At 45.1% G+C, this 57,671-nt stretch carries 44 protein-coding genes and 3 pseudogenes (1 of these 47 running past the window's edge); 12 read left to right on the forward strand and 35 right to left on the reverse strand.

Going from position 1 to position 57,671, the window contains the following annotated elements; genetic code table 11:
• A pseudogene (locus QTN94_RS01640) lies at positions 1 to 134 on the forward strand (IS630 family transposase); the annotation flags it as partial.
• Between the two features lie 2 nt (positions 135 to 136).
• On the opposite strand, the gene QTN94_RS01645 reads toward QTN94_RS01640, so the two are convergent.
• From QTN94_RS01645 to guaB, 6 genes and pseudogenes are all read right to left on the reverse strand, one after another.
• On the reverse strand, positions 137 to 2,635 hold the full coding sequence (locus QTN94_RS01645) for a DEAD/DEAH box helicase (protein ID WP_331426643.1): 2,499 nt from the start codon (positions 2,633 to 2,635) through the stop codon (positions 137 to 139).
• On the reverse strand, positions 2,632 to 3,528 hold the full coding sequence (locus QTN94_RS01650) for a HamA C-terminal domain-containing protein (protein ID WP_331426644.1): 897 nt from the start codon (positions 3,526 to 3,528) through the stop codon (positions 2,632 to 2,634). Before QTN94_RS01650 ends, QTN94_RS01645 begins: the two co-directional genes overlap by 4 nt.
• A gap of 195 nt (positions 3,529 to 3,723) precedes the next feature.
• The gene (locus tag QTN94_RS01655; RefSeq protein WP_331426646.1) at positions 3,724 to 4,113 is read right to left on the reverse strand and encodes a transposase; all 390 of its coding nucleotides are present in this window, start codon (positions 4,111 to 4,113) and stop codon (positions 3,724 to 3,726) included.
• A gap of 23 nt (positions 4,114 to 4,136) precedes the next feature.
• A pseudogene (locus tag QTN94_RS01660) lies at positions 4,137 to 4,780 on the reverse strand (tyrosine-type recombinase/integrase); the annotation flags it as partial.
• Positions 4,781 to 4,949: 169 nt separating this feature from the next.
• On the reverse strand, positions 4,950 to 6,503 hold the full coding sequence (guaA, locus tag QTN94_RS01665) for a glutamine-hydrolyzing GMP synthase (protein ID WP_269377606.1): 1,554 nt from the start codon (positions 6,501 to 6,503) through the stop codon (positions 4,950 to 4,952).
• 166 nt (positions 6,504 to 6,669) lie between these two features.
• Complete coding sequence (gene guaB, locus QTN94_RS01670; RefSeq protein WP_269377607.1) at positions 6,670 to 8,133, reverse strand: IMP dehydrogenase; 1,464 nt, start codon at positions 8,131 to 8,133, stop codon at positions 6,670 to 6,672.
• A gap of 231 nt (positions 8,134 to 8,364) precedes the next feature.
• Here guaB and xseA point away from each other — a divergent pair, with 231 nt between their 5' ends.
• A complete protein-coding gene (gene xseA / locus QTN94_RS01675) occupies positions 8,365 to 9,696 on the forward strand; it encodes an exodeoxyribonuclease VII large subunit (RefSeq protein WP_331426647.1) in 1,332 nt (443 codons plus the stop codon).
• Here xseA and QTN94_RS01680 read toward each other — a convergent pair.
• The 14 genes from QTN94_RS01680 to QTN94_RS01745 form a co-directional block, all read right to left on the reverse strand.
• Positions 9,689 to 9,910 carry a zinc ribbon domain-containing protein gene (locus QTN94_RS01680; RefSeq protein WP_331426648.1) on the reverse strand — a complete coding sequence of 74 codons (222 nt, stop codon included), beginning with the start codon at positions 9,908 to 9,910 and terminating at the stop codon, positions 9,689 to 9,691. The two genes, xseA and QTN94_RS01680, sit on opposite strands and share 8 nt — an antisense overlap.
• Positions 9,911 to 9,983: 73 nt before the next feature.
• Positions 9,984 to 10,988, reverse strand: coding sequence for a sensor domain-containing diguanylate cyclase (locus QTN94_RS01685; protein WP_331426649.1), 1,005 nt, complete (start codon positions 10,986 to 10,988; stop codon positions 9,984 to 9,986).
• A gap of 273 nt (positions 10,989 to 11,261) precedes the next feature.
• Positions 11,262 to 12,128, reverse strand: coding sequence for an alanyl-tRNA editing protein (locus tag QTN94_RS01690; RefSeq protein WP_331426650.1), 867 nt, complete (start codon positions 12,126 to 12,128; stop codon positions 11,262 to 11,264).
• 80 nt (positions 12,129 to 12,208) lie between these two features.
• Positions 12,209 to 13,693, reverse strand: coding sequence for a ribosome biogenesis GTPase Der (der, locus tag QTN94_RS01695; protein ID WP_331426651.1), 1,485 nt, complete (start codon positions 13,691 to 13,693; stop codon positions 12,209 to 12,211).
• A gap of 168 nt (positions 13,694 to 13,861) precedes the next feature.
• The gene (gene bamB, locus QTN94_RS01700) at positions 13,862 to 15,022 is read right to left on the reverse strand and encodes an outer membrane protein assembly factor BamB (RefSeq protein ID WP_331426652.1); all 1,161 of its coding nucleotides are present in this window, start codon (positions 15,020 to 15,022) and stop codon (positions 13,862 to 13,864) included.
• A 9-nt stretch (positions 15,023 to 15,031) separates the two neighbouring features.
• A complete protein-coding gene (locus tag QTN94_RS01705) occupies positions 15,032 to 15,646 on the reverse strand; it encodes a YfgM family protein (RefSeq protein ID WP_331426653.1) in 615 nt (204 codons plus the stop codon).
• 67 nt (positions 15,647 to 15,713) lie between these two features.
• Positions 15,714 to 16,982, reverse strand: coding sequence for a histidine--tRNA ligase (gene hisS / locus QTN94_RS01710; protein WP_269377615.1), 1,269 nt, complete (start codon positions 16,980 to 16,982; stop codon positions 15,714 to 15,716).
• Between the two features lie 45 nt (positions 16,983 to 17,027).
• Positions 17,028 to 18,146 (reverse strand): flavodoxin-dependent (E)-4-hydroxy-3-methylbut-2-enyl-diphosphate synthase, encoded by a 1,119-nt coding sequence (ispG, locus tag QTN94_RS01715; RefSeq protein ID WP_138970494.1) that lies wholly within the window; start codon positions 18,144 to 18,146, stop codon positions 17,028 to 17,030.
• Positions 18,147 to 18,154: 8 nt separating this feature from the next.
• Complete coding sequence (gene rodZ / locus QTN94_RS01720) at positions 18,155 to 19,129, reverse strand: cytoskeleton protein RodZ (RefSeq protein ID WP_331416536.1); 975 nt, start codon at positions 19,127 to 19,129, stop codon at positions 18,155 to 18,157.
• 326 nt (positions 19,130 to 19,455) lie between these two features.
• Positions 19,456 to 20,583: a bifunctional tRNA (adenosine(37)-C2)-methyltransferase TrmG/ribosomal RNA large subunit methyltransferase RlmN gene (locus QTN94_RS01725; RefSeq protein ID WP_331416535.1), complete on the reverse strand. Its 1,128-nt coding sequence runs from the start codon at positions 20,581 to 20,583 to the stop codon at positions 19,456 to 19,458.
• A 170-nt stretch (positions 20,584 to 20,753) separates the two neighbouring features.
• Entirely contained in the window at positions 20,754 to 21,182 is a 429-nt protein-coding gene (gene csdE, locus QTN94_RS01730; RefSeq protein WP_331416534.1) for a cysteine desulfurase sulfur acceptor subunit CsdE, read from the reverse strand.
• Positions 21,183 to 21,197: 15 nt separating this feature from the next.
• A complete protein-coding gene (tcdA, locus tag QTN94_RS01735) occupies positions 21,198 to 22,007 on the reverse strand; it encodes a tRNA cyclic N6-threonylcarbamoyladenosine(37) synthase TcdA (protein WP_331426654.1) in 810 nt (269 codons plus the stop codon).
• A gap of 92 nt (positions 22,008 to 22,099) precedes the next feature.
• The gene (mltA, locus tag QTN94_RS01740; protein WP_331426655.1) at positions 22,100 to 23,203 is read right to left on the reverse strand and encodes a murein transglycosylase A; all 1,104 of its coding nucleotides are present in this window, start codon (positions 23,201 to 23,203) and stop codon (positions 22,100 to 22,102) included.
• An 85-nt stretch (positions 23,204 to 23,288) separates the two neighbouring features.
• Positions 23,289 to 23,678: a DUF2850 domain-containing protein gene (locus QTN94_RS01745; RefSeq protein ID WP_331426657.1), complete on the reverse strand. Its 390-nt coding sequence runs from the start codon at positions 23,676 to 23,678 to the stop codon at positions 23,289 to 23,291.
• Positions 23,679 to 23,918: 240 nt separating this feature from the next.
• Between QTN94_RS01745 and argA the strand changes: the two genes are divergently transcribed.
• Together argA and QTN94_RS01755 are read left to right on the forward strand one after the other, a co-directional pair.
• The gene (argA, locus tag QTN94_RS01750) at positions 23,919 to 25,256 is read left to right on the forward strand and encodes an amino-acid N-acetyltransferase (RefSeq protein ID WP_331426659.1); all 1,338 of its coding nucleotides are present in this window, start codon (positions 23,919 to 23,921) and stop codon (positions 25,254 to 25,256) included.
• A 203-nt stretch (positions 25,257 to 25,459) separates the two neighbouring features.
• Entirely contained in the window at positions 25,460 to 25,654 is a 195-nt protein-coding gene (locus QTN94_RS01755; RefSeq protein ID WP_331426715.1) for a hypothetical protein, read from the forward strand.
• Between the two features lie 10 nt (positions 25,655 to 25,664).
• Here QTN94_RS01755 and recD read toward each other — a convergent pair whose 3' ends face one another.
• The 9 genes from recD to QTN94_RS01800 form a co-directional block, all read right to left on the reverse strand.
• Positions 25,665 to 27,776 (reverse strand): exodeoxyribonuclease V subunit alpha, encoded by a 2,112-nt coding sequence (gene recD / locus QTN94_RS01760; protein ID WP_331426660.1) that lies wholly within the window; start codon positions 27,774 to 27,776, stop codon positions 25,665 to 25,667.
• Positions 27,777 to 27,778: 2 nt separating this feature from the next.
• Positions 27,779 to 31,396, reverse strand: coding sequence for an exodeoxyribonuclease V subunit beta (recB, locus tag QTN94_RS01765; protein ID WP_331426661.1), 3,618 nt, complete (start codon positions 31,394 to 31,396; stop codon positions 27,779 to 27,781).
• Between the two features lie 296 nt (positions 31,397 to 31,692).
• Positions 31,693 to 35,151: an exodeoxyribonuclease V subunit gamma gene (gene recC, locus QTN94_RS01770; protein ID WP_331426662.1), complete on the reverse strand. Its 3,459-nt coding sequence runs from the start codon at positions 35,149 to 35,151 to the stop codon at positions 31,693 to 31,695.
• 170 nt (positions 35,152 to 35,321) lie between these two features.
• Entirely contained in the window at positions 35,322 to 37,040 is a 1,719-nt protein-coding gene (locus tag QTN94_RS01775; protein ID WP_138970483.1) for an ABC transporter substrate-binding protein, read from the reverse strand.
• Between the two features lie 115 nt (positions 37,041 to 37,155).
• Complete coding sequence (locus tag QTN94_RS01780) at positions 37,156 to 37,428, reverse strand: DUF2160 domain-containing protein (protein WP_138970482.1); 273 nt, start codon at positions 37,426 to 37,428, stop codon at positions 37,156 to 37,158.
• A gap of 11 nt (positions 37,429 to 37,439) precedes the next feature.
• Positions 37,440 to 38,258 (reverse strand): carbohydrate ABC transporter permease, encoded by an 819-nt coding sequence (locus QTN94_RS01785; RefSeq protein ID WP_138970507.1) that lies wholly within the window; start codon positions 38,256 to 38,258, stop codon positions 37,440 to 37,442.
• Positions 38,259 to 38,274: 16 nt separating this feature from the next.
• The gene (locus QTN94_RS01790; RefSeq protein ID WP_269377628.1) at positions 38,275 to 39,138 is read right to left on the reverse strand and encodes a carbohydrate ABC transporter permease; all 864 of its coding nucleotides are present in this window, start codon (positions 39,136 to 39,138) and stop codon (positions 38,275 to 38,277) included.
• Positions 39,138 to 40,238: an ABC transporter ATP-binding protein gene (locus QTN94_RS01795; protein WP_138970480.1), complete on the reverse strand. Its 1,101-nt coding sequence runs from the start codon at positions 40,236 to 40,238 to the stop codon at positions 39,138 to 39,140. The genes QTN94_RS01790 and QTN94_RS01795 overlap by 1 nt, the downstream gene beginning before the upstream one ends.
• 5 nt (positions 40,239 to 40,243) lie before the next feature.
• A complete protein-coding gene (locus tag QTN94_RS01800; protein WP_331426663.1) occupies positions 40,244 to 41,332 on the reverse strand; it encodes an ABC transporter ATP-binding protein in 1,089 nt (362 codons plus the stop codon).
• 344 nt (positions 41,333 to 41,676) lie between these two features.
• Here QTN94_RS01800 and QTN94_RS01805 point away from each other — a divergent pair, with 344 nt between their 5' ends.
• Positions 41,677 to 43,545, forward strand: a complete 1,869-nt coding sequence (locus tag QTN94_RS01805) for a sigma-54-dependent Fis family transcriptional regulator (protein ID WP_331426664.1) — start codon at positions 41,677 to 41,679, stop codon at positions 43,543 to 43,545.
• Here QTN94_RS01805 and QTN94_RS01810 read toward each other — a convergent pair whose 3' ends face one another.
• Entirely contained in the window at positions 43,546 to 44,520 is a 975-nt protein-coding gene (locus tag QTN94_RS01810; RefSeq protein WP_331426666.1) for a TDT family transporter, read from the reverse strand. It abuts the gene before it with no gap.
• A gap of 105 nt (positions 44,521 to 44,625) precedes the next feature.
• Here QTN94_RS01810 and QTN94_RS01815 point away from each other — a divergent pair, with 105 nt between their 5' ends.
• The 5 genes and pseudogenes from QTN94_RS01815 to QTN94_RS01835 all read left to right on the forward strand — a co-directional run.
• Entirely contained in the window at positions 44,626 to 45,519 is an 894-nt protein-coding gene (locus QTN94_RS01815; protein ID WP_331426667.1) for a LysR family transcriptional regulator, read from the forward strand.
• Positions 45,520 to 45,621: 102 nt separating this feature from the next.
• Positions 45,622 to 45,924: a YebG family protein gene (locus QTN94_RS01820; protein ID WP_331426669.1), complete on the forward strand. Its 303-nt coding sequence runs from the start codon at positions 45,622 to 45,624 to the stop codon at positions 45,922 to 45,924.
• 138 nt (positions 45,925 to 46,062) lie between these two features.
• Positions 46,063 to 46,809, forward strand: a complete 747-nt coding sequence (locus QTN94_RS01825) for a copper homeostasis protein CutC (RefSeq protein WP_331416520.1) — start codon at positions 46,063 to 46,065, stop codon at positions 46,807 to 46,809.
• Between the two features lie 48 nt (positions 46,810 to 46,857).
• Positions 46,858 to 47,616: a polyphosphate kinase 2 gene (gene ppk2 / locus QTN94_RS01830; RefSeq protein ID WP_331426671.1), complete on the forward strand. Its 759-nt coding sequence runs from the start codon at positions 46,858 to 46,860 to the stop codon at positions 47,614 to 47,616.
• Positions 47,617 to 47,648: 32 nt separating this feature from the next.
• Positions 47,649 to 47,789 (forward strand): annotated as a pseudogene (locus QTN94_RS01835) (LysR family transcriptional regulator); the annotation flags it as partial.
• A 140-nt stretch (positions 47,790 to 47,929) separates the two neighbouring features.
• Here the strand turns inward: QTN94_RS01835 and phoU are convergent.
• From phoU to QTN94_RS01855, 4 genes are read right to left on the reverse strand one after another with little or no spacing between them, the layout of a single operon-like run.
• Positions 47,930 to 48,628 carry a phosphate signaling complex protein PhoU gene (gene phoU, locus QTN94_RS01840; RefSeq protein ID WP_138970472.1) on the reverse strand — a complete coding sequence of 233 codons (699 nt, stop codon included), beginning with the start codon at positions 48,626 to 48,628 and terminating at the stop codon, positions 47,930 to 47,932.
• A 20-nt stretch (positions 48,629 to 48,648) separates the two neighbouring features.
• Positions 48,649 to 49,467: a phosphate ABC transporter ATP-binding protein PstB gene (pstB, locus tag QTN94_RS01845; RefSeq protein WP_138970471.1), complete on the reverse strand. Its 819-nt coding sequence runs from the start codon at positions 49,465 to 49,467 to the stop codon at positions 48,649 to 48,651.
• A 2-nt stretch (positions 49,468 to 49,469) separates the two neighbouring features.
• Positions 49,470 to 51,116, reverse strand: coding sequence for a phosphate ABC transporter permease PstA (pstA, locus tag QTN94_RS01850; RefSeq protein ID WP_331426672.1), 1,647 nt, complete (start codon positions 51,114 to 51,116; stop codon positions 49,470 to 49,472).
• A 26-nt stretch (positions 51,117 to 51,142) separates the two neighbouring features.
• Complete coding sequence (locus QTN94_RS01855) at positions 51,143 to 53,326, reverse strand: ABC transporter permease subunit (protein ID WP_331426674.1); 2,184 nt, start codon at positions 53,324 to 53,326, stop codon at positions 51,143 to 51,145.
• Between the two features lie 186 nt (positions 53,327 to 53,512).
• Here QTN94_RS01855 and ppk1 point away from each other — a divergent pair, with 186 nt between their 5' ends.
• A complete protein-coding gene (gene ppk1, locus QTN94_RS01860) occupies positions 53,513 to 55,618 on the forward strand; it encodes a polyphosphate kinase 1 (RefSeq protein ID WP_331416516.1) in 2,106 nt (701 codons plus the stop codon).
• A 94-nt stretch (positions 55,619 to 55,712) separates the two neighbouring features.
• On the forward strand, positions 55,713 to 57,212 hold the full coding sequence (ppx, locus tag QTN94_RS01865) for an exopolyphosphatase (RefSeq protein ID WP_331416515.1): 1,500 nt from the start codon (positions 55,713 to 55,715) through the stop codon (positions 57,210 to 57,212).
• On the opposite strand, the gene QTN94_RS01870 is transcribed toward ppx, so the two are convergent.
• Positions 57,201 to 57,671, reverse strand: the end of a protein-coding gene (locus QTN94_RS01870; protein WP_331416514.1) for a PstS family phosphate ABC transporter substrate-binding protein. Its footprint extends 489 nt past the window's final position; the window shows 471 of its 960 coding nt (coding positions 490–960); the start codon falls outside the window, past its right edge; its stop codon occupies positions 57,201 to 57,203. The two genes, ppx and QTN94_RS01870, sit on opposite strands and share 12 nt — an antisense overlap.

Here is a 57,671-nt window from a genome sequence, read left to right on the forward strand (position 1 = left end):
TACATGAAACAGTAACTCGGAATCATCAATGCAAAGCAATGTGGCAACTATTAAAACGGGTTCGAAACTTTATGGATAACATTTCATCGTTTCCCAGCGGTGGTCATGGAGTACAAAAAGTGAAGCATAATTAGGATCAGCTATTTAGCATTCTTATCTCTCTCTTAGTTACTGGATGGAGGCTATTAAGAGGTTTAGAATCGAGCATCTCTAATAACTGGTATATTGTTTCTATCCTTGAGGTGTTTCCTAACAACTCTTCTATCTCGTTTGCCGCTTCTCTTGAGAGCCCCATATTGATAAGGTTAACCATATTCTCATCACAAGCACCGATCTCCAGATAGGTATGTAATTTTACACTTGTCTTGTCAATACCTTTCTGATTCATTTTATTAGTGAGTAGCAAATGATAGCAGCTTAAAGCATTTCTAAGCCTAAACCTTATATCATTATTTATAACCTTAATAACGTTCCTTACAGACTTGTTAACATTGCTAGAATCGGTATTATCTTTATCCCATGCAATCTGTTCTGTTATAATTTCTTTAAGGCTTTTTCCTGAAACCCATTTAGATGAAATGACACAAATATAATTGATTGTATATTCATCACTATTAATATACACACCAAGTTCATTTAGTTTAAAAGCTACTCTAAGTAGTACTTCATATAAATCAGGAGACTTGGGATGTGGTAGTATCCAATCATTGAAGTCTTCAATACTATCTAAGAAGCTAAACAATTTATTTTGTTGGATATAACCGACAGTTGGATTAGCTTCTAATGTAAACGGTGCTACTCTTAGCGACCTGTAAGCTTTATTTACTGATTTCAATAGCAACTCAACATCATCATCTTGTAAAGATAATTCTTTCGAGCCTAAGGTGCTTTCTAGTCCATCATTAGAGAACTCTCTAATGAGCTTGTTTGCAATGGTATAAAACCTATATTGATCAGACTCATCGTGGGGATATGTACCAGACAGAGCATGTAATACTCCAGTGAGCTCTGTGTTAAGGGTTTTATAGTATGTAGGTAGTTTGTTTTCTTCGTCTTCATCGTCTTCAAAGTAATCTTTGAATGTCCAGCTTTCAGGATCAATGAGAAAGATATTTCCTGAGAAGTGTTCCAGCATTCGACCTGCACGGCCTGTGATGTTGTTGAGCTTTACATCTTCTAAGCGTTCAGATGGTTTTCCAACAACGGTCTGTATTGGGTTTTGTAAGAATAAGTTTTTAGCTGGTAGGTTTACACCCTCGGCTAACGTACTAGTACATGCAATAAAGTTAACTTCTCCATCTTTCGCTAGATTCTCTATCATTACTCTAACAGAGCTTGGTAGAGGGCCGTAATGGAAAGCTACTCCCTTTCTTAGGTTATTTGCCAGACTAAATTCTTCATGGATGAACTTTTCAATGTAATCGGCCGCTTCTTCGAGGTTATCTGTAACATTAAATTCATCGATGCGCTCAGCTATGTCCCTTGCAGTATCTTCACAGTAATTAGTTTTATTTCTGTAGATTATGTTACTTTGTCCTTTACCAAGCCTTAAGACTATGTCGGCTAGCTTAACCCCTGTAAAAGCCTTTGGTATAGTTACAGTATGGTTTAGGTTTTTACTCGATATCTCTATGTTTCTACCAACCAATTTTACTGACATTATTATCTTTGCGACAGGCGAGTGCCTTGTTATCTCCTTGTGGAACTCAATATCGCTAAACACTGAACTAAAGGCGTTCTTGTAGCTTTCCGAAGGCATACTAATAATGATTTGAGGAAAACTGTCTTCAAGCAGTTTCTCTAAGGTCAAGTGGAGAAGTACACCTCGGCTTTTATCTGAAATGTTATGAGCTTCATCTATGAATAAATAGTTAAAGCTTAGGTCTCCTCGCTGGATTAGCTCGTAGAGTCGTTCTTGTGTCATAACAAAGACCGTTTTATCGCTAAATTCTTTGTCATCTCGTGGAACTGTGCAAATTTCGATATTTTCGTGTTGTCCAAAGCCTTTAGCTATTTCGTAAACTTTTCCAGACACTTCAGAAATGAGTGCCCTAGTTGGGACTACAATTGCAGCGAAAGAACCGTTGGAGCTTTCAGATACCTCTCTAACTAAGTATGTCAATATTATATGAGTCTTACCGGCTGAAGTAGGAGCGATAGTGAGGACATCCTCGTCAGACTCTAGATTCTCCCACAACATTCTTTGAAAATCGGTCAATGGGAAGTCAAGTTCTTTAACCGAGTTGAGATTTTTCTTAAACTCAAACCTAGCGTTGTTATAAAACCCTAAATCCATCTTTACATCTGGATAACGGTGCTCTAGAAGAGAAATATTCGGAAAATCCCCTGAATCAATAAACATGCTTTTAGCAATGGGTACTAACTCAGGGTACAGCTCTCCCGATACATCAAGTAGCATAGCCAGAAAAATAGCGGCCTCTCTCCTTGTGTCTTGTTCGGTAGACTTCCCAAAGTATTGAATCACAGAAACTATTCTTTTTACGAAGTTCCTATCAAGCTCTATTTCGTTTCCTAAAAGATAACCCACGTAAACATTGAATAAGGTTTCTTTATCCTTACTAAACTCAGGGTGTGAAGAAATCTTTATGTTTACCTTATCTGCTAACGTATTCATTTATATATTCCTGTGTAAGCAATAAATTCTTCGACCAGCTTGCTTACACAAGTAAATGGCAACATTAATAGTGTAACTTCATTAACATCAAGGCCCTTATTCTGTACTTTTCCAAAAAAGTCGTTGATGTACTCATTAGCTACTTTCTCATATGAACCAATGTAGTCGGAATCGTTTTGAAAAATAATGTCTGGCTGAGTAAAGCCGATGAAGCAAGGAGAGTGAATATGCTGAATACTATCGGATGATGTATAAGGGTTAAGAGCATCTAGTATTCTTTCCTCAAGTTCATCGTCTAAATTAGGGAAGTCCATATGGCTTTCAATGAGATCAAACTCATCCCCAAACTTTTCTTTTGCACTTTCGATTGAGGAGGCTGCACTTGCTGCCGCAGCCTTGAACTTTTGGTAAAGTTTCGATTCACCTAAGTAAACTCTAAAGCTCCCATCAACCATTTGAGCGTGAACGGCGTCTGCCCCAAATACAGGCATAGTTGCTCTATCTTTCATCGATACCTTACTGAGTATCTTTGGAGCTGATAAGTAAACGTCAAGTAATGTGAACAAAATTAGCTCACCAAGCTCTCCTTGGGCTGTATGTTTACTTATTTTTCTTAAAGCTTTGTTAAAGAGTTCGTCCATCGCAGTATCACTGCTTTTACCAAGCTTTCTTTCAATTTCCGTACATGTAAAAACATAGTTTTGTAGGATGCCATTTTTGATACATTCAAAAAACTCAGACAAGCTAGCTTTTCCATCTTCGTGACAAGGAAGGTAAACAAGTAACGTGTTCACCTGACGGCCATCTTCTAGACAAAAAGTTGTTGGTAACTCTTTTAGAATACTCTTTATTTCATCTGCATTGGATAGTTGAGGTTTTAATACGGGCTCCATGGGCTATTAAGATGCTCCAGATAGTATTATGAAATAATCATCATAATACACCCGTATTTATTGTAGGTATTAATTGTTTTTAGCTAACTAATTGTATTTGTGACGTTGATAACTTTTGAATTAGAAATACGCATAGTTCCAACTCTAGTTAGCGTTTGTAGATACCATCTCTCAACTTAATCAGCAAGCATAGTTCTAGCTCGTTTGGGGCTGATATTCAGTCTGCGTTTTGAGTATCCCAAAGCAAATCTGAATAAGTTTTCTCATTGCCGCTCCAAGCGCTTGCATTTTGGTTTTACCTGCTGCCAGCAACCTTCGTTTCTGCTCTTTAATATCAGGGTTGTGGGTGCTAGCACTTACCGCCGCCAAGAACAATTTAGCACGAACTCTTGATGGGCCAACCTTACTCAAGGTAGTCCTACCTTTGAGGTTTCCCGATTCATTTAGTCTAGGGATGAGCCCAACAAAAGCTGCGGCCTGCTTTGCACTAGAAAACTGTTTAGCACTGAATAAGTAAACAAGTTCGCGAGACATGACCTTACCAACACCAACGATGCTTTGTAATAGTTGATGATTTTTATTCATGGTAGGGTCTGATCTAATAGCTAGATCAATCTCTTCCTCAATCGTTTCATTCTCTCCTTGGGGATTGTCCACAACGCTTCGCTAAAGTTAATTTCACTCCAAGTTGCATTGGTTAACTCGCTTTTGCGCACCATAGTCAACAACAGCAACTTTACCGAAGCACGAATCGTAGGCGTGGTTCCTACCTTTTCCAGGGCGCTCCACGCTCTACTATTGCGTCAGTCAATGCTCACAGATCTTCATGAGTGATTTCTGTCAGCTTCTGATTGCCAAATTTATCTTTAAGTTCTCGGGTATAGACTGAGCGACGCATATCCCGGGTAGAATCGGCCATCTGATAGCCACGCAGCCATTTCTGAGCCCAGGTACCAAAGGTTTCAGCATCTTTCGTTCTCGCCTTCGCACGTGCTTTCTCTTTAGCCGGTGACTTTCCATCAGTAACCATTCGCTTCGCTTCATTGAGACGCTCACGCGCTTCAGCTAACGTGATGCCTCCTACTCCGTAACGACCAAAGGTAATAGTTTCTTGTCTGCCATTGATCGAGTAGTTGTAGCGAAAAGAGATAGAGCCTGCGGTAGTGACAGCAACATAGAGGCCATCACGGTCATTGACTTTGTATAGTTTATCTTTGGGTTTGAAATTGCGTAGCTTGGTATCGGGCGTAATCCATGGCATTACCGATGAATCATACCCATCAAAATACCACGATCAAACCGTGCTTGGCGTTGCCAGACATTGCCAAAAATGACTAAGCCAAAAACAAAAAAAGTCCGCTATTACGCGGACTTAGGTATGATTTAGTGCCAGTTAGTGCCAGACCCTTCTTAAAGGAGCATTATTCCCACTCGATTGTCGCTGGTGGCTTACCTGAAATATCGTAAACAACACGTGAAATACCATCAACTTCGTTGATAATGCGGTTAGAAACCTTACCTAAGAAGTCGTATGGTAGATGCGCCCAGTGAGCAGTCATAAAGTCGATTGTCTCTACAGCACGTAGTGATACAACCCAATCGTACTTACGACCGTCGCCCATTACACCAACAGAGCGTACTGGAAGGAATACCGTGAACGCCTGAGAAACTTTGTTGTAAAGATCAGCAGCGTGCAGTTCTTCAATGAAGATAGCGTCCGCACGACGTAGTAAGTCACAGTACTCTTTCTTAATTTCACCAAGAACACGAACACCTAAACCCGGCCCTGGGAATGGGTGACGGTAAAGCATATTGTATGGCAGACCAAGTTCTAAACCAATCTTACGTACTTCGTCTTTAAACAGCTCACGTAGTGGTTCAACAAGACCCATTTCCATATCTTCTGGCAGGCCGCCAACGTTATGGTGAGATTTGATTACATGTGCTTTACCAGTCTTAGATGCCGCTGACTCGATAACGTCTGGGTAGATCGTACCCTGAGCAAGCCATTTAGCATTCTTCAGCTTCTTCGATTCTTCATCGAATACGTCAACAAATACATGACCGATAGTCTTACGCTTATCTTCCGGATCAGATTTGCCTTCTAACGCTTTTAGGAAGCGATCTTCAGCATCTACTTTAATGATGTTTAGGCCAAATTTATCGCCAAACATGTCCATTACTTGCTGACCTTCGTTAAGACGAAGTAGACCGTTATCAACAAATACACATGTTAGTTTGTCACCAATAGCACGGTGAACCAGCATAGCAACAACAGAAGAGTCCACACCACCAGATAGGCCAAGAATCACTTCGTCATCACCAACTTGTTCTTTGATACGAGCAACTGCGTCTTCAATGATAGATTCTGAAGTCCATAGACGCTCACAACCACATACGCCAAGAACAAAGTTCTCTAGCATCTGTAAGCCACCTTTCGTGTGAGTGACTTCTGGGTGGAACTGAACACCGTAGTATTTCTTCTCTTCGTTTGCCATTGCAGCGTAAGGACAAGTATCCGTTTCGCCAACTTTCACGAAGTCTGCTGGAATTTCTACAACTTTGTCGCCGTGGCTCATCCAAACATCTTGAGTCGCTTCAAGATCTTTGAAGATAGCTGAGTCACCAGATACTTTTACTTGCGCGTAACCGAACTCACGTTCAGTTGAGCCAGCTACTTTACCACCTAGCTGCTCAGCCATAGTTTGCATGCCGTAACATACACCTAAAACTGGAACACCTGAGTCAAATACGTACTGTGGCGCGCGTGGTGAGTTTGCTTCTGTTACGCTTTCTGGGCCACCAGATAGAATGATACCGTCTGGATTGAATTCACGAATATCCGCTTCTTCAACATCCCAGCTCCAAAGTTCACAGTAAACGCCGATTTCACGTACGCGGCGAGCTACTAGTTGAGTGTACTGAGAACCGAAGTCCAAGATCAGAATACGTTGGTCATGAATATTTTTAGTCATTTTGAGCAGTCTTATAAGCTAAGTGATTAAAATGCAGGCGAGTGTACTCGCCTCTTCTTAATGCTTCAAGGAAAAGCAACCGTTTTCGTTAGGCTATATTTCAGCTGGTTATCTCACTGATAAGGGCTGTTGAGTGCCATTAAGTTAGTGAAATAACCAGTGAGGATTAACCTAGACGGTAGTTTGGTGCTTCCTTAGTAATTTGAACGTCGTGTACATGAGACTCTTTCATGCCAGCGCCAGAAATACGAACGAATTCAGCTTTCGTACGTAAGTCTTCGATAGTCGCGCTACCTGTTAGACCCATGCTTGAACGTAGACCACCCATTTGCTGGTGTACGATCTCTTTTAGGCGACCTTTGTAAGCAATACGGCCTTCGATACCTTCAGGTACAAGCTTGTCTGCTGCATTGTCAGACTGGAAGTAACGATCTGATGAGCCTTGCGACATGGCACCAAGAGAACCCATGCCACGGTAAGCTTTGTATGAACGGCCATTGTATAGAATGACTTCACCTGGTGCTTCTTCTGTACCCGCGAACATCGAACCAACCATAACGCAAGATGCACCCGCAACGATTGCTTTACAGATATCACCAGAGAAACGGATACCACCATCAGCGATAACTGGAATACCGTACTGGTTCGCAACTTCTGCAGCATCTGCAATTGCTGTTACTTGAGGAACACCAACACCCGTTACGATACGAGTCGTACAGATTGAACCTGGGCCGATACCAACTTTAACTGCACTTACACCCGCGTCGATCAGTGCTTTAGCACCAGCACCAGTTGCAACGTTACCACCAATGATGTCTAGGTCAGGGTATGCTGCGCGAGTTTCGCGGATACGGTTAAGAACACCTTCAGAGTGACCGTGAGAAGAGTCGATTAATAGAACGTCAACGCCAGCTTCAACAAGTGCTGCAACACGCTCTTCGTTACCAGCGCCTGCACCAACGGCTGCACCAACACGGAGACGACCTTGTGCATCTTTACATGCATTTGGCTTACGTTCTGCTTTATGGAAGTCTTTTGCTGTGATCATACCTTTTAGTTGGAACTCATCGTTCACAACCAGTACTTTCTCTACACGTGCTTTGTGCATTTTCTCTTGAACTTCTTCACGAGTTGCACCTTCTTTAACGGCTGCCAAACGCTCTTTAGGCGTCATGACAACATCTACTTTCTTAGAAAGGTCTGTTACAAAGCGAACGTCACGACCAGTGATAATACCAACGAGTTCGTTGTTATCGGTTACCACTGGGAAACCTGCAAAACCATGCTTTTCTGTCAGAGCCACAACATCTGCAATCGTCGCATCAGGACTTACGGTGACTGGATGAGAAACCACACCCGCTTCGTAAATCTTAACCTGATGAACCATCTCAGCTTGTTTCTCGATAGACATGTTCTTGTGGATAAAGCCAATGCCACCTTCCTGCGCAAGAGCGATAGCGAGACGAGCTTCCGTCACGGTATCCATAGACGCAGAAATCATCGGAATATTTAGAGTGATATTTTTCGTCAACTGAGTGCGAAGATCAGCTGTGTTTGGGAGAACGGTGGAGTGTGCTGGCACAAGTAGTACGTCATCGAATGTCAGCGCTTCTTTGGCAATTCTTAGCATTTGCAATATCTCACAATTAGAGGAGTAAAAAAACAATCCGGTCTCATCGTTTCGCATAATGAGGGCAGCAAGCTTGGGAAACTCCACTGCATTTGGATTAGATATTGCGGACGGATTATACGGCTTAGGAAATCGCTTGGCTACACATTTTTCTATTTTTTATTTGCATTTACCCCCTTGATATGTATTATATTGCCGCTAATTTCCATACTCACGTCTACGAGATTAGCTGTGTCTTCTCTGACCAATCAAAACATCTTTACCGTCTCTCGCCTCAATGCTGAAGTGCGACTTTTGCTTGAAAATGAGATGGGTATTGTTTGGTTAGTTGGTGAGATTTCTAACTTCTCTGCTCCCGTTTCAGGTCACTGGTACCTGACCCTTAAAGACTCTCGCGCTCAAGTCAAATGTGCCATGTTTCGTGGTAACAATCGCCACGTCACCTTTAAACCACAAAATGGCAACCAAGTACTGGTCAAAGCTCGTCTATCTCTCTATGAACCTCGCGGCGACTACCAGTTAATTATCGAGAGTATGCAGCCAGAAGGCGATGGTCGACTCCAACAACAATTCGAAGAGTTGAAACTTAAACTCGCAAGTGAAGGTTTGTTTGCTCAGAGCAACAAACGCCCTTTACCCGAACATCCTAAACGCGTGGGTGTCATCACTTCTAAAACTGGCGCAGCCCTGTTTGATATTCTTGACGTACTCAAACGCCGTGATCCTTCATTACCCGTGGTCATCTACCCTACTATGGTTCAGGGAGAAGAAGCCGCTATCCAAATCGCTCAAGCGATTGGTTGTGCGAATAGCCGCAATGAGTGTGATGTTCTGATCGTCGGTCGTGGAGGCGGTTCATTAGAGGATCTATGGTGCTTTAACAACGAGATTCTCGCCCGCACGATCGCGGCCAGTCAGATCCCAATTATCAGTGCGGTTGGTCATGAAATCGATGTGACGATCGCCGATTTCGTCGCGGATATGCGTGCACCGACACCGTCTGCTGCCGCTGAGCTAGTCAGTCGTGATAATAGCCATAAAGATCAAGCTCTCATTGGCCGTCAACACAAGCTTGTTGCTGCGATGCGCCACTACATCAATGAACAAAAACGGTGCACCATCTCACTTGTACACCGTTTGGAAAGACAGCATCCAAGCTATCAGTTGCAGCGCCAAAGCCAGCAACTTGATGAGCTAGAAGTGAAACTGCACCGCGCGATGCAGCACTATATTTCAGTTCGCCAGCAAAAAGTCGAGCGTCTGCAACACAGAGTTGCTCTCAACTCCCCTTTCAAGCGTCTATCTGAACAGAAAGGGACATTGCAAAGACTCGAACAGAAACTGTTGGATGCGATGGATAGAAAGTTGCTTAACACACGTCATCAACTGGCACTGGCGGCTGAAAAACTTGACACCGTTAGCCCTCTAGCAACGTTAAAGCGCGGTTATTCCATTACCCAAACAGAACAGGGCAATGTGGTAGTTCGAGCCACAGACGTAAAGACAGGTGACATCTTGGTCACCCGCTTATCTGATGGCGAAGTTTGTTCAACAGTCAATTAGCAACAAACTCAAATGTTACTTTCGATTTAGACTTTAACTCATTACAGCTGTTACAAAAATAGTTGGCTGCTCCACACGCCTGAAGCTTCTCAAGTTCCGCGTCACAATCTGGGCAGTAGCCTATTTTCTTGTAGCTGACTTGGCAGCTCTGGCACTCATATTGTCCATCCCACTGCAGTTCAGCATTACAGCTAGGGCATTGATTTTCAGTCATAGCACTCTCTTTGATCTAACAATATCTTTCCATCAGTATCATTCGCTTCATCATCTACCAGCAATGATCTTAATCAGTATAGACTGCGCTTTGCGTGCTTAACCTGATACATTGACTGGTCCGCACGTCGAATTATCCCTTCAATCGAATCACTATTTGGCGTATGACTGTAGCTATAGCCGACACTGACTTTGACCTGATAGCCATCAATGAGTCGCATACCATTAAAGGCACGTTCTAAACAGCCAGAGAAGTCTTCCAAATCGGACAAGCTTTCGAAGCAACAGAAGCCAACAAATTCGTCTCCTCCATAGCGCCCTAGCACCGAACGAAGCTGAAACTGTTGCTTGAGTACTTCGGCAACTTCGATCAACACACTATCCCCAACATCATGACCAAAGCGATCATTGATATATTTGAAGCTATCAATATCGATAAAAAAGCAGGCAAACAGCAAGTTGCGATTTTCATCATTCAACAATGTATTTTGCACTTCTAATTGCAACATTCTACGGTTGAAACAGCGTGTTAGAGGGTCACGGCTTGCGTGAAAGTGCAGTTGCTCTTCCAACTGATACTTTTCCAGTGCAACCGCATATAACGAAGCGACCATCTCAAGTATTTCGAGTTCTTCTGTGGTTGGGGAGGACGGTTTTTCGCTGTAAATGGCAAATGTACCAAGCACGCTACTATCAGATGCAATGATCGGTACAGACCAACAGGCATGCAGATTCGCTTGCTGAGTTAAAGCCGTATAGGGCCGCCAGTTTTCATGCTGATTTATATCCGAGACGACAACCGGTTTTCCCGTTGCCGCGGCTGCACCACAAGAGCCGACTTGAGGTCCGATGGCAACCCCTTCAATCGCTTGATTATAAAACTCAGGCAAATGTGGGGCGTATTCTAAATACAAGTGTCCGTCAATATGTCGCAAAATAGACGCGAGCCTTCGACCAAATAATTGTTCCGACAATGCGATAACGGCTTCATTTAGTCGAGACTTGTCCATTCCTAAAGCTAACTGCTGCAACAAACGATTCACTGCCCGGTGAGCATCGAGCAGGCTGTACGTGTTCATTTCGCGTGCCTTATTCTTTTTTAATATAGTTATATGAGGAGAATATCATATACACATATGAAATTATCTGAACTGGAACACGCTTAGATGATCTTGTACAGATCATCGGCAAAATCCATTTTGATCAGCGATCTACCCTAAAAAGAATATTTATATAACCACATACCGAAAGCATAAGTTACATATGCTGCATTTCAATTTTAAACAGGATTTAAATCCAAGTATGAATCAAAATCCAAACCAAACAGGATTTAATAAAAAGATCATTTACTACTATGATGGCTTTACACTGGTGTGCATTTCAATGTTTTGCTCATCTATCTGAGTTAAGCGCACTTCAATAGCAGCGTATTCAGTCAATGAGTTTACATGGCTGCCACCGCAAGGGATTACCGCTATTTCCCCCTGATGGAGATCGCACTGCCAGTAACGCGAATCGGTCAATGCTTCACCATGACACTCTACTTTGACCTCTGAACCAAGTTCGATCCACTGCAACAAAATGTGATTCACCTGTTGTTGAATTTGCTCAAGATTACTCAGCATATCTGCGCTGTTCAGGCCACGTTTACGTAACGTTTTACCTAGTCGATAGGTATCTAAGCATTGATCAGGAGTAACAAAGCTGGTGACCTGAGCATAGCTGTTAAAATCGTAATGGCCATGAGGGTCTTTGCGGTCAGCGTCTTTTCTCCAATAACCTTGCTCCGTTAACACTTTGTTCAACGCTAAGTAAGATAAATGACCCGCGCTATGTCCACGACTTAGCGAACCTTGGTAAGCCTTGTCTACAGCAAGAGTTACTCGCTCTCCTAGCTGCAATGCAGAACAATCTGCTGCTAAACAGTGTACGACGACAAAACACCAACCGGATTCGTCACGCTTGACTGGAATCTCATGCCCAACATATAACTCACCCGTTGCCAGTTCTACCGCACCAACTTGGCAATCAAGAACGGGGAGCTGGTTCAGTGTCCCTTTATCTGCCGGATGATCCGGCCAAATGTGGCTAACAGGGTGAAAGGGCGTTTTATCCGTTACAACGTAAAGATATTCACTACCACGCTGTAGCAGTTGAATGTCTGCGTCTAACTGCCAGATTCCGTGGCAGAATTGGGTAATCGTGGGGGTAACTTGCATCGTTTATTCCTATAAAAAAAGCGCCGGAACGAATGCGGCGCTTTTCATTTAACTCGACAATCTGATCTTTCTCATCAAGATCAGTTTTTACGATTTTTCATCATGCTCATCAAGCGCTTACGTTTACGCTCTTGAGACAGTGTCATCTTGTTCGATTTGCCTTCGAACGGGTTATCACTGTTCTGGAACTGAATACGAATTGGTGTACCCATAACTTCCAGTGACTTACGGTAATAGTTCATCAAGTAACGCTTGTACGAATCTGGTAACTCATTAACCTGGTTACCATGGATAACCACGATTGGAGGGTTGTAACCACCTGCGTGAGCGTATTTCAGCTTCACACGACGACCACGAACCATTGGTGGCTGGTGATCATCCGTTGCCATCTTCATGATACGAGTCAGAACAGAGGTACCGACACGAGTCGTAGCCGATTTGTACGCTTCTTGCACGGATTCAAATAGGTGGCCAACACCTGTGCCGTGAAGCGCTGAAATAAAGTGAATACGGGCAAAATCAACAAAGCCAAGACGACGATCGAGCTCTTTCTTGACCTGCTCTTTGACGTCCATATCTAGGCCGTCCCACTTGTTGACAGCGATAACGATAGAACGACCAGCATTCAGCGCAAAGCCAAGTAAGCTAAGGTCTTGATCTGAGATGTTCTCACGCGCATCGATAACCAGCATAACAACGTTCGCGTCTTCTACTGCTTTGAGTGTTTTTACTACCGAGAACTTTTCGACCGTTTCGTTAATACGAGTACGACGACGAACACCCGCGGTATCAATCAATACGTATTCGCGACCATCACGTTCCATCGGAATGTAGATAGAGTCACGAGTCGTTCCTGGCATATCGTAAACAACAACGCGTTCTTCACCCAAAATTCGGTTTGTCAGTGTCGATTTACCTACGTTTGGACGACCGATAATGGCCAGTTTGATTGGCTGATCTTGAAGACGCTTGAACTCTTCTTCCGCCTCTTCTTCGCTGTAGTCGAGCTTCTCGTCTTCATCGACAAACTCGGTCAGATCTTCAATCTCACCTTTTGCTTCTTCAAGAAGTTGCTCTGCGAATGGGTTAAGAGCTAGATCGATAAGTGCCGTTACGCCTCGGCCGTGTGCCGCAGCGATTTGATACATGTTTTCTACGCCAAGCTGCCAAAATTCTGCACTTGCCGCATCAGCGTCGATACCATCAACCTTGTTTACAACCAGCATTGATGGCTTTTCAATTTTACGTAGGTGTGAAGCAATAGCTTGGTCAGCAGCAGTCAAACCAGCACGACCATCGACCATAAACAGTACAACGTCTGCCTCATCGATTGCCGCCAGTGACTGTTGAGCCATTTTGGTTTCAACACCTTCTTCTGTGCCATCAATACCACCGGTATCAATAACGATAAATTCGTGTTCACCAAGCTTAGCTTGGCCATATTTACGGTCACGAGTTAAGCCAGGGAAATCCGCAACCAATGCGTCGCGTGTACGAGTCAATCGGTTAAACAACGTTGATTTGCCAACGTTTGGACGCCCTACCAGAGCAACAACAGGTACCATAACAACCTCTACAATATTCTTTACTTTATGTAGTTATAGGTAACGACTCAGCAGAAATCACGTCGTGAGACCTTTACCTATAACCACATCAAACTATGGGTATCTAAAACAAACAAACGGCTCCCAACTGTTACCAGCTAGGAGCCGAATGTGAATTATATCACACGATTACTCGTTGATCGTCAGTTTCTTTACATCGCCATTGCGAGTCACAGCTACGTAACCACCGGGAACCGCAATTGGAGCAACGGCAAAGCCACTACTGTTGACTTGCTGCATCGAGACAAACTCGCCGCTACTGCGATCAATCCAATATAAGTAACCTTCGCTGTCACCAACAACAACGTACTGATTAATCATGACTGGTGCTGTTACCAAACGATGCTCTAATTGCTCGTTTGACCACAACTCCGTGCCACTACGAGCATCAACCGCCACAATGTGGTCTTGGTCGGTCACAACAAACAAACGGCTACCGTCACTCACTAAGTCAGTTGAGGATGAGTAGTTGCGCTTCCACGCCGCTTTACCCGATCGTAGATCGATGGCCGTCAACTGACCGTTATAGCCAACAATGTACAGTGTACTGCCTAAAATTAATGGAGATGCATCAACGTCGACTAGACGATCGATTTCTGTCGCACCTTGTGGCATACCAATTGGCTGCTGCCAAATGAGTTGTCCACGTTCGACAATAGCGGCGGCCAATCGACCATTAGCCGTACCCCAGAACACACCACCAGAGGCAGTCACAGGTGCACTGTTACCACGTAAAGTCAGACTTGGAACCTCTGTACTGATGGTCCATTTTACTTCACCGGTCACTTGATCCAGTGCCTGCAAGATGCCCTTGTTGGTATGGACAATAACAAGGTTGCTATCCGTTGCTGGTGCAGCGAGCACTTCACCATCAACGTCAGCTTGCCAATTTAACTCACCCGTTTCTTCGTTGAAGGCGAATAGACGCCCATTTTCGCTACCGACGAAAATTTGACTGTACGCTGCCGTAATACCACCAGACAATCGAGCCGACACATCAGCTTCAACATTGGCTTCCCAAAGTGTTTTACCACTTTCAGGATCAAGTGCTTTAACCACGCCATCACGACCCGCGACAAACACTTTGTCGTAAGCATATTCAGGAGTCAGCTTTGAGTAGTATTGCCCTACACCACCACTGACTGAATTACTCCACTCAGATTTAGGTGTGAACTCGCTGTCCACTTGAGGAACTGGCGCCATGATAATGGTGTCTTCTTCACTAGCACAGCCCGCCAGTACGCCAACAAACATTGCCGTTGCAAGCGCCTTTTTAAGCATATTCTTCATGCTACGCCCTTACTTGGCTAGGTCATCCAGTTTCATTTGTAGAGCCTGGCTAGCGTCACCAGATTGCTGCGCTTCTGTGTATGCAGAATACGCTGCTTGTGTATCGCCTTTACGCAACAAGATGTCGCCTTTCAACTCAGCAACACGACCTGCCCAACTTTGGTCAGTGATGTTGGCGAGTTCTGCGATAGCGGAATCAAACTCACCTTGCTCCGCTTTAACACGCGCAAGACGGTAGTTAAGTACCGCAGATACTGCTGCATCTTTGGTTGCAGACTTCGCCCACTCTAGTTGAGCCAACGCTTCATCCAGATTACCCGCTTCAACTTGAACTTTAGCCAGTTGTAACGCAGCAAGCACTGAGTATTCAGTCTCTTTGTTGGCATCAATGAAAGCTTGAATATCGCCTTCTGCTGATGCGCCTTTTTCTGCTAATGATTGTACCGCTTTGGTGTAGCTTTCAGACGCGGCTTCTTGAGCGGCTGTTACAGAGTCTTGATAGTAACGCCAACCAAACAGACCGCCCAGACCAACAACCGCACCCAAAATGACTGCTTTGCCGTTCTCTTTCCACCAATCTTTGATCGCTTCTACTTGTTGTTCTTCAGTATCGTAGAGTTCCACTTCCTGTCCTCTTACATCTTAAAAAAGTGGCGATACTCATCACCACTTTTGAGAATAGATAAATTGTTTAAACTAGCTCAGATAGTTTTGCGATAACGTCTGCTTGGCTGTATGTATCTTGTGTACCACCAATCAGATCTTTCAGTACAACTGTGTTATCCGCAACTTCGTTTTCACCAAGAACCAATGCGACCGCTGCGCCGACTTTATCCGCACGCTTGAACTGCTTCTTGAAGTTACCACCACCAAAGTGGTTCATAACACGTAGACCTGGTACCTGCTCACGCAATGTTTCCGCTAGCTTCATACCCGCCATCATAGTGCCTTCACCCGCTGTGACCATGTAAACGTCAACGCTACGACGAACTTCAGTTAATTCCAAAGTTTCAAGCATCAATACTAGACGCTCTAGACCCATAGCGAAGCCAACAGCAGGTGTTGCTTTACCGCCTAACTGTTCAACCAGACCATCATAACGACCACCACCACAAACGGTGCCTTGTGCACCTAGGCTCTCAGTGATCCATTCAAATACAGTGCGGTTGTAGTAATCCAAACCACGAACTAAGCGTTCGTTAACTGTGTATTCGATACCAGCAGCGTCAAGAAGTTCACAAAGTCCTGCAAAATGTTCTTTAGACTCTTCACCTAGATAATCAGAAAGGCGAGGTGCATCGCCAAGAATCGCCTGTACATCTGGATTCTTTGTATCCAAAACACGTAGTGGATTGGTATGCATACGACGCTTACAATCATCATCAAGAACATCAAGATGCTGCTCTAAGAAAGCAATCAGTGCGGTACGGTAGTTCGCACGATCATCCAGCGAGCCAATAGAGTTAAGCTCAAGACGTACATGCTTATCGATACCCAGCTCACGCCATAAGCGCGCTGTCATCATAATAAGTTCAGCATCAACATCAGGGCCATCTAGACCAAATACCTCAACACCACACTGGTGGAACTGACGGTAGCGACCTTTCTGTGGGCGCTCATGACGGAACATCGGTCCCATGTACCACAAACGCTGCTCTGAGCGATCAATCAGGCTGTTTTCAATGCAAGAACGTACACAACCCGCAGTGCCTTCTGGACGTAGAGTCAGGCTATCGCCATTGCGGTCTTCAAAAGTGTACATCTCTTTTTCAACCACATCGGTTACTTCACCGATTGCACGGCTAAATAGATGGGTCATCTCAACGATTGGCATGCGCACTTCATTGTAACCGTATGCGCTGATTACGTTTTTCACTGTGTTTTCAAGTTTTTGCCACAGTGGTGATTGAGTTGGAAGGCAATCGTTCATGCCTCGAATTGCTTGGATTTTCTTTGCCACAATATCTACCGTTAGGTTAATTACTTAGCGTAATCTAGGTTGAGATTAATCTTGTACTTTAATGTCGATACGTTGTTTCTCGTCAAGAATCGCAGCCTTGGCACGAATCTTCGCTTCAAGTTGCGCAACGAGATCATTGTTATCAAAACGCTCTTTTTGACGTTTGCCGTCTTCGTAGAAAGCACTCTTCTTGTTGCTTCCTGCTAATCCTAGATGCGACACTTCAGCTTCACCCGGACCGTTAACGACACAACCGATAATCGAAACATCCATCGGTGTAATAATATCTTCTAAGCGTTCTTCGAGTGCGTTGACCGTACCAATGACATCAAATTCTTGACGAGAGCAGCTCGGACACGCAATAAAGTTGATACCGCGTGAACGAATACGCAGTGATTTCAGAATATCGAAACCAACCTTGATCTCTTCAACTGGGTTAGCCGCTAAAGAGATGCGCAGCGTATCGCCAATCCCTTCCGCTAATAACATACCAAGACCAACAGAAGATTTAACCGCGCCAGCACGAGCACCACCCGCTTCGGTAATACCTAAGTGCAGCGGCTGATCAATTTTCTTCGCCAGTAGTCGGTACGAATCGACAGCTAAGAAGACATCCGACGCTTTTACACTGACTTTAAATTGGTCAAAGTTGAGACGGTCTAGAATATCGACATGACGCATTGCTGATTCAACTAGGGCTTCTGGCGTTGGTTCGCCATATTTCATCTGGATATCTTTTTCCAGAGAGCCACCATTAACACCAATACGAATAGGAATATTTTTGTCGCGAGCACAATCGACAACTGAACGAATGCGTTCTTCGTTGCCTATGTTGCCTGGGTTAATGCGTAAACAGTCAACACCGTACTCAGCAACTTTAAGTGCGATTCGGTAATCAAAGTGAATATCCGCGACAAGTGGGACATTGACCTGTTGTTTGATCAGTTTAAATGCTTCGGCTGCATCCATAGTTGGTACAGAAACTCGCACTATGTCTGCACCGACATTTTCCAAAGCACGGATTTGAGCAACAGTCGCTTCAACGTCTGTTGTTCGGGTGTTGGTCATTGACTGTACTGCGATTGGTGCACCGTCACCAATAGGTACATCGCCCACGTAGATACGAGTCGATGGACGACGTTTGATCGGAGATTCGTATTGCATAGTAATTTCTAAGGTAAGTTGAATCTTGCTACTTTGCCTGAAGTATACCCAGAAAGGTCGACAGGTTCACTCGCTAATGTCATTGAAACGTTTTCAGGGGCACCTAAAATGACGCTATATGGCAAATTGCCACTTAATTCGAGCGTCTGCCCTGCTTTTTTCACACCAGTCGATAATGTTTTACCTGAAGAGTCCTTAACCTGGATCCAGCAATCATCTGAGAAAGTGAGTTTGAGCAGATTAACAACCGTGTCGGATTGCGTCGATTGAACTGACTCAGACACAGGCTCTGCTTCCGTAGTATTAACGTTTTGCTCTAGCTGTTTTTCAGGCTGAGCTTGTTTTGCAACTTCTGGGACAATTTCTGTCTCTAGAGGCGCTTGAGAATCTGGTTGTTCTAACACGGGTTCCACTTCTGGCACGTCATCGGCATTAGCATCGAGCGCAACCTCTGGTTGCGGCTGCGCACTTTCTAAAGTGGTAAAGTCGAGCTCTTGGTTAGCAGTCTGCTGTTCAAGCTCAATTTCCTGCTCTGTTTGGCTGGTTAAGTCGAGCATGGTCGTTTCTTGGTTTTGCCACCACCAAACGGAAGAGATACCAATAATGACCGCAAAGATCCCCCAAGTAAGGGTCATAATACGGCTGTCATGGGCTTCACGTTTGGTTTTTCGTGAAAAGCTCTTCATCTCCTGAGGTTCTGGCTTAGTTTCTTCACACCCGTCCAATGCGCAAAGGACGACGGATTCTTCAATTCCTACCGCTTTAGCGTAAGAACGTAGATAACCGCGAGTAAAGGTCGCAACCTGATCAGAAGCAAAGTTGTTGTTTTCAATATTCTCAATGACTGAAAGACGGAGACGGAGACGGTCGGCAATTTGCTTTTGCGATAAACCAAGTTGCTCACGTTTGTTCTTTAATAGCGTACCCGCTTGTACTTTTTCTACTTGCTCTTCGCTAGCTGGAGTTTGTTGTTCAGCAGTCATGATGGTAATAATTCTCTTCTCGTTAGTGCCTTGCTAATTCGCATCTTAATTATTTATTTTTCGTTGAATGCGAGATAACCAAGCCCTGAAATAATTCGAGGTCAAAGCCTCATTTAATAAAAAGTTACGCTCCACTCAATAAACAGGGGAATACCCCGAAAGCGTTAACCTTTAATTCTAATAGATATCATAGATGAAACAACACAGAGAAAGTGCATATTTTACAAGCAGCTCAAGGTTTTTCGTTATTTTGACATAAATATCGCTACACGATGTAACAAAAAAGCCAGAGCGAGGCTCTGGCTTTAGTAAATTCTTACACGTGATTATGAAACCGCTTTAATTTCGATGGTCTCACCTTTTGCAGCTTTGTTGATCGCAGTACGTTTAGTACGGTCAATGACATCACCCACCAACTGACCACATGCTGCATCAATATCGTCGCCACGTGTTTTACGTACCGTGACTGTGTGTTCGTACTGCATCAACGTTTTCTGGAAGCGGTCGATACGAGAGTTGCTTGGCTTCTTGTATGGTGAACCTGGATACGGGTTAAACGGAATCAGGTTGATTTTACAAGGCGTGTCTTTGAGTAGCTCTGCCAACTCACGTGCGTGGTCCATGTCATCATTAACATGGTCAAGTAACACATACTCAACGGTTACCTTGCCGCGGTTAGCGTTTGAAGACGCAATGTAGCGACGTACAGATGCCAAAAAGTCCTGAATGTCCCAACGGTCATTGATCGGCATGATTTCACTGCGAAGCTTATCATTTGGTGCATGCAGCGAGATCGCTAAAGCAACGTCAATTTTACCCGTCATCTGATCAAGACCAGAAACCACACCTGAAGTGGACACAGTAACGCGACGCTTTGAAAGACCGAAACCTAGATCATCTAGCATGATCTCAAGTGCTGGGATCAGGTTTTTCATGTTCAGTAGCGGTTCACCCATCCCCATCATAACGACGTTAGTAATTGGGCGACGACCAGTCTCTTTCTGTAGACCGATTTCACGTGCAGCACGCCAAACCTGACCAATAATCTCAGACACTTTTAGGTTACGGTTAAAGCCTTGTTGCGCCGTTGAACAGAACTTACACTCTAACGCACAGCCTACCTGAGATGAAACACAAAGCGTTGCACGGTCATCTTCTGGGATGTATACCGTTTCAACGTCTTGATCACCCACCTTCATAGCCCACTTAATCGTGCCATCAGAAGAGTGTTGTGCTTCCGCCACGGTTGGAGCTTTAATCTCACAACGAAGCTCAAGTTTCTCACGTAACTTCTTGTTAATGTTGGTCATGTCTTCGAAGTTATCAACACCGAAATGGTAGATCCACTTCATTACTTGATCTGCACGGAATGCTTTTTCACCGAGCTGGTCAGCAAAAAACTTACGCATACCTTGACGATCAAAGTCGAGTAGATTGATTTTTTCAGTGGTCATGTGGCCTCTCAAGCGACGGAACATTAAATAAGGGCGCGAATTGTACAGCCTTTACGCAGCGACAACAAGCATTGTAAAGCCACGTATTTATTAAGGCGTTAATATCGCAATGATTAAATTTTAAACAGCAATAATCAGTCCGCCTTTTTGACAGGCTGAATAGGAGAAAATTATTGGGCGACTTGCTTTATCTTCTCAACAATCGCTTTAAGACCATTACCTCTGGAAGGGCTCAGGTGTGCAATCAGACCTAGCTGTTCGAAATAGCCATCAGTATCAAAGCTCGCGATCTCCTGAGTGGTTTTGCCATCGAATGCAGCCAGCACCAGTGCAATCAGACCTCGAACAATGCGTGCATCAGAGTCAGCACAGAAATACCACTTGTCTTCTAGCTGTTCGTGAACCAACCAAACCTGACTCTCACAACCTGCCACCGTCACATGTTGCGATTTTAGCTCTTCAGGCATCTGAGGTAGTTTTTTACCCCACTGGATAACCTGGCGATAACGGTCTTCCCAGCCTTTGAAACCTTGCATAGTCGCAATGATATCTTCAACGCTAATATCGTGGCCAAACGGAGATTGAGGAAACGACGACATAGAAAAATCCACCTGTTACTTACTGTGTTTTTGGATTAGCTTTTCAACAATGCGAGATACGGCAACAAAGCCAAAGGTCGCCGTCACTACCGTTGCAGCACCAAAGCCACTCGCACAATCCATACGTTTTGGGCCTTCCGCTGTCGACTTAACGCCACAAACCGTGCCGTCTGCTTGAGGGTATTTCAACTGCTCAGTTGAAAATACACAATCAATGCCAAACTTACGTGCTGGATTGGTTGGAAAATTATGATGGCGACGTAGCGTATCTTTGATTTTTTTCGCTAGTGGGTCCTGAATCGTCTTAGTCAAATCAGCGACCTTTATCTGGGTTGGATCAACCTGACCACCAGCACCACCAGTGGTAATGACTTTGATTTTGTTACTACGACAGTAGGCAAGTAAGGACGCTTTTGCTTTTACGCTGTCAATCGCATCGAGTACATAGTCATACTCTTTACTCAAGTATTCGTGCTGATTGTCAGGAGTGATAAAGTCATCGATCAGATTAACTTTACATTCTGGGTTAATCAGCTTCACTCTCTCTGCCATCACTTCGATTTTACTTTGACCAACAGTACCAGACATAGCGTGGATCTGACGGTTAATATTGGTTACACACACATCGTCCATATCGATAAGTGTCAGTTGACCAATTCCGGTACGAGCTAAGGCTTCTACCGCCCATGAACCCACGCCACCAATACCGATGACACAAACGTGCGCAGCACGCAAAATCTCGACTTCACTGTTACCGTAAAGACGGCGAGTGCCACCAAAACGTTGGTTGTAATTATCAGAAGCTGGAGTATCGAGTTCGCGCATATTGGTTTTCCGCTTGGTACAAAAACAAAGAGTGCGATTTATACGCACTCTTCAATAAAAAGTCTAGATGAAGGAGACGGGTCCTTGTTCAACTATTGTCGCTTTTCCGGTGGCAATGCCCAAGGCGCTTGAGTCGTTGAGTTTTCAAGACCCAGCTTCCATACACGACCAAAATGTTTGTAGTGCCCAGCTTCGATCCCCGCTCTCGGCCCCATGCCGTGATATAAATCAAGATGGTTCTGCTTTACAGCCCCACCGGTATCTAACACGATCAAAAGACGGAGCTGATGTGCGCCACTCCATGAACCATCTGAGTTCAGTAGAGGTACTTCAGCCAATATAGGCGTCCCCATAGGAAAGATACTGCGGTCGCCAGCAACCGACGCCATAGGCAATAATGGAATTCCGGCAGAACCTGTTACTGGCGCATCCGCGCGCGGTTCAAAGAAAACAAATGACGGATTTTGCTCTAGAAGTTCACGAACAGTCTCTTCATCGTTTGCCAGAACCCATTCCTTGATCGCTTTCATTGACATTTTCTCGCGTGAAACGAGCTCTCGCTCAATCAACACGCGTCCAATACTCACGTACGCTTTGTTATTTTTGCCGCCGTAAGCGAAGTATTCCAAAGTATCGTCATCTTCAAAATGAACAAAACCACTGCCCTGAACCTCCATTAAAAATGGATCTATCATATTGGCAGCATAGCCGAGCTCTAATCCTTGTCCGCTAAGCGCACCATCATAAATTTGTGCACGAGTAGGACAATCACTTTCACAAGCGGGTTTACCATAAACCGGATATTTGAAGACCTCGTTCGGTTGATGACGAAGCTCCATGACTGGAGAAAAATATCCCGTAAATAGGACATTGCCTTTTTTATCTCCACCACCTAGCTGTGCAGCCTGAATGCCGAAGTTAGCAAACTCTGTCGGCTCACCACTTTGAAGAATCCACTCATTGAGTTTTTCATACAAAGGTTGGTATGTGGCCGCCAATGAAGGCGAGTTATCGACGACCAATTCAGTCTGACGATGGAACTCAGTAAAGTCACGAGGTTTGTCAGACTCAACAAGTGAGGATTTATTCAAAATCGAATTGAATTCATCATCGATATATTGCTGAGCACGATCGGTGGGTTGCGCACAGCCAAACAAAACGCTGACTGCGGCGATAGGAAGATATTTTTTGAACACTAATTTTATTCCTTTCAAGCGATGCTAAGAGCATGACAAACTTGACTGAAATACGCAATTAGCCAGCCGTTAGTGAATGTTAATTTTAATCGTTTTCTGACAATCGATACACCGGCTGGTAGTGAGGCTCGGAGATAAGTTGTAACTCAGTCAACTCTTCATTGAGCACTTTAAAGCGACGAGTCTTATCTCCAACTTGATACTCAAGATATGTCCCGTTCCAGGAGTAGTGTGTGTCTACAACCCCACCATCAATCGCGACTCCCGCAGGTGTCACGACAAACGCTTCTGCAGAATAAGACGCGACGTTCTGTTCAGTCCAAGTCCCATAAAGATTCGACTTAGGGTATTTTTTCTCTAGATATAAGTCATAAAGAACATTGGCCAACATAACGGCACCAACAGCGGCGACGATCGCTAACAGCAAAATGGCTCGCTCTATGAGCTTCTTTTTACCCTTACTTACACTACTCACTTTCTTTACTACCTACCCATCACTAGTATGGAATTCACTCTCTAAGTGTCGTTCAAAATATAGACAATTTCGAATCAAATCTCCTAGCGCCGCTCAGAGTGACGCATTATTCACAAGTTCAGCTAGAAGAAACACTTATACCCAAGCCTAAAAACAATAGATTTAGACGCTAAAAAACGCTTGCCGAAAAAAGAATAAAATTGCAATATATCTGTATATAAATTCATTACGGAAGATATTGTGAAGATTCGAAGTACAGCTCTGGTTAAGGGGTTCAGACAATCCGCTCCCTATGTCAATGCTCACCGAGACAAGACCATGGTTATCATGATCGGCGGTGAAGCTGTAGCAGATGGAAATTTTGCCAATATTATCAGCGATCTCGCACTGTTGCATAGCTTGGGCGTGAAAATTGTATTGGTCCATGGAGCGCGTCCACAAATTAACAATCTTCTTGAACAAAATAATCATCACACGCCTTACCACAAAGGTATCAGGATCACCGATGAGACATCTCTCAACTACGTTATGCAAGCCGCAGGGCAACTACAGTTGAGCATTACCGCACAGCTATCGATGAGCCTCAGTAATACGCCGATGGCCGGTACTCAACTCAACGTTGTCAGCGGTAACTTTGTCATCGCTCAACCGCTCGGTGTCGACGATGGCATAGACTATTGTCACAGTGGACGCATAAGACGTATCGATGCACAAGGCATCAACCGTATGCTTGATCAAGGTTCGATCGTTTTACTTGGCCCTATCGCCAGTTCAGTGACCGGAGAATCTTTCAACTTACTCTCTGAAGAAGTGGCGACCCAAGTCGCAATAAAATTAAATGCCGATAAGTTGATTGGCTTCTGTTCTGAACAAGGCATCATTGATGAAAATGGCAACGCGGTCGCCGAGCTGTTTCCCAAAGACGCAGAACGGATTTTGTCTCGTCTGGAAAACGAACACGGCAGAGACAATGACTCTTCTTCGGGGACTTTACGTTTCCTTAGAGCAGCAACAGCAGCATGTCGAGCGGGTGTTCCACGTAGCCACTTGGTCAGCTACAAGGTTGATGGCGCACTGATTCAAGAGCTTTTCTCTCTCGATGGTATCGGTACTCAGGTCGTTGAGGCGAGTGCAGAGCAAGTCAGACTTGCCGATATTGACGATATTGGCGGCATTCTTGATTTGATTCGCCCATTAGAAGAGCAAGGCATTCTTGTTAGACGTTCACGTGAGCAACTCGAGCAAGAGATTCATCAATTCACCATTATTGATAAAGATGGGCTAATCATTGGTTGCGCTGCTCTTTATCCTTATCCTGATGAGAAAATGGCAGAAATGGCGTGTGTGGCCATTCATCCAGAATACCGCGATGGAAATCGAGGACTGTTGCTGCTTAACCATATGAGATTGCAATCAAAAGCTCAGGGTATCGAACAAATTTTCGTCCTGACGACTCATAGTCTCCACTGGTTTAGAGAGCAGGGTTTCCATGAAATGGGTGTCGACTCTTTGCCATCACACAAGCAAAACTTATACAACTATCAACGTAAATCGAAAATACTCTCTTTACAGCTGTAAGACGTTGATATTCTCATAGTTGCGCTTGAAGCGGTGAATTTTCCTACATTATTCACTTTATTTCATTCGTCAGATTGTTTAAAATTCGAGCTCCCAAATTAATGGGAGCTAAATAGGATTCGCTTATCCGCTTAACTTATTCGCAAGTTAAGTCGCAAGGATTGCTTGAGGTAACTCACTACGTCACTTAGAGCAAACTGTCGATGAAAAAAATTATCTGTAACTCAGTCCAGAGTTTTTGGGATATGGCAGACAATGAACTGCTAGAAAATCTAGACGTTCACTGCGTATTTCCCGTTACAGAAGGCTTAAAAGCATTCATTTTGAACTATCAAAAAAAAAATACCTCATTCGCAGTATTTCTTTCACTAAAGCACTTTAACTTTTGCATTCGATAACCACGGAAGGTTATCCATTCGCTTGCAACCGCTCTATCAATCCACTTGCTCGCTCAGTCCGAACCTTAATGCCTCTTTTCATCACTCTATCATCGACATACAAGCTCAAACGCTTCTTGGCTCGCGTGATCCCTGTATAGATCAACTCACGTGTTAAAATAGGGGTAAACTCAGGTGGAAGAATCATTAGAGTATGCTCAAACTCACTGCCCTGTGACTTGTGAATCGTCATTGCGTAGGCGGTTTCATGCTCTGGAACTCGACTTGGCAGCACCGATTTCACGCTACCATCCGGAAGTTCAAAAAAGACTTTCAACCTTGGCTGACTGTCTGACTGATCAAGCATACAGATACCAATGTCACCATTGTAAAGCCCTAGCGAATGGTCATTGCGTGTCACCATTACTGGTCGACCGTGATACCAAATTTCATCCTGAACCTGAATAAGTTTACGTGCAGCCAAGGCGCGTTCAATACGCAGATTTAGCCCTTTAACCCCAAAGTCTCCCTCCCGAATAGCACACAACAAACGACAGCGTGAAAACAGTTCCAATACGGCTTTCGCTTTATGAGCCGCGGTTTCAAGTTCACCGGTACTAGCATCGTGTTGCGAAATATTCATACGTTTGAGGTAGTCGCTGTACTCGTTGACTAGGGATTGAATTAATTGACTGTAGTGCTGACTATCGATAGGAAATCTCGCGATATCAGCAAACTCTTTTTGCCACACCCAATCGACTTTCTGCGCCGAGCCTGCGTTGACCGCCTGAGAAAGTTGACCGATACCTGAGCGTGCATCAAAACGGTAGCTCTTTTTGAGCATACACAAGCTATCGGCTATCGAAGGTTGAACATTATTTGTCTGAGCCAGTGTTGTATAGCCCGTTAAACGCGCCACTTGCGTCGCTTGTAACTGACTGAAGCCAAAATGACTAAACGAACAAATATCCCCAAGCACCGCTCCCGCCTCTACCGAAGCAAGCTGGTCTTTATCGCCAAGTAAGATCAAACGCGCATGCTTAGGTAACGCATCAATCAATTTGTACATCATCGGCAGATCAACCATAGAGGCTTCATCGACGACAAGAATATCTAAGTGAAGTGGATTATCTTGGTTATGTCGGAACTCTGCGCTGTTTGGTATCGCGCCCAATAGACGATGAAGGGTACTTGCATCTGTAGGAATCGCTTGCTTGAGCGCTAACGATACTGGCAAACCAGCGACCGCTTTACCTATCGATTCCGTCAAACGGGCTGCTGCTTTCCCCGTCGGCGCCACTAGTTTAATGGTTGGGTATTCATTATTGCTTTGTGCTTGCTCGATAAGCGCGGCAAGTAATTTGGTTACCGTTGTTGTTTTACCGGTTCCCGGTCCACCTGAAATCACCGCAAAACGTCGGCTCAGCGCAACCGCTGCCGCAACCTTCTGCCAATTAACACAAGCAGCCATAGGGACCAACTCATCTAACACCAACAAATCAGAGACACTTTTCGCCGCAACAAGCTTTTGGTCTATGGTAGGCCAATCCAAGATTTCCTCGCACACGACGTCTAGGTGATCGCAAACCATACGCTGACGAAGCACCGAATTTAGCTCTCCAGATTCAAAGCTTTTCTTAATATCTTCAAATAAATAGCGATAGTTTCTGGCAAAAAGATGATCGAGCAGGTCTGCGAGCTTTTGTACTTCAGCAGGCTTTTGGATCATAGGTGACCCAAAGCTATTTAAGCGTTCGGCTAGCGCGACTTCGTAGTGCCAATAGCGATGAAGGTAGAGCCGTTTACCATCAAATATTAGTGGCAGCGATTCTCCCATTGTTCCGACTAATGGCGCCGAACTAAGGCACTGATGCCAATCCACTCCGACCAAGATTTGATTAAGTTGATGGGCAGCCTCACCAAAAAGACCAAGCTTTGCACTGAGATCAACCACCTGTCCCTGAGCATCGTTCAATGGAAGACAAATATGACCTTTTCCTAACTCACTACTCACCACTCCGGCAATGAACCCCAGATATGGGTCATGAGATTGAGACTCGATGAATCGAGCAAATTGATAATCAAGTTGTCGGATACCGCCTTTCAGCGCTAACTGCTTGAGGGTTTGAACTAGATTCATCATGATCAAAGTAACTCCATCTGGCCTGCGCTATTTTGCTTCACATCAATCGCTTCACCATCGATCAGTTTGTCCATATCGGTCAAAAACTCTAAGCTCGGTTTGGCACTAAATACACCATGGTCACTCGCGCCATCCATACCTCTCAAAAACAGGTAATAAACTCCACCAAAATGCTGCTCATAATCATAGTTGACGATGCGGCTGCGCAAAAAACGGTGTAGTGCTAAAGCATAAATCTGATATTGAAGATCGTAGCGATGATCGGCCATTGCCGTCCTTAATGCATCGCCGTGATAGAAACTCACCTCATCGCCAAGGTGATTAGATTTCCAGTCAAGAACGTAATACTTACCTTGGTGTTCAAATACCAAGTCAATAAAACCCTTCAACATACCTTGAACGGTGTGAAAACCGAGGTCACCCGCTTTGGCTGACAGCGGATCATGGCGCTGAATCGTTCGGTTAAGTGCTGGAGCCGAAAGCACTTCAATCGGTAATAAGAATTCCATCTCAACCAGTCGTTGATTAGGGCCTTTTTGTTTGAGTAACAAAGATTTACCATCTAAAGGTGTCGCTAACACAGTATCGATAAGTTGCTGAAGGACAGGCAGCCAATTGATGTCTAACTGCTCACTTTCTAATAGCTGGAGAATAATTTCACTGTTTTCAACGCTGGTCGCAGGCAGAGTGAACTCAACCTCTTCAAATAAGGTATGTAAGAAGGTGCCAGGTCTTGCTCCTCGCGGAAAAGTAAAAATCGACATTTCTGGGTCGGCAATTTCGTCTTGATCCTGTTCATCGGAAGAATCAATATCGAGGTGCATCAGATCCGTGAAGGCTTCATCGCTATGATGAGAGCCCTGCTTTACCAATCCTGAATAGCTGGTAATCCGCCAGTTACGATCAATCTCATGACTCAGTTCACTGGCTGTCAGTGAATGTTGAGACTCATTTAGTAAGCTAAACGGTTGTAAATGCTGTTGGGGCAACGCTGAAAGCACAACGCAATTCAATCCATCCACTTGCTTTTGAATAGCTATGGTTAAATCTTGTATACCGCCCTGTAGACCATCCTGAAGCAAATGCCCCATCGCACTATTGTGAACCCCCGTAGGCTCTTTGGTTGAACGCCCATTTCTCAACGGAGACGTGCCAATAAAACAACCATAAACCGCACGAGTTAAGGCGACGTATATCAAACGCAGATCTTCTGCCAAACGCTCTTTGTCGGCCTGAGCAAGCGACGAATCCTGCTTAGCGATATCTAAAATGGTTCGATCTTGCTTAGCATCGTAATACTTGGCTTCACTTGCTTCTCGATGACTCATAGCAAAAGGCAAGAAAACAAGATCATATTCAAGACCTTTTGACTTGTGAATCGTCACGATTTGCACCAAGTTGCGTTCTGACTCCAAACGCTGAATTTGCTCCTCACTGCCTCCCAAACCATTTTGCGCATCACTGATTGCCTGAGCGAGCCAACGCAGCAAACCGTGGTCACTTTCCAGCTCTTGGCTCGCCTGTTGTAAGAGCTCGCCAATATGCATTAAGTCAGTAAGATTGCGCTCACCCGCCTCTTCTTCGAGCATACGTTCGGCAATATGACGCTTACTCATCACACTGCGCAGCATGGGTAGCACACCACGCTGACTCCATAGCTTGCGATACTCTTTGAATTCATTGATCGCACTTTCCCACTCATTCTCATCATTATTGAGCTTGTCGAGTGTTCCGGCATCAAGAGCAAAAATTTCTGAAGCGAGACTGGCACGCAAGGCACGGTCATTTTCAGGTGTAAGTACAGCTTGCAGCAAACGCTGAATATCTTGTGCGATCAAAGAAGTAAAAACGCTGTCACGGTTCGAAAGGTACACGCTCGCTATGCCCTGCTTGGCTAGCGCTTCTTTAACCATGCGACCTTCGCTACCTGTACGAACTAGAACCGCTATATCCCCAGCCTGTATCAGATGCTGCTTATCACCATCAACGAAGTAAGCCCTCTGCTCTTGCGCCGCCGTTAGTACTGCCTGTATCTGGTCAGCCGTGGCTTTGGCCATAGCTTGCAAATACTCACCTTTCGGTAGCGGTTTATCGTCAGCGTCTTGCAGCCAATAGGTCAGCGCAGGTTGCTTTTGGTCACCGATGAGCCAAGTGCGATTTTGAGCTTTAGGACTATGATTAACCGCAAGGAACGGAATGTCCTCATCATAAATAAATGGACTGGTCGGTAGTTCAAAAATCTGGTTTACAGCCGCCACCATATCTGCGCTTGAACGCCAGTTGGTTCCGAGGGTGAAGTGAGACGAAACCTGCTTACGAGCCTTGATGTATGTAAAAATATCAGCGCCACGGAAACCATAAATGGCCTGCTTAGGATCGCCGATCATGAACAACCCACATTGTGGATGGTTCAAATAAATACGGCTAAAAATACTGTATTGCAGAGGATCGGTATCCTGAAACTCATCAATCATCGCAACCGGATATAGCGTCCGAATACGCTCCGCAAGCAATTCTGATTCATCGCTATCAATGGCAGCAGAGAGATTAGTTAACAGGTCATCAAACGATAACCACTGTTTTTGCTGCTTCGCTTTTGCCAGCATAGAGCGGCAATGCTCTATTGCATGAGCAAGAATCGGCGCTTTAAGAGTGATCGGATTGGCAACAAATTCTTCGATCGCCGAAAATACAAGATGCTCTGGCGCACGCCCTTTTGGCGTTTTATCAAACAGTACCTGCTGAGAAAAACGCTCCAGCTTGTCTGGAGAGTCGTAGCCCGTGGTATCGGACGCAGCCCAATGGTTGACCTCTTCCAGCCACGCTGGCAGGGATTTTTTGGTGTAGCTGCGTTTATTCACATCAGAATCATTGATGATGGCAAAAAGGTCATCCTGATGGCTTCGCCACAACTGTTTCAACTCATCAATACGTTCAAGATTTTGCTTATGCAGATCCGCCAGCGTGCCACTCATCGCTTTAACCGAAAGGCTTAACGGTGCTCCCGTTAAATAATTACTGATATCGCGCAGCAGATCAGAAGGAGCGTTCCATAGTCGACGAACTTCACCCGCCAAGTTCAGTGGCAATGGATAAAAATTTCGCCGCCAATAGTCAGCAACCACTTGTGCTTTAAGGTGGCTTTCATCCGTGACAAATTCATTATTAAATCGACTGCCTGACTCAAACGCATTTTGGGTCAGCATACGCTGACAGAAACCGTGAATGGTATAGACCGCGGCTTCATCCATTTGCCTCTCGGCTTGAAGCAAGATATCAGCAGCCTGCTTATGATCATGAACCTCTTCAAGCAGAGGTTGGATCACAGGGTCATGACTTGTCCCTCGAGCAAACGCCAATCGTGCATCATGAATCCTCGCTCGGATACGATCGCGCAATTCTGCCGTAGCCGCTTCCGTAAAAGTGACCACTAAAATCTGATCAACAGTTAAAGGGACTTGGTGCTTGGTTTCTGGATCACCATGACCCAAAAGCAATCTGAAGTATAAGCCAGCGATGGTAAATGTCTTACCCGTACCCGCCGATGCCTCGATAAGCCGGGCACCGTGCAAAGGAAAAGTCATGGCATTTAGCGGGGTCACCATCGACGTTGCTGTCATAAAAATTCTACCTTTCTAATCAAAACCCAAGATCCAAGTGTGATCTAGACTTAAAAATGATTGTAATTACGTTAAACGCCTAAATAGTTAGGACTTTATGGGATCTTTCTCACGGCAGAAGATTGTTCTAACCGCTAGTATCCGCGACATGTGTTGAACAAGTGACGTTAACTTTGGATTTAACCGCACTTGTGAACAACCAACCGAATCATGGTCCCTCTGACCTGTGGCCGTACAGCGAACGCCCTACACAATAATGATTTACTGGCGGCCACCTACTTTCCTCATACTATCAATCACTCAACATCTTCACGATTTTTTGCGGTTAAGCGCGGAGCCTGAAGCACCAATGCACTCATCATTCGTACTTGTGCTGCCAGCTCGTCACTCCAGTTCGGCCAAACTCGCGCGATATAAGGATTATTACCTTCACCAGCAGCCATAAAGCTGTCATTAAATGTTTCCGCCATTTTTTTCAGCGACTTCTCTTCATCGTCTACCCAATTACCACGGCTAAAACCCGCTTCAACACACGCTAAGGCGGTTTTAGGGAAATAGCACAACGGCTGCGTCATACCCTGATAGAACAGACGGATCAATTCAGCTAACAGTGAATTAGCATATGTCGAATCATTGACGGCTGGGTAAACCAGATGAACCACGCCCTCTTTACGATCGTAGCCAATCATGTGAGTGGGCTTATTAATACCCATCGCTGACATTGAGAGGTGATCAATCCACGCGGCGAGGTAGTCTTGAGCACGAATGCTTCCGCTACGGTAGCGGATCAATCCAGATTGATAGTGTTGGGTCAGCCAGCCAGTAAGGTTGACGAGTTTATCCTCTCCCAGCACATCGAAGCTGAGTTTAATTTCCAAATCCTCATGTTCAGCACCACATAAGAAAGTTAATTTCTCGACCAATTCTTCAGCCTGAACGCGATTGGTTTCAAATTCAATATCACCGAACGCACCTACTGGCAGCTTGCCTTGAGCACGTTGTTGTTCAACAAAGCGTTTTATAACGGTTTGTGAATCTTGTTCACCTGCCAGTCGGTGCTTCAGCAAACTATCGAGCAGACCATCACGCATCTGATAGCTTTGCAGACCATTCAGTACGAAAGGCTCGTCATCTTCCATAACAGGCAGTGGCGGTTCAAATATTACTTTCAAACGGCGATTGAAAAAATACTGAACAGGTAAACGCCAAAAACGCTGCAACTCAACCAAATCCAATTCCAACGGATAAGTGGCATCGAGCAGATAATCCTCAAGCTGACGGTTAAACTCACCACCGCTTTGACCTTGTCTATTTGCAGCGGGCAGCCACTCTTTGGCATAGCTTGGCTGTTGACCGACAAATGCACTGGCACTAAATGGCACCATAGAATGGCGATGAATCAACCGACGAAGTAACCCATCTCCAGACGCATCACTAGGTAACGACTCATCGCCCTCCAAGCAATAGTTTTGTTGGCAATATTCCGTTAACTCAGACACCAATACCGACGGGACGCGCTCAGTATTGTCCTGAATCGAACGGCCAACGTAGCTAATGTAAAGCGTTTGCTGCGCTGAAAGTATTGCTTCAAGGAACAAATAGCGGTCATCGTCACGACGAGAACGATCGCCTGGTTTGGTTCGACCATTCATTAGATCGAAACCTTCTGCGGGCATTGAACGAGGATAAACACCATCATTCATCCCCAACAAACAGACAACCTTAAATGGAATTGAGCGCATCGGCATCAAGGTACAAAAATTGACTTGTCCAGCTAAGAAGCGCTGACTGACTCTCGTTCCTGCGAGTTTATTGTGTAGATACTGAGCCACGATCGCTGGCGCTAAGGTTTGCTCAAAGGCGGCATCAGTAAGTTGCTCTTTAAGATTGGCCAAAGTATCTCGAATCGATTTCAATGCTGCCTCACCTTCCAACTCGACCAAGAAAAAATCATCGAGCAATAAGGTGAGGACTTCACGCCAGCGATCAATTGACTGGGTGAGTTGCAGTTGTTGGCGATAATCGCTGATGGTTTCAATAAAGTGCGCCAGCTTACCCGCTAGCTCGGCCCCCATGCCCTGAACTTCATTATAAGGGGCGATCGTTCCTGATTGAGATTCAAACAAACCAGCGCTATTTGGCATCGCGTAACCAAGTAACATACGCTCAATGCCGAATTGCCATGTATTTTGTTCGGTTGCCGGCAATTCAAATTCCTCACTCGTTGAGGCGTTCAATCCCCAACGAACACCTGATTCCTCAACCCACTGCTTAGCTAAAATAAACTCATCTTCGCTTAATTCAAATCGTGATAGTACTGCTGGAGTTTCGAGTAATTCCAACAGCTCTGACGCCAAACAACGAGTATTCGGTAAGTTAACCAACTGCATAAAGGCATTAAGGATTGGACTTTCTTGATCTGCGGTTCGGTCGGATATTGAGTAAGGAATAAATCGTTCGCCCGGCGCATTCCCAAATACCGCCTGTATCGCAGGGCTATAGGCATTAATGTCCGACACCATAACAATAATATCGCGTGGTTTGAGGGCCGGATCCGAATCGAACATCGCTAATAGCTGGTCATGAAGCACTTCTACCTCACGCATCGGGCTATGACAAGCATGCAAGGTCAGCGACTTATCTTCCAAAACGATGACTTGCTTGTGTGTACTGGTCTCTAGTTGCTGGTCATTCTGGTGTTCTTCCAGATTGAGAATATCCGCTTGTAGATGGTGAAGTAGGCTATCTCGTTCGATATCAACAAAAGCTTCGATCTCGTTCGATTCAAGCTGTGACAACAAATACATGTTATCGCGCCCCAACTTACCCATAGAAGCCAACAGGCTATTGCCAACCGCGTCGGTATGCAGTTCGTCGATGACGTTCTCTTCTAGACCGCCTTTTAACTGTTCGCTTTCGCCATGCTGTTCGGAGTGATTCTGATTCCATACCACATGCTTACGATGCTTAGCCGCTAAACGAGCAAGGAATTTTCTATCTCGCACTTCTCCCCAATAGTAACGACAAGGATTGGTAAACATCAGATGAACGTCGATATGCTCACCAATAGCTTTTAACGCATCCATATAGCGCGGAGGCAAAGAAGTGATACCAAACACAAATAAGCGTTTTGGCAGATGATCAAAACTCGCCTGGCTGCTCTCTAAGGTATCAATAAAGTGCTCATAAAGATTGGCACGATGGTAAGGTGACTGACCAAGAGCGACCGTATGATCATAAAGTGCCTGCCATAGGATAGGCTGCCACGGATGTTCGTCCTCGAGTTCAAACACCGTCTGCCCAGCCTCCCAAGCGGCTATCCATTCTGGACGATAGACGAGATAGCCATCAAAAATATCGGCTATTTTTTCAGACAACTGATAGAGCTTAGATTTGTCATCATCTTGCTCTAAATAGTGTTTGAGTGGTTCAAACTCCTCGCGCCCGAGTAACTCAGGCAAAATCAGCATCAATTTCCAAGTCATTGACTCTTTGTTAAATGCGCTGCGTTTGGGTACGTCAGGTAGAACCTGAGTAAACATATTCCAAATAAAAGTAGCTGGCAGAGGGAACTCGATGTTCGCTGCCACTCCAAACTCCTTGGCTAGCTCCATCTTTAGCCACTGAGACATCCCCGGGCTCTGAACTAAGATCTGCTCTTGCTCAAATGGGTTTGACAAAGGGTTAAGCCGTACAAGCTCGACAAGTAAGGATTTTAATATATCCACTTGATTGGAATGGTAGACAGTAAACAAAACACACTCACACTATTAATGCCGCAACTAGGGTGAGACTAGCACATGCAGCTAAATTTCGAGAGTGTTATAAGCGTATGATTTGGCTCGAATCAAAATACCCGCTCAAGCCTTAGACAGACAAGAGCGGGTAGGAGGGAGAAATTATCAACCCATTGTTAGAGAGCTAATTATTGAGCGATGAGATCTTTGTAAGCGATCGTTTTGCCTTGTGGCTTTTCATTGGCCAGCTTGGCTTTAGGCGCACCAGGTTGCGACAACCAGTACTGTGGATCTTTCTTCTCATTCAGTTTCGGACCACACTCACCTTGTGCACCACTACGCTCTAGACGCTGTAGTACACGGTCTTGTGCTTGCGCTAGACCATCCAATGCTTCCTGAGGCGTTTTCTCGCCACTTGCCGCTTCAGAAACGTATTGCCACCATAGCTGTGCTAGCTTCGGATAGTCAGGAACGTTGGTTCCCGTTGGCGTCCACTGCTTACGTGCATCACTGCGGTAAAACTCAACCAAACCGCCGAGTTTCGGCGCAACTTCTGTCATAGCATCAGAGTTGATGTCTGATTCACGAATTGGAGTCAAACCAACCAGCGTTTTCTTCAAACTCACTGATTTCGATACCACAAACTGAGCGTATAACCACGCTGCCTGACGGCGGTCAAGTGGTGTGCTGTTTAGGAATGTCCAAGAACCTGCATCCTGATAACCCAGCTTCATGCCTTCTTCCCAGTAAGGACCACGTGGAGAAGGTGCCATACGCCATTTTGGCGTACCATCTTCATTCACGACCGGTAGTCCAGGTTTGGTCATGTCAGCAGTAAAAGCGGTGTACCAGAAGATTTGCTGAGCAATGGAACCTTGCGCCGGAACTGGACCTGCTTCACCAAACGTCATGCCCTGAGCTTCTGGTGGCGCGTACTGCTTGAGCCAGTCTACGTATTTAGTTGTCGCATACACTGCGGCTGGGCCATTGGTTGCACCGCCACGAGCGACATCTGAACCGACTGGTTTACAGCCTTCAATACGAATGCCCCACTCGTCAACCGGTAAACCATTTGGAATACCCTTATCGCCAGCACCAGCCATTGAGAACCATGAGTCAGTGAAACGCCAACCTAGAGAAGGATCTTTCTTACCGTAATCCATGTGTCCGTACACAGGCTCACCATCGATAGTCTTCACTTTATCGGTGAAGAACTCTGCAATATCTTCATACGCAGACCAGTTCAATGGAACACCGAGTTCATAGCCGTACTCTTTTTTAAACTTGGCTTTTAGATCTTCGCGCTCAAACCAGTCCGCACGGAACCAGTATAAGTTCGCAAACTGCTGATCAGGAAGTTGATACAATTTACCGTCAGGCCCCGTTGTGAAATCCAAACCAATAAAATCAGGCAAATCCAAATATGGGTTAGTAACGCTTTTTCCTTCACCAGCAATGAAGTCTGAAATAGGTACAACTTTTCCGTAACGAACGTGAGTACCAATTAAGTCGGAATCGTTAATGTAGCCATCATAGATGTTACGGCCAGTCTGCATCTGAGTTTGTAGTTTCTCAACGACGTCACCTTCTTGAATTAGGTCATGATTCACCTTAATTCCGGTAATTTCATAAAATGCTTTCGCCAAAACTTTCGCTTCATACTCGTGCGTTGTGATGGTTTCAGAGGCAACATTAATTTCCATACCTTGGAAAGGCTTAGCAGCATCAATGAACCACTGCATCTCTTGCGTTTGTTCCTCTTTCGACAGCGTCGAAGGAGTAAACTCTTCACTCATCCACTTTTTCGCTGCTGCTATATCAGCCAATGCAGCAGGAGAGATTGCAGCAAGCGCAAATGTCAGCGCCAAACTACGTGCAAGGTAAGACTTTTTGATATCCTTTTTCATTCTTGTGTAACTCCAGTTATGAGTATTCTGTCTCTTACGTTATTGATTACGCTCATGACCCTATGACTATGGCTTACTGTCAGCTTGGTCAGGAACACATGTCAGTCAGTTGTTGTTATCCCCATTTCAAAACCGTACCCAGCCAAACTACGCAGATCGTAAATGGCACCCAAATTGTCAGTTCAGTAAACCCAATAAATCCCAAGTGGATAAAAGCGGAGCTTAATAAACCGATAAACAGCCGATCACCACGAGTGGTTGTGATCGGAAGGAATCCTTTGCGCTCAATACATGGTGTACGAATTTCTCGAACCGTCATCGTGAGCAAGATCAGAGCTATTCCTAGGAAGAACAGTGCTGAAGGTGTAGTCCATGCCATCCAAGCCATAATGTTTCTCCTTATACTCGACCTAACGCGAAGCCTTTCGCGACATGATTTCTAACGAACCAGATAACCAAAATACCCGGTAAGATGGTCAGTACCCCAGCCGCAGCCAACACACCCCAGTCAATACCCGACGCGCTGACGGTTCGAGTCATAACAGCTGAAATTGGCTTGGCCTCTACGGATGTCAGCGTACGAGCAAGCAACAGCTCGACCCAACTGAACATGAAGCAGAAAAAAGCCGAGACCCCAATCCCCGAACGGATCATCGGCAAAAAGATTTTGATGAAGAACTTAGGAAAGCTGTAACCATCAATGTAAGCGGTCTCATCGATTTCGCGGGGAACACTCGACATAAAACCTTCCAGAATCCATACCGCGAGAGGCACATTGAACAGACAGTGCGCCAATGCGACCGCGATATGGGTGTCAAACAAACCAACCGAAGAGTAAAGCTGGAAGAATGGCAGCAAGAACACGGCTGGTGGTGCCATACGGTTGGTTAACAGCCAGAAGAACAGGTGCTTATCACCGACGAACTTAAAACGAGAGAACGCATAAGCAGCAGGCAACGCAACCGTTAAGGTAATAACCATATTCATCACTACATAGATGATCGAGTTGACGTACCCCATATACCAACTAGAGTCGGAGAAAATGGTCTGATAGTTCTTAAACGTCCAGTTCTCAGGAAAGAAGCTCAGGCTTCCTAATATCTCTTGGTTTTCTTTAAAAGACATGTTGAGCAGCCAGTAAATTGGCAGCATCAAACAGATGATGTAGAACGCTAGCCCGACGATCTGTGTGTATCGGGTATATGTTGATTTTGTCATCGCCATTGTTGTTTCCTTACTTGCTTTCACCGTGCGTCATTGCGGTGTAGAACACCCAGCTCACCAATAGGATGATCAGGAAGTAGATGATCGAGAATGCCGCAGCCGGACCAATATCAAACTGACCAATCGCCATTTTGGTGAGTGTCTGACTGAGGAATGTGGTTGAGTTACCAGGGCCACCGCCAGTTAAAACAAACGGTTCGGTGTAAATCATGAAGCTGTCCATAAATCGGATCAGAATGCCGATCAGAAGAACGCTCTTTAACTTAGGTAGCTGAATGTAACGGATGATTGACCATGTCGATGCTCGGTCGATATTCGCAGCTTGATAGTACGCATCCGGAATCGCGCGCAGCCCCGAATAACACAGGAGTGCTATCAATGAAGTCCAGTGCCAGACATCCATCAGAATCACGGTTAACCACGCATCAATTGGATTGCCTGCGTAGTTGTAATCCACCCCCATACCATTGAGAGCCCAACCAAACAGACCGATGTCTGCACGACCAAAGATCTGCCAAATGGTCCCTACCACGTTAAGCGGGATCAGCAGAGGAATGGCCAGTACAATTAGGCAAAAAGCAGACCAGCGACCTTTGGTTGGCATGGTCAAAGCAACGATGATACCTAGCGGTACTTCGATGAGCAGAATGGTAAAAGTGAATCCAAACTGGCGCACAAGTGCACCGTGCAACCTTTCATCATTGAGAATCTCACGATACCACTCCGTGCCGACGAAATAAGCCGTATTGGCGTCAAAGATATCTTGTAGCGAGTAGTTCACTACGGTCATAAGAGGAACAATGGCACTGAAAGCCACCAGCGCAAACACTGGCAGGACAAGAAACCATGCTTTATTGTTTGAAACCTTATCCATTACTCTTCCCCTACATTGACTAAAAATTCATCGACATACAGCATGGTCCATTGCTCTGGGAAGCTGATATAAGCGTGTTTATCAGGCACCGGCTGATCTTCTTGTAAGCGTGCTTTGATCTGCTTAGAGCCCAATTGCAAGGTGACGATTTTGTAGGTACCAAGGTCTTCGACATGGAGCACTTCACAGCTCAACGCCGACTCATTACCTTTCTCCCATACGTGGACAAACTCAGGTCGAATGCCGATTTTGATGTTATCGCTCCCTGCCTGAGAGATGGCGTGGCGGTAAGATTCAGATAGTGGCACTTCTACATCATCAAACCGAACGCCATTTTCCGTTGGAGTGACTTCCATTAAGTTCATCCCCGGGCTACCAATGAAGTAACCAACGAAGGTGTGATTTGGTCGTTCAAACAACTCACGCGGCGTTCCAAACTGAACAATCTGACCGTTGTACATCACGGCAATTTCATCAGCGAAAGTGGACGCCTCAAGTTGGTCATGAGTCACGTAGACCATAGTGATATTGAACTGCTGATGAATCTGTTTGAGCTTGCGGCGCAGCTTCCATTTCAGTTGTGGATCGATAACCGTTAACGGTTCATCAAACAGAATCGCCGAAACATCATCTCGAACTAAACCACGCCCCATAGAGACTTTCTGTTTTTCATCCGCCGTGAGATGCTGGGCTTTTTTAGACAACACATTAGTCAGCTCCAGAATCTCTGCGATTTCAGTCACCTTGGAATGTATTTTGGCTTTATGAACCTTCATATTGCGCAGTGGGAATGCAAGGTTGTCGTACACCGTCATGGTGTCGTAAATCACCGGAAACTGAAAAACCTGAGCAATATTGCGATCTTGAGGACGAAGTTCATTCACCCTCACATCATCAAACATCACATCCCCTTGAGATGGGCTCATTAAGCCAGAAATGATGTTGAGCAAAGTGGATTTACCACAACCAGAAGGCCCTAGTAACGCGTATGCTCCTCCTTGTTTCCAAACATGGTTCATCTCTTTGATGGCATAAGTCGAAGAAGACGTGGGCTTCTTATCATAGGTGTGAGCCAGTGAATTAAGTGTAATTTGAACCATGAACGCTATCCCCTAACATCACGAATCGGGGCATGGATGAGATTGTTATCCATACCGAAGACATAAAATTTGTGGATTGGAATGTAGATTTTGATCATCTCATCAACGTCGTAGCTATGAACGCCCGGTAAATGCAGCACCATATCGAGATGAGCGTTGCGCACATGAAGGAAGGTTTCAGAGCCACTGATTTCCGCCACTTCAACCTGAACGGTGAGCTCAACATCATCATCATTTTTAGGCAGTAAGCTCAGATGACTTGGCCGAATCCCAAACTGGTAATGACCCATTTCCAATTTACTTAGTGACTGATTTAACGGGAAATGTGCACTTTGATCGAACGTCACTTCGTTCGAGGTTATTTCCCCAGAAATAAGATTGATCGGCGGTTCACTAAATAGGGTCGCGGAGTCCACATTGTCTGGGTGATGGTAAACAGAAGCGGTTGGACCAGACTGAATCACTTTTCCTTCATGAAGAATGGTCGTCGTACCTCCTAGTGCAAGTGCCTCGTTCGGTTCGGTCGTCGCGTAGATAGCAATCGTATGTCTGGTCTGAAATAGCTCGCGCATCTCCTGACGTAACTCTTCACGCAATTTGTAGTCAAGATTCACTAATGGCTCATCGAACAGAATGATCTCTGCATCTTTTACCAAAGCTCTTGCCATAGCCGTACGCTGTTGCTGACCACCTGATAGCTCTAGTGGGTACTTGTTTAAGTGTTCAGTTATGCGCAACATTTCTGCTGTCGCATAAACGCGTTCCTGAATCTCTTTGTCTGCCATCCCTGCAAGTCTTAGAGGCGAAGCCACGTTCTCAAACACAGTCAGGTTGGGATAATTAATAAACTGTTGGTAAACCATTGAGATGTTACGGTCGCGTACCGACACGCCCGTCACATCAATACCATTGACTAAAATCTTCCCAGAAGTCGGACGATCCAGCCCTGCAATGAGCCTCATTAAAGAGGTCTTACCCGCTAACGTACGTCCGAGCAACACGTTAAACGAGCCCGGCTCAAAAGTGAGGTTGACATCAGAGATATGCATATCTCCGTCAACATATTTGCTTACCTGCTCAAGTGTTAATGACACTAAAAACTCCTTACCATTCGAACAACAATCTTTTTCGATATTGCTCACTACAGCGAGAGTCGTGCCAACTTACACAAATAAGCAACAAAAAACTCACATATCGTCTTACAGCCCTTTAAACATAAAGATATTTTGATGAACAAGTCAGTAAGGCACTTGGTTTATTAGCAATTTCGCATATGAGACCCCTGTAACATTTGTTAATAAAATGTGTTCAGTTGATGTTCAATGTGTTCATGAAAGTGATATGTTAGATGAGCGTTTGTGAACATTAACGTTCACATACGAACAATTAGAATAATGACTTAATTCAGGCCAATTTAACGCTGCAAGTGGTCAAGACTATGGACAAAACACATCTATCTATGATTGAGCGATCCTGGCAAAGGTGCCGGGAAGCGGGGCTCGTTCACAATAGTCATCCAATAATTGAAATGGAGACCGGTCAGGCCTTTAGCCATACCCTTGAAGAGCATTCAGGGCTATTAACCACTACCCAGCAAAAGGTCCTGCCCTTCTATGACAGCTTACTCGCCAACAGCAACTGCCTGATCACACTAGCGAACACCAATGGACAGGTGTTGAACAGTTGGGGTGAACAGCGTTTCTTCTCGCAACGGCAGCCTCAAGTCTTTCAGAATGGTGTTAACTGGCAGGAAAACCTGATTGGCACCAACGCAATTGGTACAGCACTAGAGACAGGTTCCATTGTTCAAGTGTTTCACGATGAGCACTTCTTAACGTCTAACCGCTTTATGACGGGCTCCGCTGCCCCATTATTTGATGCAGACAGAAAAATGGCCGGAGTGCTCTCGATATCCAGTGACGCCTACATGCCAACCGCGCACACTCTAGGTATGGTAAAGCTGATGTCACAGGCGATTGAAAATCAACTAATTGCGTCCAAGTTTCAAGCAGAACACTATCTTTTGTGGTTTAACACTTCAGCGGAAAATATTGATAGCCAGTGGTCTTCCCTCTTGGTGTTCAATGAACAAGGTGTGATCATTTCTGCCAACCGTCGAGCCGAAGTGGTCTTAGGGCAAGATCTGGCACTTCAGCGTTTAGATCAGATCTTTGATATAAGGCTGGAGCAGTTACTATCCCACCCGCCTTTTAATCCAGCAGCAATCACAACCCACTCTCGCTTTAGCTTTTTTGGCATTATTACACCGCCTAAAGTGCCTAAAGGACGTCAACTCGATTATCGTAAATCGGCTGCCAAAAGCGATCTCAAAAACGCCAAAGCACCTCTTGACTTAGAGCGACTCAATATGGGCGATCCAAGGCTGGCGAAAGCCATCGCTCAATCGAGCCGTATTCTCAATACCGACATCCCTATCTTGATTCATGGCGAAACGGGCGTCGGCAAAGAAGTATTCGTCAATGCGCTTCACTTATCCAGCGAACGTAAACATGCTCCGATGATTGCAGTCAACTGTGCCGCAATTCCTGCCGAGTTAGTCGAATCAGAACTGTTTGGCTATGACAAAGGCGCCTTCACGGGAGCGAACAATAAGGGCTATATAGGCCTGATCCGCAAAGCCGATAAAGGGACACTGTTTTTAGATGAGTTGGGCGATATGCCTATGAATGTTCAGGCGCGCCTGTTGCGTGTTCTTCAAGAGCGTAAGGTAACACCTCTTGGTTCTACGACCTCTTATCCTGTCGACTTCAAACTGGTCTCTGCCACTAACCGCAACCTCAAACAAGATGTAGAAAGAGGCACCTTCCGACAAGATCTCTACTACCGAGTCACCGGATTGAACCTCTCATTACCTTCACTAAGAGAGCGAACAGACAAAGAAGCCCTAGTGAAGTTTTTACTGGCTAAATACGCCCTAGATGGTGAGACACCTAACATCAGTCTCGAAGTGTTGTCGATGTTCAAATCCCACCCTTGGCCAGGAAATATTCGCCAGATGGTTAGTGTCATTCAGATTGCGCTGGCGATGGCTGGCGATGAAACCATTAGCGTAGAACATCTTCCTGATGATTTCTTACAAGATTTGCAACCGTCTCAGCCCGAAGTATTTTCTCCACCAGACCATCACATCGCTCTGCCTTCTAGTCGCAGCCAAGAAACCATAATCAGCGAAGATTGGATGGCGATTTATGAACAAAACGGTCGCAATGTCTCTGCGACCGCTAAGGATTTGAACATTAGCCGCAATACTTTGTATAAGCGGCTAAGAGAGCAAGGAGTACGTTAATCAGTGGGAGACCAAACCTAATGCGTGACTCACTGGTTTGTAGAAAGCGAGGTATCTTAGTGCAACGTAACCAACGACAACTGTTGCAACCACTAGCTCTAAACCCGCAAGCCAGTGAATTTGGGCAACATACTCACTGGCGATACCGACGCTCTCCATCCACACACTGAGTTTAAATAGAGCGGTAGAACCAATCACCATTGGGAAGGTGAACGCGGCATAACCTGGACTAAATGGCAGTCTAAGTAGTTTGATAAATGCCAGATAGATAATCGCTGTCATCAAGACTGCAATACCAAACAAAAGACCAATGATAACGGGTGATGGCTCAGCCGTGACCGTCAAGTAACCCGCAAGTGAAAGGCTGGCAGGTGCTGCCATAATCGCCATGGTTGGTTTCGCAGCATCAGGAATTTCATGCGTGAACATCAAGCGATAGATCATTAGAGGTAGCATAATCGCATATGCCAACATACCAAAGATAAGCGCACCCATAGCAATTTGAGTCAATGCTGGATTGCCCGAAAAAGAGACATCAGCAACGATGATTCCCACGGGTGGAACGAACCAGCTTGGTACCATATGGTGAAGCTCGAAATCCTGCATGCGATGGTAAGCAAAGCTGGTAAGAAACACGATATGTAGTCCTACTGCAAATAGCCATAACATGTCGCCCGCTAGTGGAATAAAATGCCCCAAAGAGTTCGATACCACCATAGTCGCCATCGCGAAGGTAGGTACCACACTGCCCACAACTGGGTGAGCAAGGTCTTCACGTAATAGGTGGCGATGAAACAAGAATTTTACCGCGAGGACCAACAACAATACGCTAGCAATTAAGGCTCCAGACCACTGCGCGTAACCGTTAAAAGGGACGGCATTTTCCCAACACCAACCTAAACTGGCAATCCCTAGAGCTAAGCCCGCCATAGGAGTAGGCGCACCCATCACTTTTGCTTTTGCTGCTTTAATCATTATTGCCTCACAATCTCTTTAATTCGAGGTCAGTTTACGCTTGCCAAATGTTCGAAACTATCTAATTATTTAGAACACACGTTCAGATAAACTAAACACAAAATTATGGCCGCTAACATCTCTCTGAAACAACTAAAGGTCTTCATCGCCATCACTCAGCATGACACCCTGACGGCAGCATCTGAAGCGCTGTTTTTGTCTAAAGCGGCCGTAAGCATGGCACTCTCTGAACTTGAAAAACAGATCGGTCATTCACTATTTGATCGAGTAAATAATCGACTTATCCTCAATCAAGAGGGGCAGAAACTACTGCCTTTAGCGAATGAAATCATTGAGCGTGCGCAAGATATTGAACAGCTGTTCGATAATAATCAGGCATTGTCAGGCCAATTAAGAATTGGAGCCAGTGACACCATAGGCAACCAACTTGCCCCGTATCTACTCAGCGACTTTCGCCGCGAAACCCATCACCTTGCACAAAGCCTATTTATCTCCAACTCAGCACTCATCTGTGAAAAACTGGTCGACTATGAACTCGATCTGGCACTGATTGAAGGGAAAACACTGCATCCTCAGTTAATTTCAACTCAGTTCAGCGACGATGAAATGTGCGTCATTTGTGCACCGAATATGCCTTTTGCACAGCAAGGAGTCATTACCGTTGGTGAGCTAGAGAATAGCCATTGGATCCTACGCGAGCCAGGATCCGGTTCCCGTGAGTTTTTTCTACGAGCCATCGCCCCAAGAATTGAACATTGGCAGGAATCATTCCAACTCAACACCACAGAAGCCTTGATCAATAGCGTCTCTGCTGGATTGGGATTAGGTTGCCTCTCCAAACTGGCTGCAGAGCCAGCATTAAAAGATGGTCGCGTGGTGGAACTCCAGTTACCTCTCGATATGAAGCGCCGCTTCTGGCTACTGGTTCACAAAGAAAAATACCAAAGTCCCCTGCTGAAAACCTTTATTGAGTATTGTCATCAATGGCGCAAAGACTAGCCACTTGGATCTCAGAATTGGTCAGTAACCTAGACTTAATCGGTTAAAAACTGTATAAACAGACAGTAAATATTTTCAATAATTTGAGTTAGAGGACCAACCATGGCTGTAATCGTCAAGTACGTGGTAGAACGCAACGGAGAAGAGAAAATGACTTTTACCTCTAAAGCGGAAGCTGACGCATATGACAAGATGCTCGATATGGCTGATGAGCTTTTTGAGCTATTGGGTAAAAGTGAACTGCTAGAAGATGATGGCAAGCAAGAAGACTTGGCCATGTTCCTAGCACAAAACAAAGAAGAAGTGCTCTATGCACTTGGTGCAAAGCGTAAACCAACACCAAAGCAATCAAAAAAGATTGAAGCTGTTGAAGATAGCGAAGAAGCGCAAGACGACGCAGCGTAACCAAGCAATTCCGATTTGAAACCTCAGCCTCAAGCTGGGGTTTTGTTTTTTAAGGGGAAGTAAAAACTTCCACGTTTACCCTAATATGTTGCAATGGCACTGCTAAAATGACCTTACCTTTCCAAATGAGCAACAGCCATGAAATACCATATCGAAGTCTGCATTGATAATTTAGAATCCCTCCATTACGCCATCAATGGCGGTGCTACCCGCATTGAGCTCTGCTCATCACTCGCTTTGGGTGGTCTCACGCCTAGTTTCGGCCTGATGAATAAAGCGGCTCAAATAGCCTCGATTCCGGTTTACGCTATGATTCGCCCTCGACAAGGAGACTTTGTTTACGAGCAAGATGATATTGACTCTATGTTGCTGGATATCGAAGCCGCCGCAGAAGCAGGATTACAAGGAGTGGTGCTTGGAGTCCTAACTCCTGAAGGCAAGATCGATATGCTCGCGGCTCAGCAATTAACCGACAAAGCTAAAATCTATGGACTCGGAATCACTTTCCATCGTGCTATCGACCAATGCGTTGATTGGCAACAAGCGATAGAAGACATTGTTTCACTGGGCTGTGAACGCATTCTCACCTCAGGTTTGGCAGCCAATGCCGAACTTGGAATCGACGTTTTAAAACAGATGGTAACCCTGGCTGATGGACGTATTTCCATCATGGCTGGCGCTGGGCTAAACGCAGAAAATGCTCAATCCATCGTAATGCAAACCCGAGTTAGAGAAGTCCACCTATCCGGAAAAGCGACTCGCCCTAGCAAAATGCAAACCCAGAACAATCAGACCAAAATGGGCAATCAAGATACCGATGATTACCTTATTCCCGTCACAAGTAGCGAAGCTATTGAAAAGGTAGTGAAAGCTCTCAGTTCTTAGCCATATCACTCTCATACAGATAAAACTAATGCTAACCTTTTGATAATTATGGGCGACGGTAAACTAACTAAAAAATACTACGAGAACGAACTTCAACGATTGCAAATAGAGTTAGTCAAACTGCAAGAATGGGTCAAGCAGGAAGGCCTCAAGGTCGTGGTTATCTTTGAAGGTCGAGATGCAGCAGGGAAAGGCGGTGTGATAAAACGCATCACTGAGAAACTCAATCCTAGGGTATGTAGGGTTGTCGCCCTACCGGCCCCTACAGAAAAAGAAAAAACTCAGTGGTATTTTCAACGCTACGTTGCCCATCTACCAGCAGCAGGCGAAATCACTCTGTTCGATCGAAGCTGGTACAACCGAGCGGGGGTTGAAAAGGTGATGGGGTTTTGTACTCCCGACCAGTATGAAGAGTTTCTAAGATCTTGCCCTGAGTTTGAACGCATGCTGCAACGTTCGGGCATTATTCTACTCAAATACTGGTTCTCAGTTTCCGATGAAGAACAAGAGAAACGCTTTTTAGGACGTATAAATACGCCAATCAAACGCTGGAAATTTAGTCCAATGGATCTCGAGTCTCGCAACCGATGGGCAAAGTATTCAGAAGCAAAGGATCAGATGTTCGCTTACACTGATACCAAGCAGTGCCCTTGGTGGGTCGTCCCTTCAGATGATAAGAAGCGAGCGCGACTTAATTGTATCAGCCACTTGCTTGAACAAATTGAGTATCAGGAAATTTCCTACTCGAAGATCGAGCTACCAGAACTAAACAAAGAAGGCTATATTCGAGCTCCACTTGAAGAGTAAACCTTCGTTCCCGAGAAATACTAAGGCATAGCATGGCAAAAGATCTGTTTTACAGCTTAGATTTAAACCTGTTACGAACATTTCTCGTTCTGTCGCAAGAACTGAATATGCGTAAGGCCTCCCAACGTCTGTTTGTCTCACAGCCTGCCATCAGTTGGCAAACGCAATCACTCCACATCTTGACGGGCTGGCAAAGGTGCTTTAATTAGGTCGATACGTTTTCTCTGGTGCATTGTTTCTGCGTTTGAGAGAGCAAAACACTGTTGGGGACGCACTGGTCAGCCACTTTTTCTACCGGGGTCGTTTTACACTTTTAACGCAATGCGTCGTCAATGCTTTGTTCGCCCAAGTGGCGAACATCTTTGCCTTTAACAAAGTAGATGATGTATTCACAGATATTCTGACAACGGTCCCCCACACGCTCAATCGCACGAGCAGACCACATAACCTGCAGAATATTAGGAATGTTTTTCGGGTCTTCCATCATATAGGTCATCAGCTGACGAATAACCGCTTCATATTCCGCGTCAAGTTTATCATCGAGCTTGTACACTTCCGCTGCCGCATCAACATCCATACGAGCAAAAGCGTCCAACACTTGGTGCAACATGCTAATTGCGTGGCGGCAAAGAGGTTCTAGTGAGACATGGAACTGACGTTCTTTCGTCGTTGGCGATTTAATTGCTGCATGCGCAATTTTGGCCGCTACGTCACCGATACGTTCGAGATCAGTAATGGTTTTGATGATCGCCATAACAAGACGCAAATCTTTCGCGGTTGGCTGGCGCTTAGCAATGATGCGAGTACAAGCTTCATCAATCGACACTTCCATCGCATTCACTTTGTGATCATCTCGAACCACTTGTTTAGCCAGTTCGATGTCATCCTTATACAGAGCCTTCATCGCGTAAGAGAGCTGCTGCTCAACCAAGCCGCCCATGGTTAACACATGAGTTCGGATCGATTCTAACTCGACATTAAACTGACCTGAAATATGACGTCCAAAATTCATAGAATCTCCGTTAAAACTGCTTAACCATATCGACCAGTAATGTAGTCTTCGGTCTGTTTTTTCAATGGTGAAGTGAAGATAGAATCCGTATCAGAATACTCAATCAATTTCCCCATATGAATAAATGCGGTGTGATCACTCACTCGTGCGGCTTGTTGCATGTTATGTGTGACGATTACAACGGTATATTGAGTTTTCAGCTCGTTAATCAACTCTTCTATCGTCAATGTAGAGATGGGATCGAGCGCCGATGTCGGCTCATCAAGTAGCAATACTTCCGGTTCAATCGCAATCGCGCGAGCAATCACCAGTCGCTGCTGCTGACCACCAGATAGTCCAAACGCATTCTCGTGTAAACGATCTTTCACTTCATCCCAAAGCGCTGATGCTCTAAGAGCTCTTTCTACCGCATCATCAAGTGAGCGACTATTTTTAACACCTTGCAGACGCAGACCGTAAACCACATTCTCGTATATTGATTTAGGAAATGGGTTGGGTCTTTGGAAAACCATCCCTACACGGCGACGTAAGGTTGCAACGTCTACATCTGGATCATAGACGTTTTTTCCATGAAGTCTGACTTGTCCCTGCACTTGGCAGCCTTCAACCAAGTCATTCATTCGGTTTATACAGCGCAAAAGCGTGGATTTCCCACATCCTGACGGACCTATGAATGCAGTGACTTTCCCCTTAGGGATTCGCATCGAGACGCCACTCAATGCCTGCGAACTCTTGTAGAACAAGTTTAAATCCTCGATCGCAATCGCCGTTTGCTCATCGCTCAAATTGTTCACATCTAACGGCGCGTGGTAGCCGAGTGTTTGATTGACAGAAAACATGTTTAATCTTGTCCTAATGTTCGATATTTTTCGCGCAAATTATTACGAATACTAATCGCAGTGAGATTCAGCCCTACAATCACTGTCACTAATAAAAAAGAGGTCGCATAAACCAGCGGTCTTGCACTTTCAATATTAGTGGTTTGAAAGCCAACGTCATAAATGTGAAAACCTAAGTGCATGAATTTACGTTCTAAATGCAAAAATGGGAACTGATTATCAACCGGCAGACTCGAAGCTAGTTTCACTACCCCGACTAACATTAAAGGAGCGACTTCTCCTGCCGCCCGCGCCACCGCCAGAATCAGGCCAGTGATGATTGTGGGACTCGCCATCGGCAATACAATTCGCCACATGGTTTCAAATTGCGTTGCGCCTAACGCCAATGAACCATGACGAACTGAGTTCGGAATTCGAGTTAAACCTTCTTCCGTTGCAACAATCACAACCGGTAGCGTTAACACGGCCAACGTCAGTGCAGACCATAGTAGCCCAGGCGTACCAAATGTCGGTGCTGGCAAACGCTCTTGGTAAAAGAGTGCGTCTATTGAACCACCTAAGCTATAAACAAAGAAACCAAGGCCAAAAACACCATACACAATGGATGGTACCCCAGCGAGATTAATCACAGCGACTCGAATCAAGCGAGTGAAAGAATTGTTCTTAGCATACTCATGAAGATATATCGCTGCAATGACACCAAGCGGCATAACGATAACAGACATGATCAGTACCAATAACACGGTTCCGAACATTGCAGGAAAAACCCCGCCTTCCGAGTTTGAATCACGAGGGTCTTCTGACAAGAACTTCCATACCTGCTTAGCCCAACGAGCTAGCTTTTCCAAAGTACTCATCTGATTCGGATACCAAATATCTAAGACTTGGTTCAGCGGAATCATCACTTGTTGCCCGGTCATATCTTCGACAATCATCCCCTGATTTGCCAGCTGACCGCGCAAGTAATCGAGTTTATTTTCGGCTGCTGCTAGAGCTTCAACATAACGACCACTCTGAGTTCGGTAAAGCGCTTCAAACTCATCATCTAGATTTCCATTCAAAGTGCGTTTGCGCTTTTCTAGTCTTAGTCGCTCAGCTTGAGCACTGATCACTCGGACATCGCCTTCAATTAGACGTTCAATCTCTTCGCGTAACTCATTGGCAAAATCCAAGCGGTCGCGAATCTCACTGGTTAAATCCGTTGATATTGTTCCATCTGGGTATAGATAGCCGATAGGATTCGCATAAAAATCACCATCGCGAACTCTCTCGATGACGGCCCACTTAGCGGGGGTTGCTGGCTCCTCAAGATCTATAGAAAGCAACGAAACAAAATCCGCATCGTAGAGATCGCGGTTAGCCACCTTAATATTTAAGCGCTTCACCACCCCCTTATCGATAGTTTCCTGAGGCAGTGCAACGTTCATCTCGGTTAAGTGACTAACTGGCACATATTCAGTCGCATAGATTTGCCCAACTAGAGTATTCCCCTGCGGAGTCTGCCACTGATACAAAGGCGCAGGCCAGAAATAGGAAAGTCCTTTCCAACCAATCAGCAGCAATAGCCCCAACACAGAAAGCAGGCTGACGCTAACTGCACCACCTGTTAACCATATCCATGGAGAGCCTGATTTAAACCACTTAATCACGTTGAACACTTCCTAAATTTTGATCGTTATAGTGAGCGATACTTTTCACGTAAACGTTGACGAACATATTCTGCTAAAGAGTTCACCGCAAAGGTAAATACCAACAATATCAGCGCCGCTAAAAACAACAAGCGATAGTGCGAACTGCCGACTTCAGACTCCGGCATCTCAACGGCAATGGTTGCTGATAACGTACGCATCCCTTCTAAAATATTCCAATCCATGATTGGTGTGTTACCTGTCGCCATTAACACAATCATGGTTTCACCTACCGCACGCCCTAACCCCATCATAATGGCAGAAAAAATACCTGGGCTGGCGGTCAATAACACAACGTGTATCAGCGTTTGCCATGATGTCGCCCCCAGAGCCAAAGAACCATCGGATAGATGTTTAGGTACAGAGAAAATCGCATCCTCCGCAATGGTAAATATCGTTGGTATCACCGCAAACCCCATCGCGAATCCCACCACGAGTGCATTTCGCTGGTCAAAATCGATACCATGCTCGGCAAGATAAACTCTAACATCACCTGAAAACAGTAACGCCTCGATGCTGCCACTTTGAGACAGAATAACCACAGTAAGGATAACAATCGCGGGCATTAGAATTGCGGCATGCCATCCATTAGAGAATCGTCCAGTCAACGCTTTAGGAAGACCATGCCAAACCAAACCAATCACTACCGTCGATAGAGGTAAGAAAATCATCAAGGCAACAACTGCGGCTAAGTGACTTTCGACAATAGGAGCAAACCACAAGCCGGCAAGGAAACCGATAATAACCGTCGGCAGTGCTTCCATCAATTCGATCGACGGCTTAACGATTCTACGCATTCTAGATGTCATGAAATACGCAGTATAGATGGCCCCCAATACTGCAATCGGCACAGCAAATAGCATCGCAAAAGCGGCAGCCTTCAACGTCCCAAATACAATCGGAACCAGACTAAATTTCGCTTCAAACTCTTCACTCGCCGACGTGGTTTGCCACACAAACTCCGGTTGCGCATAACTTTCATACCAGACTTGCTGCCACAGTGACGATAACGAAATTTCTGGATATGGGTTATCCACTACCGCAAGATCTAATGAACCGTCCGTTAGCGCAATGAGGTAAGTCTCATTGTTTGACATCGCGGCTATTTGCGGGGCTTTTTGATATGCACGCTCAAACATCACCAGCTTTTCGCTGGTCGTGTAGTGGCTCTGCACCGTACCGTTTATATAGAAGCTATAAAACCCTTTGCGATAACTATCTGGCAAAAGAAATTGCAATTCTGAGGCAAGGTTGAACTGGCGAATAAAGGTAAGTGAACGCTTACCTTCATTAATCACGTCGAACCACTGAGAGACCAAACCATCGCGGTAAGTAACCAGCAACGAGTATGCCCCAGAAAGTAAGTCAATATTCATCACTGAATGTTGAGGATTTCCCTGACTCAAGTCGACCACTTCATGCACTGCAAAATTTTGTGACTGACGAACCGCCACAATCAATTCAGAGCCAGAACGGAGGTAAAGAGTTTTACCATCTGGAGTTAGTATCAACTGTTCAAGGCTGGATATAGGCGATAGAAACGTAAACGACTTAACCTCGCTGCCATCTTGCCATCGGACCATAACCGTTTGGTCATCGTACCAACCAGCCAAGGTAAGGTCGTCACTATTCGCGAAGGCAAACTTTTTAAGATCATTCCCTTCGCGGTAAAGATTGAAGGGTAGAGACAACTCCGTCACGCTTGGTGAGAATTTACGGTTACCTTTTTGCAGCTCAAAATCTAAGTTAGGCTTGAACAGAGTCACTTCCCCTTGCTGGGAAGCATAAGCAAACCACCCAAGCACAGGGATGGTTTTAGCAAACAGATCACCCGAGTGCCCAAGTTGTTCAGAGAGTACAGGTTTCCGTTCAGAATCGGTTAACGACCAGAAATTGAGCTTACCTTGTGACGACAAGACAAAAGCATTTTCACCATAATCATCGACACCCGCCGCAAGAGCTTGCGTTGCTTGTATCTTTATCGACCGTACATTAGGTGTGAATTTTGCGTCACTAAACAGTGGCAAAACCATCATAGCAAGATAGACAAAAATCAGCACCAGTGCGGCAAGAACACCAACGCCACCAGCAGATACAGTGAAACGAACCAATCGATCTTTTATCAATCGCTTTCGATCACGTTCTCGCAAAGAAAATTCTGCCTGTGTCATTCCTGTCTCATACCTATTTTTATCCTAGGGTATAATATTTCTATAAGGTGACAATTATATTACAGTTCCCAATAAACAACTGAAAACAATGCAATAAAAATGTCATATAAACCCCTTAAGTTGCTATCCAAAGTGAGTGAGGAGGAGCTTCACTCGAGTCCGTCAAGTAGGTAATAGGGTAAGATCATGAGCACAGAGAAGCTGTATATTGAAAAGGAATTAAGTTGGCTTTCTTTTAACGAACGGGTCTTGCAAGAGGCGGCCGACAAACATGTGCCCCTGGTCGAACGAATTCGATTTCTTGGTATATTTTCCAATAACTTAGATGAATTCTATAAAGTACGATTTGCCGATGTCAAACGCCGAATTTTGATCAACCAAGAACGTGGCGGAAATGACAACTCCAAACATCTATTGACCAAAATGCAAACCAAAGCGCTGCGCCTTAATGAGCGCTTTGATGAGCTCTACGCGGACTTGATTCGTGATATGGCTCGAAGACGCATATTTCTTGTTAACGAAACTCAACTCAGTGAAGCGCAGCAAGTCTGGGTACGAAAATATTTTCGTCATCAGGTTCTGCCCCACATCACGCCCTTGATGCTTCGTGATGATATTGACGTTTTGCAGTTTCTCAAAGATGAATATGCCTATATCGCCGTTGAACTCGCACAACAGGAGCTCAACCAATACGCACTGATCGAAATCCCAACCGATCACCTGCCTCGTTTTGTGATGGTGCCTGAGCAGAAAGGAAAACGGCGTAAAACGATCATCTTGCTCGATAACATCATACGATATTGTCTAGATGAGCTTTTTAGCGGATTTTTTGAATATCAGAGCCTCAATGGCTACGCGATGAAAATGACTCGCGATGCAGAGTACGACTTGAGTCATGAGGTTGAATACAGCCTACTTGAACAGATGTCAGAAGGCGTAAGCCAACGTTTAACCGCTATGCCTGTGCGCTTCGTTTACGAAAGAGAAATGCCTAAGGAAATGCTCGATTTCTTATGCGAAAAGCTCAAAATATCAAACTACGACAGTTTGATTCCCGGTGGTCGTTATCACAACTTTAAAGACTTTATTGCTTTTCCTAACGTCGGCCGAGACTACTTAGAAAACAAGCCGTTACCGCCAATGGAGTGTGCGGACTTTGAAGGGTACGCCAACAAATTTGACGCCATCAAGGCGCAAGATATTTTGCTCCACTACCCTTACCATACCTTTGAACATATCAGTGAATTGGTACGTCAAGCATCGTTCGACCCGAAAGTGCTAAGTATAAAGATCAATATTTATCGCGTCGCCAAAGACTCGCGTTTAATGAACTCGCTTATCGATGCCGTACACAATGGAAAAAGCGTTACGGTAGTCGTCGAACTTCAAGCGCGTTTTGATGAAGAAGCGAATATCGAATGGTCACGCGTTTTGACGGATGCTGGCGTAGAAGTACTCTTTGGTGTTCCAGGCCTGAAAATTCACTCCAAGCTGCTACTGATAAGTCGTCGAGAAGAGGACGACATTGTGCGTTATGCGCATATTGGTACGGGTAACTTTCACGAGAAAACCGCTCGAATCTACACCGATTTTTCGCTATTAACCGCCGATCCAGAACTCACCAACGAAGTGAGTAAAGTCTTTGGCTACATTGAGAACCCGTACCGACCTATTAGGTTTAATCACCTCATCGTCTCGCCAAGGAACTCCCGTAAACAACTCTATCGCCTCATCGATACCGAGATAACCAACGCTCAAGAGGGCAAAAAGGCTGCGATTACGCTCAAAGTCAACAATCTGGTAGACAAAGGCTTAGTCAATAGACTCTACGAAGCCAGTTCAGCAGGCGTTGAAATTAAAATGATCATCCGCGGAATGTGTTCACTTGTTCCTGGTGTCGAGGGAGCCAGCGACAATATCAGAATCATCAGTATCGTTGATCGATTCCTTGAGCACCCTCGAGTGCTGATCACCCATAACGCTGGTGATCCTCAGGTCTACATCTCATCCGCTGACTGGATGACGCGAAATATTGATTATCGTATAGAGGTCACAGCGCCAGTCCGTGACCAACGACTTAAACAGCGCATTATTGATATCATTAACATCCATTTTACCGATACAGTAAAAGCGAGATGGATCGATAAAGAGATGAGCAATCACTATGTGCCGCGTGGAAACCGCAAGAAAGTACGCTCGCAGATTGCCATTTACGACTATCTTAAACAGGTAGAAAGACAAACTAGGAATCAGAAACGCAAAGCACAGTTACATACCCAACTTGAGCAGTAGCTTTGCTGATGTTGGTAAGGGCCCCATCACTCTATACACGCAGTGAAGGGGGTAAGCGCCAAGTGTGTACGCGACTTATTTAGGTTGGAATAGAATGACTCAGAATCCGGAAATACGAGATGTTGCTGCCATTGACTTAGGCTCAAACAGCTTTCATATGGTCGTGGCAAGAGTAGTTGAACAGGATTTGCAATTAGTCAGCCGCCACAAGCAAAGAGTTAGACTTGCAGCTGGGTTAGACGCACTTAAAAACTTAGATAACGCCTCAATGCAACGCGGATTAGAATGCCTCGCAATGTTCGCTGAACGTATCCAAGGCTTTGATCCTGATAACGTTCGGATTGCCGCCACTCATACTCTGCGCCAAGCCAACAACGCACATATTTTTCTTCAACGAGCTCGAGATGTTCTGCCCTTCCCAATTGAGATCATTCCTGGTGTTGAAGAAGCGCGTTTGATTTATCTGGGGGTGGCTCACACTCAACCAGAATCAGACTCCAAACTCGTGGTTGATATTGGTGGTGGCAGTACAGAGTTGGTTATTGGTAAGGGGTTTGAACCCGAACTGATCAACAGTAAACAAATGGGCTGCGTCAGCTATACCAAACGTTTTTTCACAGATGATAAGTTATCCAGTAGCAATTTCACCAAAGCGACGCTGTTGGCTGAGCAAAAGCTTGAATCTATCGCTCATCGTTACCGCCGCACTGGCTGGGAAGTCGCGTTCGGATCTTCAGGAACCATCAAAGCGATCAAAGAGGTTCTGATTGGTCTTGGTCATGAAGATGGAATCATTACCAGCAAGCGTCTATCAAAACTGACTGAAACATTGTGCCAGTGGGAAACCATTGATGAGATCGAACTATCAGGGTTAACACCTGAAAGAAAACCCGTTTTCGCCGCAGGTGTGGCAATACTTAGCGCTGTCTTCCAAAGTCTGAAGATCAATGAAATGCACTTCTCAGAGGGTGCACTACGTGAAGGTTTGCTCTTTGAGATGGAAGATAGTTTTAAACGCTCAGATATTCGCATGCGCACGACGGAAAATCTCGCCAGTAAACATCTGGTTGATCTCGAACACGCGGCTAAAATTAAAGGCCACGCGAGTGAATTTCTCCAGCAAGTACACAAACAGCTCGGCATAAAGAAAAGCAGCGAGTTGTTTGACCTACTCCAATGGAGCGCACTACTGCATGAAGTGGGATTAAACATCAGCCTACAAGCTTTTCATCGTCACTCAGCATACATTCTACGCAACACTTACATGCCTGGTTTCAACCAAGAACAGCAGCGTGTTCTCGCCACTCTGGTACGTTTTCAGCGTAAATCGCTCAAGCTAAATGAGATGGAAGAGTTCACTCTGTTTAAGAAAAAGCACATTGTAGGTCTGATTCGTATCCTCCGTCTCGCCATTTTGCTCAATGGTCAACGAAACGACGATCCCCTGCCGAACCTTTCGATCACGATTGATGGAGAGCAATGGAAAATTTCTTCCACTAATGATCAATGGCTTGAAGAGAATAAACTGCTACACGCGGATTTACTGACCGAACAAGATTATTGGACGAGTGCAGGATGGGAACTAGTTTTCTAAACCTACTTTAGCAAGCTCTTTTTTGGCTATCAGTGGTGAAATAGGCACATAGCCTTCTTTTTCAACTAAAGCTTGCCCCTGACTGGAGAACATGAAACGAACAAATTCTCGTTCAATGGGGCTCAACGGTTTGAAAGGGTGCTTGTTTACATATACATAGAGGTAGCGCGAAAGTGGGTACTTACCAGAAAGAATGTTTTCTTGGCTCGCCTCTATATAGTTGTCACCCGACTTAGCGATCGGTAATAGTTTCACACGCGAGACTTTGTAACCCACTCCCGAGTAACCAATGGTATTGATTGCCGAGCCGACAGACTGTACTACCGATGCCGAACCGGGTTGCTCGTTAACGCTATTTTTAAAATCGCCACCACACAAAGCATTCTTTTTGAAATATCCATAAGTCCCTGATACAGAGTTACGTCCAAACATCTGCATCCCTCGCCTACTCCACTGGTA

This window comes from Vibrio sp. M250220 (assembly GCF_036533795.1).
GTDB lineage: Bacteria > Pseudomonadota > Gammaproteobacteria > Enterobacterales > Vibrionaceae > Vibrio.

Excerpts from the sequence above, each read along its gene's own strand:
- QTN94_RS01645 (WP_331426643.1), bottom strand. The coding sequence starts at position 2,635 with ATGAATACGTTAGCAGATAAGGTAAACATAAAGATTTCTTCACACCCT.
- QTN94_RS01650 (WP_331426644.1), bottom strand. The coding sequence starts at position 3,528 with ATGGAGCCCGTATTAAAACCTCAACTATCCAATGCAGATGAAATAAAG.
- QTN94_RS01655 (WP_331426646.1), bottom strand. The coding sequence starts at position 4,113 with ATGAATAAAAATCATCAACTATTACAAAGCATCGTTGGTGTTGGTAAG.
- guaA (WP_269377606.1), bottom strand. The coding sequence starts at position 6,503 with ATGACTAAAAATATTCATGACCAACGTATTCTGATCTTGGACTTCGGT.
- guaB (WP_269377607.1), bottom strand. The coding sequence starts at position 8,133 with ATGCTAAGAATTGCCAAAGAAGCGCTGACATTCGATGACGTACTACTT.
- QTN94_RS01680 (WP_331426648.1), bottom strand. The coding sequence starts at position 9,910 with ATGACTGAAAATCAATGCCCTAGCTGTAATGCTGAACTGCAGTGGGAT.
- QTN94_RS01685 (WP_331426649.1), bottom strand. The coding sequence starts at position 10,988 with ATGAACACGTACAGCCTGCTCGATGCTCACCGGGCAGTGAATCGTTTG.
- QTN94_RS01690 (WP_331426650.1), bottom strand. The coding sequence starts at position 12,128 with ATGCAAGTTACCCCCACGATTACCCAATTCTGCCACGGAATCTGGCAG.
- der (WP_331426651.1), bottom strand. The coding sequence starts at position 13,693 with ATGGTACCTGTTGTTGCTCTGGTAGGGCGTCCAAACGTTGGCAAATCA.
- bamB (WP_331426652.1), bottom strand. The coding sequence starts at position 15,022 with ATGAAGAATATGCTTAAAAAGGCGCTTGCAACGGCAATGTTTGTTGGC.
- ispG (WP_138970494.1), bottom strand. The coding sequence starts at position 18,146 with ATGCAATACGAATCTCCGATCAAACGTCGTCCATCGACTCGTATCTAC.
- rodZ (WP_331416536.1), bottom strand. The coding sequence starts at position 19,129 with ATGACTGCTGAACAACAAACTCCAGCTAGCGAAGAGCAAGTAGAAAAA.
- QTN94_RS01725 (WP_331416535.1), bottom strand. The coding sequence starts at position 20,583 with ATGACCACTGAAAAAATCAATCTACTCGACTTTGATCGTCAAGGTATG.
- csdE (WP_331416534.1), bottom strand. The coding sequence starts at position 21,182 with ATGTCGTCGTTTCCTCAATCTCCGTTTGGCCACGATATTAGCGTTGAA.
- tcdA (WP_331426654.1), bottom strand. The coding sequence starts at position 22,007 with ATGCGCGAACTCGATACTCCAGCTTCTGATAATTACAACCAACGTTTT.
- QTN94_RS01755 (WP_331426715.1), top strand. The coding sequence starts at position 25,460 with ATGAAAAAAATTATCTGTAACTCAGTCCAGAGTTTTTGGGATATGGCA.
- recD (WP_331426660.1), bottom strand. The coding sequence starts at position 27,776 with ATGATGAATCTAGTTCAAACCCTCAAGCAGTTAGCGCTGAAAGGCGGT.
- recB (WP_331426661.1), bottom strand. The coding sequence starts at position 31,396 with ATGACAGCAACGTCGATGGTGACCCCGCTAAATGCCATGACTTTTCCT.
- QTN94_RS01775 (WP_138970483.1), bottom strand. The coding sequence starts at position 37,040 with ATGAAAAAGGATATCAAAAAGTCTTACCTTGCACGTAGTTTGGCGCTG.
- QTN94_RS01780 (WP_138970482.1), bottom strand. The coding sequence starts at position 37,428 with ATGGCTTGGATGGCATGGACTACACCTTCAGCACTGTTCTTCCTAGGA.
- QTN94_RS01785 (WP_138970507.1), bottom strand. The coding sequence starts at position 38,258 with ATGACAAAATCAACATATACCCGATACACACAGATCGTCGGGCTAGCG.
- QTN94_RS01790 (WP_269377628.1), bottom strand. The coding sequence starts at position 39,138 with ATGGATAAGGTTTCAAACAATAAAGCATGGTTTCTTGTCCTGCCAGTG.
- QTN94_RS01795 (WP_138970480.1), bottom strand. The coding sequence starts at position 40,238 with ATGGTTCAAATTACACTTAATTCACTGGCTCACACCTATGATAAGAAG.
- QTN94_RS01805 (WP_331426664.1), top strand. The coding sequence starts at position 41,677 with ATGGACAAAACACATCTATCTATGATTGAGCGATCCTGGCAAAGGTGC.
- QTN94_RS01810 (WP_331426666.1), bottom strand. The coding sequence starts at position 44,520 with ATGATTAAAGCAGCAAAAGCAAAAGTGATGGGTGCGCCTACTCCTATG.
- QTN94_RS01815 (WP_331426667.1), top strand. The coding sequence starts at position 44,626 with ATGGCCGCTAACATCTCTCTGAAACAACTAAAGGTCTTCATCGCCATC.
- QTN94_RS01820 (WP_331426669.1), top strand. The coding sequence starts at position 45,622 with ATGGCTGTAATCGTCAAGTACGTGGTAGAACGCAACGGAGAAGAGAAA.
- QTN94_RS01825 (WP_331416520.1), top strand. The coding sequence starts at position 46,063 with ATGAAATACCATATCGAAGTCTGCATTGATAATTTAGAATCCCTCCAT.
- ppk2 (WP_331426671.1), top strand. The coding sequence starts at position 46,858 with ATGGGCGACGGTAAACTAACTAAAAAATACTACGAGAACGAACTTCAA.
- phoU (WP_138970472.1), bottom strand. The coding sequence starts at position 48,628 with ATGAATTTTGGACGTCATATTTCAGGTCAGTTTAATGTCGAGTTAGAA.
- pstB (WP_138970471.1), bottom strand. The coding sequence starts at position 49,467 with ATGTTTTCTGTCAATCAAACACTCGGCTACCACGCGCCGTTAGATGTG.
- QTN94_RS01855 (WP_331426674.1), bottom strand. The coding sequence starts at position 53,326 with ATGACACAGGCAGAATTTTCTTTGCGAGAACGTGATCGAAAGCGATTG.
- ppk1 (WP_331416516.1), top strand. The coding sequence starts at position 53,513 with ATGAGCACAGAGAAGCTGTATATTGAAAAGGAATTAAGTTGGCTTTCT.
- ppx (WP_331416515.1), top strand. The coding sequence starts at position 55,713 with ATGACTCAGAATCCGGAAATACGAGATGTTGCTGCCATTGACTTAGGC.